37 protein-coding genes and 2 tRNA genes (1 of these 39 running past the window's edge) are annotated in these 49,701 nt (G+C 66.5%); 22 read left to right on the top strand and 17 right to left on the bottom strand.

All coding sequences use genetic code 11. The features are described from left to right. Nucleotides 1-30 precede the first annotated feature (30 nt). The gene (locus AAF604_03275) at nucleotides 31-2,445 is read right to left on the bottom strand and encodes a TonB-dependent receptor (protein ID MEM7048648.1); all 2,415 of its coding nucleotides are present in this window, start codon (nucleotides 2,443-2,445) and stop codon (nucleotides 31-33) included. Between the two features lie 266 nt (nucleotides 2,446-2,711). Here AAF604_03275 and trkA point away from each other — a divergent pair, with 266 nt between their 5' ends. From trkA to AAF604_03260, 3 genes are read left to right on the top strand one after another with little or no spacing between them, the layout of a single operon-like run. Beyond that, nucleotides 2,712-4,073 (top strand): Trk system potassium transporter TrkA, encoded by a 1,362-nt coding sequence (trkA, locus tag AAF604_03270; GenBank protein MEM7048647.1) that lies wholly within the window; start codon nucleotides 2,712-2,714, stop codon nucleotides 4,071-4,073. After that, nucleotides 4,070-5,521, top strand: coding sequence for a TrkH family potassium uptake protein (locus AAF604_03265; protein MEM7048646.1), 1,452 nt, complete (start codon nucleotides 4,070-4,072; stop codon nucleotides 5,519-5,521). Before trkA ends, AAF604_03265 begins: the two co-directional genes overlap by 4 nt. After that, nucleotides 5,518-5,904 carry an ACT domain-containing protein gene (locus AAF604_03260; protein MEM7048645.1) on the top strand — a complete coding sequence of 129 codons (387 nt, stop codon included), beginning with the start codon at nucleotides 5,518-5,520 and terminating at the stop codon, nucleotides 5,902-5,904. Before AAF604_03265 ends, AAF604_03260 begins: the two co-directional genes overlap by 4 nt. Nucleotides 5,905-6,040: 136 nt before the next feature. On the opposite strand, the gene AAF604_03255 is transcribed toward AAF604_03260, so the two are convergent. The 3 genes from AAF604_03255 to AAF604_03245 all read right to left on the bottom strand — a co-directional run bounded on the left by AAF604_03255 (nucleotide 6,041) and on the right by AAF604_03245 (nucleotide 9,336). Further along, the gene (locus AAF604_03255) at nucleotides 6,041-7,369 is read right to left on the bottom strand and encodes a tetratricopeptide repeat protein (GenBank protein ID MEM7048644.1); all 1,329 of its coding nucleotides are present in this window, start codon (nucleotides 7,367-7,369) and stop codon (nucleotides 6,041-6,043) included. Between the two features lie 255 nt (nucleotides 7,370-7,624). Next, the gene (locus AAF604_03250) at nucleotides 7,625-7,936 is read right to left on the bottom strand and encodes a hypothetical protein (protein ID MEM7048643.1); all 312 of its coding nucleotides are present in this window, start codon (nucleotides 7,934-7,936) and stop codon (nucleotides 7,625-7,627) included. Nucleotides 7,937-8,442: 506 nt separating this feature from the next. Next, nucleotides 8,443-9,336: a universal stress protein gene (locus tag AAF604_03245; protein MEM7048642.1), complete on the bottom strand. Its 894-nt coding sequence runs from the start codon at nucleotides 9,334-9,336 to the stop codon at nucleotides 8,443-8,445. Between the two features lie 176 nt (nucleotides 9,337-9,512). Here AAF604_03245 and gltX point away from each other — a divergent pair, with 176 nt between their 5' ends. Beyond that, nucleotides 9,513-10,970 (top strand): glutamate--tRNA ligase, encoded by a 1,458-nt coding sequence (gene gltX / locus AAF604_03240; GenBank protein ID MEM7048641.1) that lies wholly within the window; start codon nucleotides 9,513-9,515, stop codon nucleotides 10,968-10,970. A gap of 110 nt (nucleotides 10,971-11,080) precedes the next feature. Then, nucleotides 11,081-11,154: transfer RNA gene (locus AAF604_03235), tRNA-Gln, on the top strand. Nucleotides 11,155-11,799: 645 nt separating this feature from the next. Here the strand turns inward: AAF604_03235 and AAF604_03230 are convergent. Continuing rightward, on the bottom strand, nucleotides 11,800-13,152 hold the full coding sequence (locus tag AAF604_03230) for a DUF4041 domain-containing protein (protein ID MEM7048640.1): 1,353 nt from the start codon (nucleotides 13,150-13,152) through the stop codon (nucleotides 11,800-11,802). Further along, nucleotides 13,149-14,411, bottom strand: a complete 1,263-nt coding sequence (locus AAF604_03225; protein ID MEM7048639.1) for a hypothetical protein — start codon at nucleotides 14,409-14,411, stop codon at nucleotides 13,149-13,151. The genes AAF604_03230 and AAF604_03225 overlap by 4 nt, the downstream gene beginning before the upstream one ends. Nucleotides 14,412-14,775: 364 nt before the next feature. Between AAF604_03225 and AAF604_03220 the strand changes: the two genes are divergently transcribed. The 3 genes from AAF604_03220 (at nucleotide 14,776) to AAF604_03210 (ending at nucleotide 16,820) form a co-directional block, all read left to right on the top strand. Beyond that, nucleotides 14,776-15,027, top strand: a complete 252-nt coding sequence (locus AAF604_03220; protein MEM7048638.1) for a hypothetical protein — start codon at nucleotides 14,776-14,778, stop codon at nucleotides 15,025-15,027. Further along, nucleotides 15,017-15,406, top strand: coding sequence for a type II toxin-antitoxin system VapC family toxin (locus AAF604_03215; protein ID MEM7048637.1), 390 nt, complete (start codon nucleotides 15,017-15,019; stop codon nucleotides 15,404-15,406). The genes AAF604_03220 and AAF604_03215 overlap by 11 nt, the downstream gene beginning before the upstream one ends. 334 nt (nucleotides 15,407-15,740) lie before the next feature. Beyond that, nucleotides 15,741-16,820 carry an NAD(P)/FAD-dependent oxidoreductase gene (locus AAF604_03210; protein MEM7048636.1) on the top strand — a complete coding sequence of 360 codons (1,080 nt, stop codon included), beginning with the start codon at nucleotides 15,741-15,743 and terminating at the stop codon, nucleotides 16,818-16,820. Between the two features lie 182 nt (nucleotides 16,821-17,002). On the opposite strand, the gene AAF604_03205 is transcribed toward AAF604_03210, so the two are convergent. Further along, complete coding sequence (locus tag AAF604_03205; protein MEM7048635.1) at nucleotides 17,003-17,596, bottom strand: ECF-type sigma factor; 594 nt, start codon at nucleotides 17,594-17,596, stop codon at nucleotides 17,003-17,005. A gap of 22 nt (nucleotides 17,597-17,618) precedes the next feature. After that, nucleotides 17,619-20,285, bottom strand: a complete 2,667-nt coding sequence (locus tag AAF604_03200) for a serine/threonine-protein kinase (protein MEM7048634.1) — start codon at nucleotides 20,283-20,285, stop codon at nucleotides 17,619-17,621. Between the two features lie 234 nt (nucleotides 20,286-20,519). On the opposite strand from AAF604_03200, the gene AAF604_03195 reads away from it, so the two are divergent. After that, nucleotides 20,520-21,068, top strand: a complete 549-nt coding sequence (locus tag AAF604_03195) for a hypothetical protein (GenBank protein ID MEM7048633.1) — start codon at nucleotides 20,520-20,522, stop codon at nucleotides 21,066-21,068. Nucleotides 21,069-21,380: 312 nt separating this feature from the next. Here AAF604_03195 and AAF604_03190 read toward each other — a convergent pair whose 3' ends face one another. Beyond that, nucleotides 21,381-22,634 carry a DUF4872 domain-containing protein gene (locus AAF604_03190; GenBank protein MEM7048632.1) on the bottom strand — a complete coding sequence of 418 codons (1,254 nt, stop codon included), beginning with the start codon at nucleotides 22,632-22,634 and terminating at the stop codon, nucleotides 21,381-21,383. A 347-nt stretch (nucleotides 22,635-22,981) separates the two neighbouring features. Here AAF604_03190 and AAF604_03185 point away from each other — a divergent pair, with 347 nt between their 5' ends. The 3 genes from AAF604_03185 to AAF604_03175 all read left to right on the top strand — a co-directional run bounded on the left by AAF604_03185 (nucleotide 22,982) and on the right by AAF604_03175 (nucleotide 26,293). Beyond that, nucleotides 22,982-23,365, top strand: a complete 384-nt coding sequence (locus AAF604_03185) for a hypothetical protein (GenBank protein ID MEM7048631.1) — start codon at nucleotides 22,982-22,984, stop codon at nucleotides 23,363-23,365. A gap of 193 nt (nucleotides 23,366-23,558) precedes the next feature. Further along, entirely contained in the window at nucleotides 23,559-23,948 is a 390-nt protein-coding gene (locus AAF604_03180) for a group III truncated hemoglobin (GenBank protein ID MEM7048630.1), read from the top strand. A 296-nt stretch (nucleotides 23,949-24,244) separates the two neighbouring features. Continuing rightward, nucleotides 24,245-26,293: a M12 family metallo-peptidase gene (locus AAF604_03175; protein ID MEM7048629.1), complete on the top strand. Its 2,049-nt coding sequence runs from the start codon at nucleotides 24,245-24,247 to the stop codon at nucleotides 26,291-26,293. Nucleotides 26,294-26,551: 258 nt separating this feature from the next. Here AAF604_03175 and AAF604_03170 read toward each other — a convergent pair whose 3' ends face one another. After that, nucleotides 26,552-27,721 carry a hypothetical protein gene (locus AAF604_03170; protein ID MEM7048628.1) on the bottom strand — a complete coding sequence of 390 codons (1,170 nt, stop codon included), beginning with the start codon at nucleotides 27,719-27,721 and terminating at the stop codon, nucleotides 26,552-26,554. Between the two features lie 125 nt (nucleotides 27,722-27,846). Between AAF604_03170 and AAF604_03165 the strand changes: the two genes are divergently transcribed. The 3 genes from AAF604_03165 to AAF604_03155 are packed head-to-tail and all read left to right on the top strand — an operon-like array spanning nucleotide 27,847 to nucleotide 30,795. Next, nucleotides 27,847-28,425 carry a sigma-70 family RNA polymerase sigma factor gene (locus AAF604_03165; GenBank protein MEM7048627.1) on the top strand — a complete coding sequence of 193 codons (579 nt, stop codon included), beginning with the start codon at nucleotides 27,847-27,849 and terminating at the stop codon, nucleotides 28,423-28,425. Further along, nucleotides 28,422-30,050, top strand: coding sequence for a M23 family metallopeptidase (locus tag AAF604_03160; protein ID MEM7048626.1), 1,629 nt, complete (start codon nucleotides 28,422-28,424; stop codon nucleotides 30,048-30,050). Before AAF604_03165 ends, AAF604_03160 begins: the two co-directional genes overlap by 4 nt. Before the next feature lie 25 nt (nucleotides 30,051-30,075). After that, a complete protein-coding gene (locus AAF604_03155; protein ID MEM7048625.1) occupies nucleotides 30,076-30,795 on the top strand; it encodes a DNA alkylation repair protein in 720 nt (239 codons plus the stop codon). Here the strand turns inward: AAF604_03155 and AAF604_03150 are convergent. From AAF604_03150 to AAF604_03135, 4 genes are read right to left on the bottom strand one after another with little or no spacing between them, the layout of a single operon-like run. Further along, on the bottom strand, nucleotides 30,780-32,243 hold the full coding sequence (locus tag AAF604_03150) for a sodium:solute symporter family protein (GenBank protein ID MEM7048624.1): 1,464 nt from the start codon (nucleotides 32,241-32,243) through the stop codon (nucleotides 30,780-30,782). The genes AAF604_03155 and AAF604_03150 overlap by 16 nt on opposite strands. Then, complete coding sequence (locus tag AAF604_03145; GenBank protein MEM7048623.1) at nucleotides 32,240-32,458, bottom strand: hypothetical protein; 219 nt, start codon at nucleotides 32,456-32,458, stop codon at nucleotides 32,240-32,242. Before AAF604_03145 ends, AAF604_03150 begins: the two co-directional genes overlap by 4 nt. Nucleotides 32,459-32,487: 29 nt before the next feature. Then, nucleotides 32,488-33,669, bottom strand: coding sequence for a serine hydrolase domain-containing protein (locus tag AAF604_03140; GenBank protein MEM7048622.1), 1,182 nt, complete (start codon nucleotides 33,667-33,669; stop codon nucleotides 32,488-32,490). 3 nt (nucleotides 33,670-33,672) lie between these two features. Beyond that, a complete protein-coding gene (locus tag AAF604_03135; protein MEM7048621.1) occupies nucleotides 33,673-36,156 on the bottom strand; it encodes a 2-oxoglutarate dehydrogenase E1 component in 2,484 nt (827 codons plus the stop codon). 139 nt (nucleotides 36,157-36,295) lie between these two features. On the opposite strand from AAF604_03135, the gene AAF604_03130 reads away from it, so the two are divergent. From AAF604_03130 to AAF604_03105, 6 genes are all read left to right on the top strand, one after another. Further along, nucleotides 36,296-38,965, top strand: coding sequence for a PIG-L family deacetylase (locus AAF604_03130; GenBank protein MEM7048620.1), 2,670 nt, complete (start codon nucleotides 36,296-36,298; stop codon nucleotides 38,963-38,965). 2 nt (nucleotides 38,966-38,967) lie between these two features. Next, complete coding sequence (locus AAF604_03125) at nucleotides 38,968-39,996, top strand: extracellular solute-binding protein (GenBank protein ID MEM7048619.1); 1,029 nt, start codon at nucleotides 38,968-38,970, stop codon at nucleotides 39,994-39,996. Nucleotides 39,997-40,015: 19 nt separating this feature from the next. Continuing rightward, entirely contained in the window at nucleotides 40,016-41,107 is a 1,092-nt protein-coding gene (locus AAF604_03120; GenBank protein MEM7048618.1) for an ABC transporter ATP-binding protein, read from the top strand. Next, entirely contained in the window at nucleotides 41,104-42,780 is a 1,677-nt protein-coding gene (locus AAF604_03115; GenBank protein ID MEM7048617.1) for an iron ABC transporter permease, read from the top strand. The genes AAF604_03120 and AAF604_03115 overlap by 4 nt, the downstream gene beginning before the upstream one ends. Further along, on the top strand, nucleotides 42,780-44,012 hold the full coding sequence (locus AAF604_03110) for an MFS transporter (GenBank protein MEM7048616.1): 1,233 nt from the start codon (nucleotides 42,780-42,782) through the stop codon (nucleotides 44,010-44,012). Before AAF604_03115 ends, AAF604_03110 begins: the two co-directional genes overlap by 1 nt. Before the next feature lie 252 nt (nucleotides 44,013-44,264). Then, nucleotides 44,265-46,346: a S46 family peptidase gene (locus AAF604_03105; GenBank protein ID MEM7048615.1), complete on the top strand. Its 2,082-nt coding sequence runs from the start codon at nucleotides 44,265-44,267 to the stop codon at nucleotides 46,344-46,346. Nucleotides 46,347-46,422: 76 nt separating this feature from the next. Here AAF604_03105 and AAF604_03100 read toward each other — a convergent pair. Together AAF604_03100 and AAF604_03095 are read right to left on the bottom strand one after the other, a co-directional pair. Then, nucleotides 46,423-46,499 (bottom strand) — tRNA-Met (locus AAF604_03100). A 99-nt stretch (nucleotides 46,500-46,598) separates the two neighbouring features. Next, nucleotides 46,599-47,222 (bottom strand): methyltransferase domain-containing protein, encoded by a 624-nt coding sequence (locus AAF604_03095; protein ID MEM7048614.1) that lies wholly within the window; start codon nucleotides 47,220-47,222, stop codon nucleotides 46,599-46,601. Between the two features lie 77 nt (nucleotides 47,223-47,299). Between AAF604_03095 and AAF604_03090 the strand changes: the two genes are divergently transcribed. Then, on the top strand, nucleotides 47,300-49,474 hold the full coding sequence (locus AAF604_03090; protein MEM7048613.1) for a sulfatase: 2,175 nt from the start codon (nucleotides 47,300-47,302) through the stop codon (nucleotides 49,472-49,474). A 9-nt stretch (nucleotides 49,475-49,483) separates the two neighbouring features. Here AAF604_03090 and AAF604_03085 read toward each other — a convergent pair whose 3' ends face one another. Further along, a protein-coding gene (locus AAF604_03085) for a hypothetical protein (protein ID MEM7048612.1) crosses the window boundary here: on the bottom strand, nucleotides 49,484-49,701 show its 3' portion. It continues 313 nt past the right edge of the window; only the last 218 of its 531 coding nucleotides appear in the window; its start codon lies off the right edge, out of view; its stop codon occupies nucleotides 49,484-49,486.

The following is a 49,701-nucleotide window of genomic DNA, read 5'->3' as shown; positions in this document are numbered from 1 at the left end:
GGCGGGGCGGGGCGGCGGCGCTTCCGACTCCTACCAGGTAAAGGAGATATTGCCCAGCGCGCGACGTCCGAGGAGGTCGCCGCCGAAGGACTGCCAGTGCTGGTTGTCGGTGACGTTGGAGATGTTGACCCCGACCTTCCAGTTGTCGGTGATGGCGTAGTTCCCGCCGACGTCGATGGTGTAGTAAGAGTCGACATCACCCTGGAACGGACCCACCGCCCAGCGGAACTCATCGACGAAGCGGAAGCCGAGGTCGAGATCGAAGGCGTCCTTGGCGTAGCCGAAGCTGATCCCGCCCTTGTGCTCCGGAGTGTTCGGCAACAGGATGTTGTCGAAGCCGGAACCGGCGTTCTTGATGTCGAAGTCGAACCAGGAGTAGTTGAGGTTGTAGCTCCAGCCGTTGCTGAAGTAGTTGTTGAGACCGAAGTCGATTCCCTGGGTGTCGACCTCACCGAAGTTGGTGTAAGACACCGCCGCGATGATGTTGGAGCCGTCGAGGTTGTTGGTCAGGGTCGGCACCAAGCCGCGAATGACCGTCGCCAGCGCGTCCGGAATGCCCGCCGGAGCCTGCCAGGGCCCGAAGTTGCTGTTGACCCGCCCCAGCGGCGTGCCGAGCTGCGGAATCAGGTCGGTGATGAAGTTCTCGTTCTGGCTGTTGTAGTAGTCGAGGGTGACGTAGGCCTTGCCGCCCACGATGCCGCTGTAGCCGACCTCGAAGGTCTGCGTCTCCTCGAGCTCGAGGTCCTCGTTGCCGACCGCGATCACCGGCGTGACGCCGAGACCGCAGTCGAGACCGACGCGACCGCACACGCCGAGGTTGATCAGCGAAAGATCGGCCGGCGGAGCCACCGGAGCCTGCAGGAAGAACTCCGAGTAATTGGCCACCTGGAAGGCTTCGTTGTAGGTGAAGCGCAGGGTGTTGTTGGAGTTGATGCCGTACACCAGTGAGGCCTTGGGCGAGAACTGCGAATCGTGCAGCGAGCTGTCGTCGAAGCGCCCGGCGATCACGAACTTCCAGGAGTCGTTGATGTCGTAGTCGAGCTGCCCGAAGACCGCCGACTTGTCCGAATCGACGGGCTGGAAGACCAGCGTCTGGCGACCGGTGCGGGGATCGAAGGTGTCGATCTCCTCCTCACTGTAGGAAGCACCGGCGACGATGCGGGCACGGTCGTCAGCGAAGTTCCAGTTGGTCTGGAACTCGAGCTGGTAGTTGTTGGTGTCGAGCACCAGGTTGGCGCCGGAGCTCAGGGCCGTCTGCTCGGGAGCGTCGCGTTTGTTGTAAGAGCCCAGCAGGTTCCAGCGCTGGGCCGAGTAGTTGACGCGCCCGTAGGTGCGCTCGATGTCGAGCTGCTGCACCCGACCGATGCCGGTCTGGGCGGTGACACCCTCGGAGCTGGCGAGGCCGACATCGAAGGTCAGCAGGTCGCTGTCGCCGATGTACTTGTCGAGGCGCACGCTGCCAAAGGAGATGTCGACGCTGTCCTCCGGATTCAGCGGCACCGCCTCCTGTGGCAAGCAATCGGTCGTGATGCCACCACCGCAGGGAATCGCGTACTCGGCCTGGCCGTTGCGCGAGCGGGTGAAGTCACCGCTATCGCGGATGCCACCCTGCAGCTTGAGGTACCACTCGCCACCGAGGGCGGTGGCGTAGCGCGCATCGGCGTTGGTGGTCGACACCTCGCCGGCAGCGATCCGCAGCTTGCCGCCCTGGCTGTCCTTGGGTCGCTTGGTGGTCAGGTTGAGCACGCCGCTCGAGGCATTGGCCCCGTAAAGGGCGGCGCTCGGACCGTGCACGAACTCGACCCCCGCCAGGTCGTCGAGGGGGAAGGTCATGGCCGGCCATTCCTGGGATCCGAGGAAGGGCACCGAAGGGTTGCGGCCGTCGATCAGCACCGCGACACGGCGATTGAGGGAGCTGTTGAAGCCGCGGGTGTTGAAGTTGTAGTCGTAGAGACCACTCTGGGTGACCTCGGCACCGGGCGTGAACTCGAGGAGCTTCGGAAGCTGACCGTGGGAAGCTTCGCGCTCGACCTCTTCGGCGGTGATGTAGGTCACCGCCGCCGGCGCTTCGACGATGCGCTCGGCACGTCGCGACGCCGAGAAGACCGTGATGGTCTCGACGAAGGTGACGTCCCAGTCGACTTGCTGGGCCACCGTCGCCGTAGCGCCGGCGGTCACCTCGACACCCTCCTGGAGGGCGGCGTTGTCGCCCAGGGTATAGCTCACCGTGTAGGTCCCCGGGGCCACACCATCAAAAGAATAATTACCGCTGTTGTCCGTGACGGTGGCGTCTCCGGCTCCCTCGAGAACGACGGTCACCCCGCCCACGGCACTGCCATCGGCACGGGTCACGGTTCCCTCGATCCGGCCGCTGTCCTGTGCCGCGGCGACCCCCGTCAGCACCAACATGCATCCCAACACCAAGCTGACGATCCGCTTGTTCATTCTTCCTCCCCTGGTCGTTAGTGTGCCCTCGAGCCCGCTCCCCAGGTCCGGCCTCAGGCTCGTCGCGAGCTGCCGCACGGTCTCTCCAGGGTCAGAGCCGGTGTTCGAAGATAAAAATAGACCCTGTCATATTACCTGAAGGGAAGCCGGCGCGGCGAGTTAAACGCCACGCCGACAGGAGTTTTTCCAGCGGTACAATGCTGCCGCGGCGGCTCGTCCGCCGGTTCGAGAACACCCCCTCGCGAAGCGGAGAGCGATCCGAGACCATGGAGCCGAAGCGTTACGTCGTGATGGGTGCCGGAGAAGTCGGGTTCCACCTGGCGCGCACCCTTTCGCAGGAAGGCCACCACGTCACCGTCATCGAGCGCGATGCCGGCCATGCCGAGCGCATCGAAGATCAGCTCGACGCCCTGGTCGTGGTGGGCAACGGCAGCCAGGTACGGGTGCTCGAGAAGGCCCAGGCCGAGGACTGCGATCTTTTCCTGGCGGTGTCCTCGAACGACGAGGCCAATCTCGCCGCCTCGCTGCTCGCCAAGCGGCTGGGGGCCCAGCGCTGCGTCGTGCGCATGGGCACCGGTAGCGAAGTGGTGCGCCGCCGCAAGGTCTACGAGGACGCCTTCGGCGCCGACCTGCTGCTCTCCACCCAGCTCCTCACCACCAGCCGCATCGTCAATCGCTATCGCGGCTTCGACACCACTGCCGTGGAGTACTTCGCCGCCGGCCAGGTACAGCTGCGCAAGGTCGCCCTGGACGCCGCTTCGGCCCTGGTCGAGCAGCCGCTGCGCGATGTCTCGCTGCCGGCCGACAGCCTGGTGGTGGCGTTCTTCCGCGGCGACGAGCTGATCATCCCCTCCGGCGACGACCGCGCCGAGGAAGGCGACGAGGCGCTCATCCTCGCCGGCACCGATTCGATCGCCCAGGTCGAGCGCATGGTGACCGCCAAACCGGCGCCGATGGGCAGCGTCGTGATCGCCGGCGGCAGCCGCACCGGCCAGTTGGTGGCGGAATCTCTCGCCGGCCTGGGAGCCAAGATCACCCTCATCGAACGCGACCGGCGCCGTGCCCAGGTCCTGGCAGCGGATTTTCCCTGGCTCCACGTCCTCCACGGCGAGGCCACCGACCTCGCCCTGCTCAAGGCCGAGCGGGTCGAGTCGGCACACTTCTTCGTCGCCGTCACCGGCAACGACGAGAGCAACCTGATGGCGAGCCTGCTGGCCCAGGAGCTCGGGGTACCGAACGTCCTCGCTCTGGTCGACCGCGCCGAGACCTCGCATCTGTGGCGGCGACTCGGTCTGATGCAGGTGTTCTCGCCCCGCTCCCTCGCCTACGAGCGTATTCACGAGTACATCGACAGCGGTTACAGCGCCAACATCGTCTCCCTGCAACGCGGCGCCGCTCAGGTGATCGAGCGCCGCCTGCACCCGGCGAGCCCCGCCGCCGGCGTCACCCTGGCCGAGATGAAGCCACCACGGGGCGTCATCGTCGGCGCCGTGGTGCGCGGCCGCAAGGTCTTCGTGCCCCGCGGCAAAGACCGCCTCGAGGCCGGCGACCTGGTGATCCTCTTCGTGCGCGAGGAAGAGCTGCCGACGGTCCGCCTGCTCTTCCCGGGCATCGATCGCCCCCAATGAGCCCGCGTCCGGTCCTCAAGATCCTCGGCCGGCTAGTGCTGGTGCTGGCCGCGGCGCTGCTCTTCCCCACCGTCTGCTGCCTGATCTACGGCGAGCGCGAATCGGCCTTCGCCTTCCTCGCCTCGGCGGCGATCACCGCCGTCAGCGGTGCCGTCATGATGCTCCTCGGCAGGCGCGCCGGCAGCACCCTGTACCGGCGCGAGGGCATTCTGATCGTCGTCGGCGGATGGGTGCTGGCCTCCGTCTTCGGGGCCCTCCCCTACCTCCTGTCGGGCACCCTGACCACGCCCGTCGATGCCCTCTTCGAGGCCGCCTCCGGCTTCACCACCACCGGCGCGACGGTGCTGCCGGCGATCGAGCAGGCCGGCTACGGCATTCTGTTCTGGCGTTCCTTCACCCAGTGGCTCGGCGGCATGGGCATCATCGTCCTGTTCGTCGCCCTGCTGCCCGAGCTAGGGCCCGGCGCGCGCTTCCTCTACAAGCTCGAGGTTCCCGGACCGACGGCCGAGGCCCTGCAGCCGCGCATTCGCGACACGGCGGGCGTCCTGTGGCGCATCTACCTCCTCCTCACGGCCGCCGAGACCGTCCTGCTGATGCTCTGTGGCATGAACCTGTTCGACGCCTTGACCCACACCTTCTCCACCCTCTCGACCGGCGGCTTCTCGCCACGCAACGACTCCGTGGCAGCCTTCGAGTCCCCCTGGATCCACCTCGTCATCGTCGTCTTCATGATCCTCGGCGGGGGCAACTTTTCGCTCTACTACGGGATGCGCAAACGGCGCGGCTGGAACCTGTTGCGGGACTTCGAGTTTCGCCTCTATCTCATCCTGATCGCCATCGCCTCGCTGGTGATCGGCTGGGACCTGGTGCGCTCCGGCGCCTACCAGCTCACCGCCTGGCTGCCCATCGACGCCGTCTTTCAGGTGGTTTCCGTGGTCACCACCACCGGCTTCGCCACCCAGGACTTCGACACCTGGCCCAACCTCTCACGCATGCTGCTGGTAGCGCTGATGTTCGTCGGCGGCTGCGCCGGCTCGACCACCGGCTCGATGAAGGTCATGCGCATGCTGGTGGGTCTCAAGACGGCCTTTCGGGAAGTGCGCCTGTCCTTCAGTCCCAACACCGTCGCCTCGGTCTTCGTCGGCGGCAAGGCGGTGCCCGAATCCGTCGTGCGCAGCGTCACGGGCTTCTTCATCTTGTTCATCTCGAGCTGGGGCCTCGGCGTCGTCCTCCTCACCCTCGGCGGGCACTCGCTGGTCACCGCCGCCTCGGCCTCGATCGCCGCCATCGGTAACATCGGCCCCGGGCTCGATGCCGTGGGGCCGAGCATGAACTTCGCTTTCTTCGCCGCCTGGGAGAAACTGTTGCTGATCCTCATGATGTGGCTCGGTCGACTCGAGGTCTACTCGATCGCCGCCCTCTTCGTCTTCCGGTTCTGGCGCCGATGAGCCTTCACCTCACCCTGATCCCCGGCCGCTGGGCGGCCTGTCGCCTTCCCGCTTCGGCCGAGATTCCCGACTGGGCGACGCGCTCGACGGTGTTCTGGAACCTCACCCGCACTCGCGACGAGCTGTCGATCCTGTGCCCCGAGGAAGACGTGCCACCGGAGATCCGACACCAGGGCAACTGGTGCCTGCTGCGTTTCGAGGGACCGTTCGAGTTCTCCGCCACCGGCGTGCTGGCCTCGGTCGCCGATCCGCTGGCGGCGGCGGGAGTCAGCCTGCTCGCCATCGCGACCTATGACACCGACTACGTCTTCCTGCCAGGAGACGACCTCGAAAAAGCCCTCGCCGCCCTGGCCGACGCCGGCCACCACATCCATCGTCCTTAGGCTCGGTTTCCACCGACTGGGGGGCGAATCGGGGAAAGGGCGGTGGCCTCCAGGGGAAGACCGGTGGCGACGGCAGCGTGCCGCCGGGCCAATCCGGGCCCGGTCGCAGCCTGCCGACGACGTTTTCGGCAACCGGCTAGGAGGGTTGCGGAGAAGACTGCTCGAAATTCCTGCGCGCCTGCTCCATGAAGCGCCCCATCTCGCGCACCATCGCTCCGGTGAGGGCATTCTCGCGCACCGCCTGCTGGAAGAGCAGCAAGGTGGCCATCGCCTCCCGGTGGAGCTCGACCGCCTGAAACAACGGCATCATCTCCTCAGCGAGGACCTGCATGTCGTGGCTGCGGCCGAGATCCGCCATCACCAGCGCCAGATCGATGGATACCAGGGCCGCATCATAGGCCTCGTCCTGAGTCACGAAGCGCTCCCGGACGCCCCGGAGTACCGTTTCGGCATCGCGCGGACGGCCCAGACCGCGCAAGATCTTGCCTTCGAGCCAGTCGGCGCGCTGCTGGGTCCAGAAATCTTCGAACCGGGCGTAGAGAGTCTTCGCCTCATCGAAGGCGGCGGCGGCGGGCTCGAATCGTTCGAGGTCACAGAGGCTATGAGCCACGTTGTGGCGCGCCATCAGGCAGAGACGAGCCTGCTCCTCCGGATCGAGTAGCTCGAGAGCCTCGCGGGCCGAAACCAGCGCCTTCTCGGATTCGCCCATCGCGCGGTAGAGCTCGCTGATGCTGAGCAGAGTACGGGCCACCCGCTCGTCATCACCCGCCAGGCGGCTGTGGAGGACGGCGCGCTCGAAGAGCGTTTCGGCCTCGTCGAAGCTGCGCTGGACACGGCGCAAGGTGCCCTCATAGGAATCGAGCTCGGCATAGACCAGCTTGTCCGTCACCCCTTCCATGCGCACCACCGAACGCGCCTGCCGGAAGAGAGCATCGGCGGTGCGCAACTCACCCAGAGCGCGCTGGGCGTTGGCCATATTGGCGAGGGCCTGGGTCTGTAGCTCGGCTCCGAAGGCGCGGTTCTGGCTCCACTGAGCCACCGTGTTGGCGAGCTCGGCGAAATGGAAGGCCTGGCGCGGATCGGCCGGAATGAAGCTGCGACTCTTGCGCAGCAGCTCCTCGGCCAGGAAGGGACTCCGGAAGCGCTTGTAGGCGCCGGTGACCCGCTCCAGGCGGCGGCCTTCCGGCAGGCGCAGCAGGGCCGTGAAGTCCTTGCGCGCCTCCCGGCGCTCGCGCTCGATGGCGCGTTGCTGGGCATCGGCCGAGGCCAGGCTCTTGTCGACCGCCGCGGAAACTCCTTCGCTGCCGCTGCCGCGAGCATCGCGACGCCAGGCGTCGATCTCGTCGCGACAGGTCGGGCAAAGAGCCGTCAGGTGTTCGAGAAGGGTCGCCGTTAGGACCGACGGGTGGAGCTCACCCCGGGTCACCGCCTGCAGCAGCTCCCGAGTCAGATGAATATCAATCAACCACAACCTCCTCCAAGGCATTGCGAAAGAGTGCCCTGTCGAAGGCTGCCGAAGCAATCGTCACACCTGTTCGAGGCCTGCCCCACCAGGCGTCATCGAGGCCCGGTCATTCGCGACCGATTCCCGCCGCGCGCACCAGATGCAGAGATCTGCCGCCGAGCGGCGGGAAGTACCTTCTCGAGGCCCTCACCGAACCCAAAATAACCGATTCACGCAACAGATGAAAGCAGAGGGTTCGTCGAGGGCCCTCCGAGATCAGCCGTTGGGGTCCATTCCGGAGCCCTGCTCGTTGCCGTTTCCACCGCTGTTGCTGTTGGAATTCGGATCCGTCGAGTTGCGGTCGAAACGCTTGCCCTGTCGCTCGGCGGTGCAGGCTGAGCACTCTCGGGCCGTCTCGGCCCGGTCCTCCCAACGACTCATCAATGCATCCCAGACGGTGCCAACGAAGGAGGCGACGAGGGTCGATTCCCGCGCCTCCTCTCGGCTGACCGGACCGGCCAGGACGACCGGAGCTGACAGGGAGACCACCACCAATGCAATGACGAGCGAACGAAAAATACGAGTCACGAGTCCTCCTCTCATCCAAGGCAGACCAAAGCACAGCACCATGCCCTACCGGACCGCCTTGTCGATTTGATTATCAATAGAGGTAACAAAAAGACGCCATCGAAGTGCTCACAACGGCGAAAAACCCCCGGAAAATGTACACCGAGGAGTATCGGCACCGAGGAGCGGCGGGGTAACCGGCGCACCGGCAACCCCGCCTCAGAGGCTCAGACTGTGGTCGCTCGTGGGGTGCAGCGCTCCACCATGTGGAGAGCTGAGGAGGAAGTCCGCGGCAGCTCGCGGGAAGCCCTACCCTGCGGACCTTCTTGGAAGGATTGGCAGCCGACATCGAGCCCGAGAGGCGAGGGCTGCACAGGGATTGTCCAACAACGAAACGAAGGGCCGGGGCCGAAGCCTGCGCCCGGCCGCGGAAGTACCACGGCTCTTCGAGGGGAGGGCGCCCCGGTCACTCCATCATCGCCAGAGGATCTCGGCGGCGGAACGAGGCGGCGGGGAGAGAGACGGGGTCAGTCGCCGGGAGCTCGCACCGTCAAAACCGGACAGGGCGCCTTCTGCACCACTCGCTCGGCAGTGCTGCCGAGGAGCAAGTGGGCCATTCCCGTCAAACCGCGAGTGCCCATCGCGATGAGATCGGCGTCGAACTCATCGGCGAGCTCGAGGATGCCGCTGGCGGAAGCGCCTTCGCGGCACTCGGTCTCTACCTGGTAACCCTCGGCGCGCAGCTTGTCCGCCGTCTCTTCGAGCTGGCGATTGGCCCGCGCTGCCACCTGGCCGAGGTTACGGAAGGCGGTGGGCACCGTACCGTAGGCGGTGTACTCCACCGGCAGGCTGAAGATGTGGACCAAAACCACCCGCAAGGTGTCACCGGCGCCGTGGAAGAGATGACGCGCCTGATGCACCGCACTTTCAGCATCGGCGGAAAAATCCGTCGGCACCACCACGGTACGCAGTGGAACGGGCGAGCTGTCGGCATGAACCGTCAACACCGGACAGGAGGCCCGCTGCACCACCCGCTCGGCGGTGCTGCCGAGCAGGAGATGCGACAGGCCCGAAAGCCCTCGGCTGCCGACGATCAAGACCTCCGGCTGACGCTCCTCGATCATCTCCAGAAGGCCCTGCGACGGGGTACCGATGCGCAAATCCAGATCGACCTCGCCCAGGCCTTGTGCAGCCTTCTCGAGACGGCCCATGGCGGCCGCCTGCAGTTCCTGCGAATAGTCGCCGGAGGCCGGCAGGTAAGACGCCACCTGGCTCGGCAGGGTCAAGACATGAACCAAGCGCAGGCGGCCGTGGAGCGCGTCGGCGAGCTCGCAGCCCCAGGCTACGGCGGCCTCGGCGGAGGGCGAGAAATCGGTTCCGACGGCAATCGTTGGAGTACGAACCAAGCTTTCGGAGCTCATGGTGAATCCTCCTGGGGAAGTCCAGCCCCAGGCTAGCGATCCGACTCTCCGAGCGCTTCACCCCGGCGGGTGGCTCGCCCTCCTCCCACGGGGCGGGGAGCCGCTCTTCGCCGTCCCTTGCGTCACCGCAGACAGCCGGTTAGGGTTCCGCTTCTCGAATCGAGAGAGGATTCACCATGACCGAAACAGCTCTGCAAGGCCCCATCCGGGTTCGCTTCGCCCCCTCGCCGACCGGCTTCCTGCACGTCGGCGGGGCCCGCACCGCGATCTACAACGACCTGCTGCGCGCCCACCTCGGCGGCGAGCTCATCCTGCGCATCGAGGACACCGACCGGGCGCGCTCGGACGAAGCCATGACGCGCCAGATCCAGGAAGCCCTCGAGTGGGTCGGCTGCCACTGGGACGAGGGGCCCGCCCTGCAGAGTGCCAGGGTCGAGCGCCACCGTGAGCGCGCCGCCGAGTTGCTTGCTCGGGACCTCGCCTACCGCTGCTTCTGCACCTCGGAAGAGCTCGACGCGCAGCGCCGTGCCGCCGAGAAGGCCGGCGAGCGCTTTCGCTACCCGGGCACCTGCAGCACCCTGTCCGCCGCCGAGGTCGAAGAGCGCCTCGCCGCCGGCACCCCCTTCGTGGTGCGCTTCCGCATGGCGCAGGACAACATTCGCTTCCACGACCTGGTGCGGGGCGACGTCGACTTTCCGCCGGACGCCCTCGACGACTTCATCCTGCTGCGCTCGGACGGCTCGCCGACCTACCACCTCTCGGTGGTCAGCGACGACATCGACATGCGCGTCAGCCACATCATCCGCGGCGACGACCACCTCTCGAACACGCCCAAGCACATCGCCCTCTTCGAGGCCCTCGAAGCCCCACTGCCGACCTTCGGCCACCTGCCGCTGATCCTCGGGCCGGACAAGAAACGGCTGTCGAAGCGCACCGGTGCCACCTCCGTCGAAGAATTTCGCGACCAGGGCATCCTGCCGCAGGCGCTCTACAACTTTCTCGCCCTGCTCGGCTGGAGTCCCGGCGACGCCCGCGAGATCCTCAGCCGCGACGAGATGACGGAGCTCTTCACGGTCGAGCGTCTGAACACCTCGGCCGCCGTCTTCGACCGCGACAAGCTCGCCTGGATGAACGCCCAGTACCTCTTCAACCTGCCCCTCGAAGAGATCTGGCCGCACCTCGAGCCCTTCCTCGCCGCCAACGGCCTCGCCGACGCCGACCCCGACCGCCTCGAGGCCGCCGTCACCCTCCATCGGCTGCGCGCCCACAATCTCGCCGAGCTCGCCGAGAGCATCGGCCACTACTTCGTCGACCGACTCGACTACGACCCCGCCCTGTGCGCCAAATTCGCCGCCAAGGCCGAGCTGCCGGAGCGCCTCGCCGCCCTGCGCGACCGCTACGACGCCCTCGACGACTTCGCCATCGACCCCCTCGACCAGGCCCTGCGCGCCCTTTGCGAAGAGTTCGGCGAAAAGGCCGGCTACCTCATCCACCCGCTGCGCATGGCGCTCTCCGCCAGCAAGAAGGGCCCGCCGGTCTTCGACCTCGTCGCCCTCGTCGGTCGCCCGGCGACGCGCCAACGGCTCGACCACTTCATCGCCTACCTCGCCGAGATCGCACCGACCAGCGAGTAGGTCCCGATCAGAAGGCCAAAACGCCCAACAGCGCTGGCCTTTGCGGCAACCTTCGTGCCCCGCTCACGGCTTGACCGAGAAGCGCCGAATCGGTTACCCTCTCGTCCGCTTGGGACGTCGTCTAATGGCAAGACATGCGGCTCTGGACCGTAGAATCGGGGTTCGACTCCCTGCGTCCCAGCCACTTCTCGATACCACTCTCCAAGCCTCTTATTAGCGATGGTTTAGGCTCGATCAAGCGAGTCGACTCGCTCTCTTCAGCAGGTTTGTGTGACGGCTCGCCAGAGCCACCCACCAACGGCGTCATTTTGCGTAACAGCGCCGCCGAAATCGGAGGGAGGTAGGCTAGCGTAGATCTTGGTGGTTGCCAGGTCGCTTTGCCCCCTGAGACCAGCGATGTCAGCCAGGCGAACCCCTGCCCTCGCAGGTGGGTCCCGAAGGAACGACGGAGCGCATAAAGCATCGCTGCCTGAGGGGTGATCTTGGCTCGCCGGCAGACGATCTTGAAAATCTCGAGGAGGTGTCTTTCTCGATTCCCGGCCTTGTTGGCGACGACCCAGACCTCGGAGCGACGCTCTTTGCGAAGGTCAGCAAGGAAGGAGATCACCGGTGACGGGAGAGGCACGATCGCTGGACCAGTGGGCTTTCGAGAACCGGGGCAAACCTCTGGCTCATCGGACCAGGCAGCCAGCCCTGCTGATTCAAGTTGAGGCTGAAGAGTCAGGGAGGAGGGTGGAACTGTGACTACGCCGGCACCTAAAGCATGAGCGTCGAGCGCAGCGCTACACCCCTCCCTAGCTACGGCGAGGTTCTCATCGCTCTTCCGAACCTATTGATTGCGGCTTCTGTGGTCCTCTGGCCAGTGGTGCAGGCTTTGCCAGTACTCGGTCGCCTCAGCCTCCTCTTTGAATTCCAGCAAGCTTCCAACTTTCGACACCAAGGCCTCTTGGACCTCCGACGGGCTCGCAAAGAAAAATTCCTTACGGCTATTCGCGAGGTTCACACGGCGCGGCGCAAATTCCTCGTGCAATTCGGCCTCGAGGGAGACTGCATCCTCTGAGAAGAAGAGTCCATGCACATCAAACCGAAAAGGCACCGAGGCCCCGCTAAGCTCGGAAACGCGCACTAGCGGCTGCAGGCGGCGAGTAAGCCCTATCTTGACGACTCCTCTCCCAAAAGAGCCACGATTAGATATGACATACACGTAGCCTGCTCGGATGTTGGCCGCCCGGTAGTCATTGTGCTCAATCGCCACCTCGACTTCGCTTAGTTTGCTCTCCAGGTCCTCATCCGAAGAGCCGCCCGCCCGAAGAGTTGCCAGGGCGTTCAGGAGGTGGCTGCGTTCTTTCTCTAGCCGCTCGCGCTCCGCCGCCAACTCGGCCTCGACCCGTCGTTCCTCCCGGAGGCGGGCCCGCTCCTCTCGGGCCGCGAGCCTCTCTTCCTTCTTCTTGATCAGGTAGTCCGCTGTGAGCTCGATCTCCTCAAGTCGTAGCGCGTGGTACCCGGGGCTAATCTGCATCTCCATAATGCTGCCGAGCTTTCTGATCGCCCTGCGAGAAGCCTCGACTCTCTTCTTCGCGGTAACTACGTTTCCAGCTCTCAGCGAGCGAAGACAATTGTCTACCTCAGCGTTGTAAGCGCGAAGCATCAGTCGAGAGAGGTTCGAGGACAGCCTGCGCCCCTGCGCGAGCGAGTTGTTGAAGGTGAATCGGCTCGAGACCTCGATCGCGCTTCTGAAGCGCACTTGATCTGCGATTCGACTCGACAGCTTCTTCAGGGTTTCCTTGTAAGCAACCGCGCTTTCCAGCGGGTGGTGGTATTGGTAGATGCCCACCTCTTGGAGCACCGCCTCGTCGCTCAGGGTGATGGCATCGTCCTCTAGAGGATCAGAGTCTAGGCGTGCGCGTAGTGCCGCGTTCTCCGCTTCGAGCTGTGCGACCCGGTCCACCGAAGCGCTGTCGGCCTGTCTCGCTTCCGAGTTCCCCCTGGGCAACTTGGCAGGAGAAGTCGACTCAGCCTCATCTTGCTTCCCGTCCTCGGCAGTTGCCGGAAGCCACAGTTCCCAGCCCTCGGGCGGCGCAGGCCAGGCGGGGTCCGGTGACCAGCCAGGTGGCGGCTTCCAGCCCTCTGGCGGTTTTGGCCAGCCAGGAGGGGGATTGAAGATAGCCGAGTCATCGGTCATGCCTGACGGACCCCTGATGCATCAACCGTAACTAGCCCAAAGGGATTCTTGGATATCACCGCACCAAGATGCTCAAGGCTGGCGGTTGGCACGACGGCCGATAGGTTCAGCTCAAGGAACTGATCTCGGTCAGTTGCCAAGGCGACGAATGGGAAGTAGTCCATCCGCCCCGTTGCTGGTCTGACAGTCTCTGTGCCCAGTTCCATGGAGATGGTCCTAATGAGCCCCCGGCGGTCGGCTTCGAACACCTCATGCACCGACCGAAGCGCCACTTGATGGATGGCACTTTCGTACCTCTCTTTGGACGCTTTCTGGGAAAGGGACGTTGCCATGATTTCGTCTTTGGATTTGACGTATCGGTAGGCCTTGACGGTCGGCATTGCTTCGGGGGGCGGAACGACAACCCGCAACCGGAGCTCGGCGCTATTTGGGTCGAAGTCAAAGTCGTGATCGACAGGAAATACCGGAGGGTAGACAGAGTTCGCCAGCACGATGGACACGTACTCTTGAATCGCTTCGGCAGTTCCGTAGCCAAGATTGGTTATGAAGGTATCTAGCCTAGAGTTGTGTTCGGCAACGGCCTTTTCACGCTCGGCGCACTCTTTCTCATACTTCCCTCTCTCAGCCTTGAGCCGCTCTAATCGCTTCTCCTCGCGCTCTGCGGCGCCCCTCAACTCAGCCTTGTGAAGGGCTTTGAGCTCTTCTACTTTGGAGCGCCAGGCAGTGACGGCTTCCACATGAGCTTCATTGGCTGCCGCAACCGCTCTCGCTGCCTTCTTCCGGCCAAAAAGCGCCGCAAGCCCCTTCGGTGCCCTTGGTTCAATGAACACTGGCTCTGGCGACTCAGAAGGTGGTTCGGGTGGCTGGATGGGTACCTCAAGATCCGGGTGGCCAAACGCCGGGTGCTCGGCCTTCTTCCGGAGAGAGTCCAAGTCTACATAATCATCTACATCAAGCGTGGCTGCTAATAGGGATTCAATCTCTTGGAACTGCTGCTCAAGCTCGCTGTTCTGCTTGTCGACCTCGGCTTGTCTAGCGGCGAAGTGAGCAGCACGAGCCTCTTTTTCGAGCCTCTTCTTCTCAGCAGCGTGGGCTCTTACAGCTTGCTGCCTAAGGCGCTCGGACTTCTTCCGGGCTCTTTCAAGATCACGGATAGCCGCCTTCCTAGCTCGCTCCTCCTCTCGCTCCGCCCTTGCTCTTGCCTTTTCCGCCTGTCGCACTTGGTGGCTAATCTCTGCAAAGAATCCCCGCCTTGCCAATGTCTGCCTCCTCTTCGTTGGCCGTGTGCTGCCCAAGCCTCCCCAAAGCAACCAAGGAGAAGTGTCCAAGCTAGAATTTCCTGCCCAGAGGTGGAAGCCAGAGCATGATTTCAAGAATTCGCTCAAGATGTATTGCGGACATCCTACAGGACCGCCCGACCTGCCAACTCCAACTCGGTCCACCGAGCATAGGAAGGCGGGTCGTTGGGGCACCTCTTCAATCGGATACCACCGAGGCCAACGGTAGGGAGGTCGCTATGAGGTATCTCCTGGCTCTTGCCGAAGAGGCAGGGGCGATCTCACCGCCTCCTTAGGCTGCCGGATAGAATCGGACCGCGCACCGGAGCGCAAAGGAGGTGGCACTATGGTGGTACCAACGATCAAGGAGCAGATTCTTAGTGACCTGGACCGGCTCTCGCCCAAGCAACAGGAGCGGGCCGCCGCGCTGGTCCACGATCTGGCCAGGTCCAGCCTTCAGGGAGCCTCGGTCGAGGATCTGATGAAGGTTGCCGGCACTCTTGACGACAAATCGGCGCGCGAGATGATGGAAGCAATCGAAGAGGGATGCGAGCAGGTTGACGCGGATGGGTGGCGGGTCGACGCCGATGAGTGGTAGGTACCTGCTCGATACCAACGTCGCCATACGTGTGCTCAATCAGGACGTTGATCTTGAAGCCCGCCGCGGTCTCGGGATCAAGTCTTTTCTCTGCCTCATGGTCGTCGGTGAATTGCTCTTTGGGGCTGCGAAGTCAGCTCGTCCCGAGGCCAACCGTCGCCGGATCGAAGGGCTGGTAGAGGTCTGTCCGGTGATGCCACAGGACATCGCGACTGCTCAGCAGTACGGGACGCTTAAGGCGCATCTCCAACAGCAGGGGCGGCCGATTCCTGAGAACGATATCTGGATTGCAGCCTGTGCCCGGCAACACGATCTGATCCTGGCGACTCGTGATCGCCACTTCGCTCAGGTCGAATCTCTTCAAGTCGAGGCCTGGTAGCGGACGAGGGAGGCAACACCAAAACTGGCCGAAAGGCGCAACTGAGCGGATGAGGTAGCCCGCAGATTCGAGCCAATCGCCCCGCGTCTTGATTCGGCGCCTCCTCCGCTGCCCTGAGAGGCTGCCGTAGAGGGGCCGCGCAGGGACGCCTCCGAAACGAAGATGGGCTTGTACTCGAGAGAGACGACCGTCTAGGGCTCCGTCGCTATACTCTGTCCTGATGGATCGCAGGACCTTCCTCCGCGGCGCAGCAGGCGCCATTCTCGGCCTTCAGCAGCTTGCTCTGAGGATTCAACCTCAGGAAGCTGCGGGGCGAAGAAGCGTCACGCCTGCCTTGGACTTCAAGGTGCTGGTGATCGGCGCCGGGGCCGCGGGACTCGCCGCCGGCTTCGCCCTCGAGCGCCGCGGCGTCGAATTCGAGATCCTCGAGGCCTCCTCTCGTATCGGCGGCCGCATGAAGCGGATCTCCGACTTCGCTGACTTCCCCATCGACCTCGGCGCAGAGTGGATTCACACCGCGCCTTCGATTCTGGAAGAGTTGGCGCACGATCCAGAGGCTGGTCGCAAGTTCGAGGTCGTCAAGTACAACCCTTGGATCTCGACCTGGAAGGGCGGCCGGATCCGCAAGAACCGCCTCGCTTCACTCGTCTATGCGGAGCACAAGTTCAAGCGGACAACCTGGTTCGGCTTCTTCGAAAAACACCTGGCGTCCAGAATCCAGGGCCGCATTCGTCTCGACAGCCCGGTCCGGGCCATCGACGTTTCGGGCCGCCGAGTCCAGGTGATCACGCAAGACGGCACGACTCACAAAGCCGATCGCATCATCGTCACAGTCCCCTTGACGGTCCTGAAAGAAGCGGAGATTCAGTTCACTCCCGAGCTGCCCGGGGAGAAAGTCGCGGCGTTGAACCGCCTCTCGATGCCGGATGGCCTGAAGTTGTTCTTCGAATTCCGGGAGCGGTTCTACCCCGACCTCCTCCAAGGCGGACCCAATAAGATCCAGGGCTGGGGCGAGAAGATCTACTACGACGCGGCTTTCAAGAAGGACAGCTCGAGGAACATCCTCGGTCTGTTCACCGTTGGGGACCCTGCGAGACCCTACGCAACGGCCGCGACCGACCAAGAGACTGTCGACCTCGCGCTGGACGAGCTCGATCGCATCTTCGGCGGCGCAGCCTCCAAGCACCATGTGAAACACGTCGTACAGAACTGGTCGAAAGAACCCTTCATCCGAGGTTCCTACACCTTCGATACCGACGCGGCAACCCGGGCCATCCTCCGCTCGCCGCTCGAAGGCAAGGTCTTCTTCGCCGGCGAGACCTACGCCGAAAGCTGGGCCACCGTGCACGGCGCCGCCCTCTCCGGGTTCGAGGCCGTGGATCAAGTCCTGGAGAGCACCTCCCGAACGTTCTAGCCCGCCCTTCTCACGAGGTTTCCTGGCGAGAGGCCGTAGATTCTTGAAGATGCAAGGCATCCGTCGCTGCCACGACGCTGCCGTACTCGACGTACTGCGAGGAGAGCAAGCGACGGATAACGCAGCAGATTCGGGGACCTACGGACTCGCAGCGGAAAGCTGGTGAGAAGGACGGGCGAGGGCTACTGTCGTAACGACGCTCCCGGCGGCGTCTCGAGGGCGTTGGCCAGCCAAACCCGGGCGGCCCGCCATTCCCGAGCCACGGTGGCCAGCGAGACCCCCAGGACTTCTGCGACTTCCTCATTGGTCAAGCCGGCGAAGAAGCGCAGCTCGACGATCTGCGCGGCTCGTGGCGAGACCGAGCCGAAGCGCTCCAGAGCGCGGTGGAGATCGAGGAGGTCGATCGAGCTCTGCTGCCGCTCGGCGAAGCTGGAAGCCAGCGTCACCGGCGTCGGATTGCTGCCGCGCTTCGCCGCGTCGCGCCGGCGGAAACGGTCGACCAGGACGCTGCGCATGACGCGGGCAGTGAGGGCCAGGAAATGCAGACGATCATTGGTGCTCACCGTCGAGCCCATCAGTCGCACGAAGGCCTCGTTCACCAGCTCCGTGGGTTGCAGTGTCTGGGCAGAGCCGCCGCGCCGAATGTAGCGATTGGCCAGGCTGCGCAGCTCGTCGTAGATCTGCGGGACCATGGCCTCGAGATCGGTTTCTTCACCGACCCGCCAGCGCGAGAGCAGCTCGGTAACCTCCGGTAGATCGGGAGTTTCGTCAGCCATCGAGCGGCGAGAATAGCAGCGATCAAGAAATACCGAGCGCGGCGAGTCGCTCCTTCGTCTCTGCGATTTCGTCTTGCATCGACTCGCCTCCGGCTGCAAAGAGCTTGCTCGCTTCCTCGAACCGTTGCCGCGCCTCGTCGCGCCGCTCCAGGTGCCAAAGGGCTGCGCCGAGATCGACGGCGCTCAAGCCGATCTCGCGATGGCCCGGGTCGAGCTGGGTGACCCGGATGCGATAGGCGCGGTCGGCGTAGCGGACGGCCAGGCGGTGCTCGCCGTCCAGCACCAGCAGCCGGGAAAGGTGGCCGAGGCTGCGGGCAAGGTCGAGATGCTCCGCGCCCAGCTTCTTCTCGCGAATCTTCAGGGCGCGCTCTTGCAGCGAGCGGGCCTCGTCGGGGCGTCCCAGATCTTCGACCGTGCGGGCCAGGTTGTCGAGACTCCAGGCGGTCTTCGGGTGGTCGGCACCGAGGGCCCGTTCGCGGATCGCGAGCGCCTTGCGGTGGATGGCCTCGGCGCGCTCGAGGCGCTCGAGCTGTTGATTCAAAACCCCCAGGTTGTTCAGCGTATCGGCCAGCTCGTGATGCTCGTCACCGAGGCGGGCGCGCTGGTGGTGCTCCGCCCGTTCGAACATCGGTGCGGCGTCCTCGAGGCGGTCTTGGCTGGCGATGGCGGCGCCCAGGTTGTTGTAGAGCTGGGTGAGGATCGGATTTCCCTGGTCGAGCACCGGCTCGAGCAGCTCGATCGCCTGCCGCCACTGATTCTCAGCGTCGGCCCAGCGTTGCCGGGAGAAGTAGACGGTGCCCAGGGTCGCCCGCCCCCAGGCGATGTCTCGGCCTCCGTCGTCCTGCAGCTCGTAAATCCGGATCGCTTCCTGGATCGCCTGTTCGGCGCCTTCGTAGTCACCCTCGGCACGGCGCAGGCGGCTCAGCAGGTTCAGTGCGTTGCCGCGCAGCGAAATGGCCGGCGAGGAAGTCAAATCCGCGACGAGAGCGAGGGTCTGGTCCAGCAGCTCTTTCGATTCGGTCCAGTTGGCGAGCCGGTGCTCGATCTGAGCCAGCTCGAGGTAGTTGCCCGCGATGAGGGTCAAGGGGCGAGGGTCGAGGGTCTCCTGCGTGGCGATGCTCGACCGGAAAGAGCTGCGCGCTTGGTCAAACTCTCCCAGGTTCTTGTAGATCTTGCCCACCTCGTGAGCGATCCGGGCGCGCACCACCGGGCGATTCTGGAGGTCCTTCTCACTCAGCTCGGCACCACGGGCAACCAGCTCGAGGGCGGTCGTTTCGCCGGGTGCTTTGTCGGCGTTCGGCGAATGGGTGCTCGACCGCCGGAAGAGCCCGACCAGGAATCGGGAGACCTCGTCGGCTTGGTCGCGGGCGTCGACCGCCGCCTCGGCCTCGGCGACGGCCCTGCGCTCCGCCTCGCGGGCCTGAAGCAGACCGGCGACGGTGCCGACCGCGCCGAGGACCAGGGCCAGCAGAACCGCAACGGCGGCGACCACCACGGTGCGGTGTCGACGCACCAGCTTGCTGAGCAGCAGCCGCCCGGTGAGCGGGCGGGCACGGATCGGCTCGTCGGCCAGGTGGCGCTCGATGTCATCGGCCAGCTCGGCGGCCGAAGCGTAGCGCCGACCGGGGTCCTGCTCGATCGCCTTCATCACGATGCTGTCGAGATCGCCGCGCAGCTTCTGCGCCAGCTTCTGTGGATCGAGGCTGCGCCGGCTCGCGATCTGGGCACGGCGATCGGATTCGAGGCTGGTGATTTGGGTCGACGGACGGTCGGCGTCGCGCTCCAACCGCTGCTTCATCATCTGCAGCGGATCGTTCTCCGGAGCCGGCCACGGCAGAGTTCCGGTGAGCAGCCGGTAAAGCAGAACGCCGAGGCCGAAGACGTCCGAGCGTGCGTCGACGTCGCGGCCGGACTCGAGGGCTTCCGGACTCATGTAGGCCGGTGTCCCGAGGAAGCGGTCGCCGGTCGCCATGGTGGCGGCGGCCAGTGGCTCGTCCAGCCCTTTGGCGATGCCGAAGTCGATCAGCTTCGGAATCGGCCTGCCATCGAACTCCGTCACCAAAACATTGGACGGCTTGATGTCGCGGTGGAGCAGCAGCTTCAGGTGAGCGTGGTGGGTGCCTCGGCAAACGTCGCGGAAGAGCCGCAGACGCTCCTCGATGGGCAGCTCGGCCTGATCGCAGTAAGTGGTGATCTTGTCCCCATCGATCAACTCCATCGCGAAGTAGGGCAGCCCGTTCTCGGTCGTGCCGGCTTCGAGGATGCGACCGATGTTGGGATGGTCGAGGCGGGCCATCGCTTGCCGTTCGGCCTCAAAGCGAACCTTCACCTCTTGACTGAGCCGGGTCAGGCGCAAGATCTTGAGCGCCACTTCGCGCTGCACCGGCTCGGTCTGGGCGGCACGGAAGACCATCCCCATGCCGCCTTCGCCGAGCAGCTCGAGGACCTCGTAGGGTCCGATCGACTTGCCGACCCAGGTCGGCGGAAAAGCCGCCGGTGCGGGCGTGTCGAGGAAGCCGCTGATCGAGCCGTGGGCGGAGAGCATCCGACGCACAACGGTCGCCAAGGCCGGATCGTCGCACTCGTCGAGAGCACGCTCCCGCTCCTCCGGACCCAACTCGCCGACCTCGGCGAGTAGAGCGAAGACTCGGCGTTCCTGTTCGAGGTCCTGGGTCGGTTCGGAGCTCACGGTAGAGACGAAGGTACCATCGAGATGGCGCGTTTTAGCGTTCCTGGGAGGGCATGCCGAGGTGGCGATAGACTTCGAGCGATGAACAGCGACGAAGCACTTCACCTCCTCCACCAGCACCTCGCCTTGGTCACCGAGAGCGGCCTGCGACCGCAGATTCGACCGCAGGTAGAAGCCGAGGCCATCGCGGTTGCCTGATCCCTGCCTCGACCTCGACCACACGGAGAGGAACCGATGAGCGCTCTCGGTCCAGGAATCGCTCGGGCAGTGGTCACGGCGCTGATCCTCGGCGTGGTGTCGTCCTTCGGCGATTGGCTGTGGGCGAGCTTCATCCCAGACGGTGCGGTGGTCCCCGGCATCGTTCACGGCGTCCTGATCTTCCTGATTCTCGCCCTGGTCCTCGGCCGAGCCTCGGGAGTCGCCGGTGCGACCCGCAGCCTGCTGAAGACGCTGCCCATCGGCGGCCTGCTGATTGCCGCCGCCTTCTATCCGATCGCGATGGTCGTGGGCTATCTCGGCGGCCTGCTGATCACCTGGATCGCCATGTGGCTGACCCTCGCCACGCTCCTGCGCCGAGCTCGGGGTGGCCGCGAGAGCCGCGGCCGCGCCCTGACCCGCGGGGCGATCGCCGCCGGCCTCTCGGGCCTGGCGTTCTGGGCGATCTCCGGGATCTGGACCAACCCTTCCGCCGAGCCGGTCAACTACCTTCTCCGCGCCGCCTATTGGGCCTTCGCCTTCTTCCCCGGATTCGCCGCCCTGCTCGTCGGACAACCAGACGACTAAGGGCTGCGAGCAAAGACCCTGCGCCCGGCGCGGAGAGAGCCCTCACCCACCGAGGTCGCCAAGGCCGCCAAGGCCGCCGACGGGTGAGGGTTTCCCCGAACCCCGGGGATTCCTAACCCGGCCTTCTCCCGAGGTTTCCTCGCGAGAGGCCGTAGGTTCTTGAAGATGCAAGGCATCCGGCGCTGCCACGACGCCGCCGTACTCGACGTACTGCGAGGAGAGCAGACGACGGATAACGCAGCAGATTCGAGGACATACGGACGCGCAGCGGAAAGCTCGTGAGAAGGACGGGCTAATCCTCCGGGGAACGCCTCAGGGCTTGCGCTCGAGCGCTTCGACCAGAGCCGTCTCGCGATCGAGGATCCGATTCATCTGAGCGGCAAGGGCGGTGAACACTTCACGACGAGACGCTTCGTCGAGGGTGCATTGCGCCGCCAGCGCAGCGCGACGGGCGCGCAGCTCGCGAACGGTCTCGGGAGTGTCGGGAGCACCGGAGCGCAGTGCCTCGTCGATGGCCTCGGTCCACTCGATGGCTTGGCCGAGCGGCCCGCCTCCGGCCGCCACGGCGAGATCGACCAGATCTTCGAACGCCTCGCCGCTGGCCCGCGCCAGCTCAGCGGCCGATCGAAGATCGGGACAGCCGGGAAGCTCGCTCGCCTGCTCGAGAAAGTCCGCGAACAGAGGCCGGCCAGCGGCCGGCGCCGTCAGCTCCACGGTGAGACACTCCCACAGGCGCCAAAGGGCAGCAAAGGCATAGGGTCCGCTGTCGAAGGTTCGCAGCCAGCCCTTCTTGGTGGTCAGGTCGCCCATCGCTTGGGCGGTACGGGCCAAGCCCTTGAGCCCGAAGTTGTTTTTGAAGTTGGCGTAGGGTGCGGTTCTTTGATTGCTGACGTAGAACTCGAGCGCTTGGCGCGTCGCCGCCACGGGATCGCCCACCGTGGTGTCACCAAAGGACAGCATTCGATGCTTGGCCTTTTTGATGCCGGCTCGAGCCGCCGCGAGCTGCTCCTCGCTGAGCGTCCACTGCGCCTGGTCCTGAACTCGAAAGGCGTCGCCGACCTTGGAGACATTGACGTGACGCGGCCACTGCCCCTGCCAGATCGGATCCAACCCGAGCCACGGCAATCGCGCTTGATCGACGGCGAGATGGGCGACGCGAGATTGCTCCAGAACCTGGTCGAGAGCTCGGCGGCTCTTGCTGGTGCTCCCGCTCTCGAAGCGATCCGGGTTGATCCCGGCATGCTCCAGTGCCCGATCGACGACCGGCCCCGGAAGAGAAAAGCTCCGACAGGTGATGGTCAGGATCGGAGCAACGTTCTGGTACTGAAAAACAAAGCTCATGAAGCCAGGGCCACCGGAGAGTCCGAAGAGGCGAGTCTCGGAGAACGGAGCCCCGGTGGCAGGGTCGACGATACCGGCGGCTTGGAGCGCCATCGCCAGGGCCCCGAGGTCCGTGAGAATGGTCCCTGGCGGTACCGCTTCGGCGGCTGGAGAATCGGCGTTGGAGCTGGCGTTCTTGAGCAGGGCGAGGCGCGCTGCAGCGTAGCGCTCTCCGGTCTTAGACATCCGAGCGCGCACACGAGCTTTGAAGCTTGACTGCTGTGTCATGACATCTCATCCTCTGGTCCCATGAGCACAACAGAAGTCGCCCCCTTCCACTGAGCTCATGGTCTGAAACCTAGAGATCGTCAGACACTTGGCGCTGGAGAAGTCCGGGCTCCCCTTTGCTCCGACGAGAGGCCTCGGGGCGAGAGGCCTGCAGGAGTTGGGCGCTCAGCGCGGCCGCCGCCTTGAACTCTAGCATTGACCGCCACCGAACCTTCAAGCCTGCGCCTTCCCATGAGAGAGTTGAGAACAAGGCCCGGACTAAACGCTCCGGTCCCCAACCACCGAGAGGTCGTCGAGGTCAAAGAATGACCAATACTCCAGATCCTCCTTCCGAGGGGGCAACTCCGAATCCGCCCTCGTCGGCCCGGGGCGAATCTCCGCTGGGCGTCAAGTCGATGCTGTTGGGATCGATCACCTGGGTGGTGCTGCTGGGGATTTGCGTTTTCGGCGGCTTCGCAATCGCCATACTGTCGGACAACCGATCGATCGCCGGCCCTCTCGCCGGCCTGGTGCTGCTGATCTTCTTCGGGTCGGCGATTCCCTTCGGCTTCGGCACCTCCTATGGCATCCGAGCCGCATCCCGAGAACCGAAGCTGATGGCCTTCCTCGGCGGCGGCATCAACGGCTGCGGCCTGCTGACGATCCTCTTCGTCCTGGTCGCGATCGTGATCGAATCCCTCTCCAGCTAGCCCGCCCTTCTCACGAGCTTTCCGCTGCGCGTCCGTATGTCCCAGAATCTGCTGCGTTATCCGTCGCCTGCTCTCCTCGCAGTACATCGAGTACGGCTGCGTCGTGGCAGCGACGGATGCCTTGCATCTTCAAGAACCTACGGCCTCTCGCCAGGAAACCTCGTGAGAAGGCCGGGCTAGCCGCGAGGACCCTATGTCACGACCGGATCTCGACAGCCCCGAACGTCTCGAGACCTTCGTCCGCGCCTTCTACGAGCGGGTCCAGCGGGACGATCTGCTCGGCCCCGTCTTCGTCGACCAAGCGGGAGTCGACTGGGACGAGCACATCACCAAGCTGACTGCCTTCTGGTGCGCCGTCGAGCTGCGCATTCCAGGGTTCCACGGCTCGCCGACCCAGAAGCACTCGGTCCTGTCGCAGCAGATGCCCTTCCGCGCCGAGCAGTTCGGGCGCTGGATCGAGCTCTTCCGGGAAACCGTTGACCAGAGCTGGCAAGGCCCCCACGCCACGTCGATCAAGGCCCATGCCGAAAGGATCGCCCAGATCCAGTCGCGGGTCGTCCAGGGCGCCGAAGCCTGGGAGTAGCGCCGGAGGCAGGTACCCCTCGAGGCCGCCGGGACCTCCATCGAGGGATGCCCCGGCCGATGGCCCCTTCAGCAACCCGTAGGACACAGGCGGACCGCCCTAGCAGCTCGACTCCTGAGCTGCTGAAACGTTTCTCCGCCGAGAACACACCCGGTGCAGATTCCAATCTGCGATCCGGGGCAGGTTTCCCCCAACGAGCGTCGACCGGCTACGGACCCAGCGTCCCTGCGATCGGCGAACAGCCAGCGTGTATTCGCCCTGCGGTCGCTTCTTCTCAAGCCTTCCGGGAGGAAGAGATGACAACGAACCAGACACCTGTCACCGCCGATATCGTCGAACCCACCACCGCTCTGCGCGACGCGCTCGCCCCGCACCTCGCCCACTTCACGTTGTTCCACCTGCAGGTCGATGCTCTCCGCCGAGCCCTGTCGGCAGGAGAACCGGTCGTCCTGCGCATCGCAGACCGCGAGCTCGAGCTCACCCTCGAGCCTCATGCGATCTGGGACGGCGACCTCGCCGACTCGGTGGAAACCGCCCGCGAGCTCGAGCGCATCGGCATCTACCGCGGTCACCTCACCCACCAGCCCGAGAGCAGCGTCCAGCTGGTCATCGCCCCGGGCTTCTTGCAAGGACGAATCGCGACTCCCGGGGAAACGACCTTCTTCGAGCCTGCGGCCTCCTTCAGCGAGAGCCTTGATGACAGCCTTTTGGTGCTGTATCGGGATTCGGATCTCATCTCCTCACCGAACCCAACGGAGCCGAGCTGCGGCAATCCGACCGAAGTCTCGCCGGTCCCGAACACCCCTCCGACAGAAGCGATGAATCCGACCTTTACGGTGCCGATCGCGATCGAGGCCGACTTCGAGTTCTGGAATCGAAATCAGAGCAACTGGAGCGCCAAGATTCTGGGCGTCCTCAACGAGGTCAGCGCCGTCTTCGAAAGCCATCACGGACTGCGCCTCGTGGTCACCCACCTCGCCGTCCACAAGTCGGCGAGCGCACAGCCCTACAAGTCGACCAAGGACACGACGCTACTGGGGCAATTGCGTGCCTACGGCGGCCAGATCACCGCCGAACGGGCCCTCACCCATCTGTTCAGCGGCAAGGAGCTCGACGGCAACATCGCCGGCATCGCCGACACCGGCACGGTGTGCAAGACACCGACCTATGGTCTTTCCGCTCTGCCCTTCGGAAGCCAGAACGGCTTGGTCGCCCTGGTCTCTCACGAGCTGGGGCACAACTTCGGCGCCCTGCACGTCGGCACCGAGCACTGCCAAGGGCCCGACGCCATCATCATGTGCCCATCCTTCGGCACCAAGCGCATCTTCCTGGCTCCCAACATCAGCCGCATCGCGGCGCACGTGAACGCCCACTCCGGCTGCTTGTGGTCGGGGGACTTCAGTCGTGGGCGAGCCCTCCACCCCAACGCCAAATCGCGTCAAACCCCGGTCGCCTTCGACTTCCACGGCACTCCCAATCTCGACCCCCCGAGTCCCGAGTCCATGGTCTTGTGGACAGCGGAGCACGCCCGCGGCGGCATCTACTTCAGCAGCCGACACCAGGGCGAAACCTGGAAGGCTCCCGAGATCGTCGGCGGAGGCGACTGGCGCAACTACCTGACCTACCTCTACTCGGCGGCGCTCCCGGACAAGCTCAGCGACAATGAAGGCCTGCAGCTCGTCTGGCGCGGGTACGAATGGAACCAGCCGGAAATCTACGGAGCTCGCGGAACCTGGAGCCAGATGAAGGGCTGGACCTGGAGCAAGCACTCCGAGATTCAAGGCAACGCCACGCCCGAATCACCGGCTCTCAGCCGCTTCTATGGCATCAAGACCGGCCGCATCCTGCTGTGGGTGGAAGATGAGGACAAGCGCCGCCTCTGCTACAAGACCTCCGAGGATGGCGGCATCTCCTGGGGAACGCCTCAGCGAATCGGTGACGCCTATGCCAGCGAGAAAACACCGGCTGCGATCCCCGTCGGAACTCAGCTCCTGGTCTTCGGCAACTCGAAAAGCGCGACGCGGGAGCTCTGGTACACGAGCTGGAATACTCAGACCTGGCAAGCACCCAAGACCATCCCGGGCGCTTCGTCGGACTTCTCACCGGCGGTCACCGAGCTGAATGGCGAAGTCTTCGTTGCCTGGAAGGAGCGCGGCGATGGCAGTCGCATCCTCTACAGTCGCTCTTCCTCTCCCTTCGAGAGCTGGTCGCAGCCCGCTCCGATCAACGGCGACCCGCACCACGCGGCGTGCGCACCGGCTTTGGCCAACCTCGGGGGGCAAGTGAGGATCTTCTGGATCAACGCCAACGACCACCACCGCATCTACCACGCTCGATTGCTCTGATCGGCGAAGAGAGACCCGAGTCATGCCGTTGGAAACAACGGCATGACCTCCTCCAACCCTCGCCCCCAGTGCAGGAATTTTCGGCGCCGAAACGCGTTTTCATGGTCGAGGCTTCTCGAGGGCCAGTCGAGAATGAGCTTGAGAATTCTTCAACTAGGCACTACGATCGGAGAATCATGAAGACCAACGACGACATCACCAAGTTCTAGCGACTCGCTCTGGGTTCGCCCTGAACCCCAGCGACCGCCAGCAGCCCAGCTACCTCTCGGTAAAAGTAAATCTCTCGAACCGAGGCCCTAGGTTCGGGTCATCCCTCAGCGGCTGCAAGTCTTCATCCTCTCCAGCCCATCGCGCCCAACCTTCCGACCTGGGAAGAGATTCCAGGAAGCCCATCGCACGGTAGAGGTCTCCTTCCTTTCGGCGGTCACAGAGGGCGCAAGCCGTGTTGTAGATCGCTCGGTAGCCATCGGCTCTCTCCTCCTCATCTGCACTGTTGCGAGCCCGTTCGATGACTGCGGCATAAGTGCCGAGGGCTTGGTCCAGTCGCCTCTGAGCCCACTCCAGCTTGCCTTGAACGAAAAGGGTCTCGACACTGACCTCGGCCCCCGCGCCAAGCAGCGGAACCAAGATGCCTTCGGCCTCCTGAAGTAGTGACGCACCCGCCGAGCGTGACGAGTCCTCGTGACCGGCGGTCACCTGCTGGGTCGATCGCTTGCTGAGCGTCTCCGCCCATTCAATCAGCGTCAGCGCCATGAAGTTCAGGGCTCGGGCCTTTCCACAACTGCTGGCATTGAGGTCTACCGCCAACTCCCGGCTCCGCTCGAACCGCTGCAAGGCGCGGGCATAGAATCCTTGACTCTTCCAGTGGCGTCCCAGCCGAAAGAGGATGTCGAATCGGGTGTTCGGATCCCTGGCGAGCCCGAGCGCATCACCAACAATGGCCACGCGATCGGCATCCAAGAACTCGTCGGTACGCTCCATCTCGGGATGGGTTCCGTCAATGTAAGACCCGAGCGCCTCCAGTCGCTCGAGAGCCTCTCGCACAAAGCGAGCCCAGCTCTCTCCCAGAGAGTCCCGCATTTTCCGAATCTCGGCGACTTGGGCTTCGGCCTGTTGGCGAGCCTCGCGAAGATTTCGCAGCTCCAGTAATCCGATCGAACCAGCTACGACCAGAATGAAAGCGAGCACCGCCACGAAGACCTGCATCGCACCCACCAGCGTGTCGGCCTTCTTGGAAGCTCGGTCCCCACGCATCGCGGCCTGTTCGGCTCGTTCGGCAGCGACCTCGGCACGTTCGGCAGCCGCGACGACTGCTTCGCCAACAGCGTCCGCCCTCGGATCGTCAGCCTGCGATGACAAGGCTGCTCCGCAGGCTGGAGCGACGGCCATCCATATGAAGACAAGGCTCCACAGCGATCGTCTCACCATCTTCCCTCCCGGCGACAACAATTAAAATATTACTCAGACAATACGATAAACCCTCTCAACTCTCGACCGGTGCCGCCGTGAACCTCGACCCTCTCCTCACCGACTGGTAGGAGCGAGAGACGGCGATGAACCAGAGACCTCCATCCCCCACCGCGGACCGTGACAGCGAGCTGTTGGCGGTGCGCTGTCAGCTCGGCGAGGCCGCTGCCTTCGATGAGCTGGTGGCGCGCTGGCACGGACCGCTGTGGCGCTACGTGCTCGCCATGTGTGGCGACCCGGCGTTGGCCGAGGAGATCTTGCAGGACGGCTGGCTGCGCATCCTGCGCGCCCTGCCCGCCCTGCGACAGCCGTCTCGGCTCCGCCCCTGGCTGTTCTCGATCCTGCGCCGCGCGTTTGTCGATCGCCTGCGAGCGCGGGCCGGCGAGAGCCACCTCGAGCCCCTCGCCGAGGAGCCGAGGGCGGCTCGCGAGCCGGAGCTGCCGTGGGAAGACCTCGAGCTCCTTACCCAAGCCCTCGAGGAGCTCGAGCCCTGGGATCGCGAAGCGACGGTTCTCTTCTACCTGCGAGAGCTCGAGCTGCGCGACATCGCCGAGGTCCAGGGCGTACCCGTGGGCACGGTGAAATCGCGCCTGCATCGATCGCGACGCCTTCTTCGCACCTTTCTCGAAGCCCGAGGAATCACCTCCGAGGAGCTCTCATCATGAAGCCGACCTCACCGCGCCCCACCGTCGAGGTCATGCAGCGCAAACTCGCTGCCGAGCTGTCGCCGCGGCGGCGCATCGTCTACCTCCTGCTGCTCTTGTTCGACCTCCTGGGTGCCGTTGCCGTCGCCTCCCTCTGGCTGACCGAGCCGGGACTGCCGGTTCGCACTCAACTGGCCTTCGCCGGCCTGCTGGCCTTGGCGGTCGCCTGGGCAGTGTTCTTCGCCTGGACCCTGAGCCGCCGCCACGTCCTCCTCGCCGAGCACCGCCTGATCGCCGGCCGGCTCGCGGTGGTCGTCACCGGGGCCTTCACTGCCGGTGCCGTCACCCTGGCTCTGACCCAGGCCGATCTGCGGCACCTGGGGCTGACGGCGAGCGCCTTCGGCGCGGCGCTGGTCACCATCGCCGGCCTGGCGCTGCGGCAAGCCCGCCAGCGACACCGGGCGCTCCTACACCGCCGCGACGAGCTGCTGCGCAAGGCAGGCATCGCGGTGCTGCTGTCCCTGTTTGTCGGGATCACAGGGTTCGCGCCCGCGGTCCAAGGCCAGCTCGCCGGCGAGAGCCCCCTCGAAGTCCAGGCTCAGACCGCGCCCCAGGTGGTCGATGCCCTCGGCAGAAAGCACCTGGTCTACGAGCTCCATCTCACCAACTTCGGCACCACGGCGCGACAGATCACTCGCCTCGCTGTGCTCGGGGAGTCCGGTGACGAGATCGCCGCCTGGGAGGGCGAGGCCCTGCACCGCCGACTGGCCACCGTTGGCAACCCTTCGGCAGCACCCGGTCGGCTGTCTCCCGGAGGACGCGCCATCGCCTACCTCTGGCTCGCCCTCGCTGCCGGTACGGAGGCCCCGAAGAAGGTGAGTCACCGGGTCGAAACCACCACCGACGAGCGCCTGGAAGATCTGTCAACCGCCCCCCTCGAGGTCGAGGAATCGCCCGAGCCGATCCTCGCCGCGCCGGTCGGCGCGGGCACCTGGGTCGCCCTGCGCGGCCCCTCGAACGCGTCGGGCCATCGCCGCGCCCTGATCGCTCTGAACGGTTCGACCAGCCTGGCTCAGCGCTTCGCCGTCGACTGGGCGCGCCTCGGACCGGACGGTCGCCTGTTTGCCGAAGATGGCTCCGAAAATCACCACTGGTACGGCTTCGGCGAAGCGGTGCTGGCGATGGCCGGCGGCAGAGTCCATTCGGTTCGCGACCACCAGACCGACCACCCTCCCGGCGCCGAGCAGGCGGCCCTGCATTCGAATCGTGCCGCGCTCACCGGCAATACGGTGGTGATCGACGAAGGCGACGGCCGCTACTCGACCTACGCCCATCTGCGCGCCGGCTCGATCCGGGTTGCGCCCGGCGACCGCGTCGCCGCGGGAGAGCCGATCGCCGAGATCGGAAACTCGGGTCACAGCCTGGCTCCCCACCTCCACCACCACCTCTCGGACCAACCCGAATCTCTGGCCGGAGAGGGTCGCCCCTTTCGGCTCTCCAGCTACCAGTTGCTCGGTCGCCTCGCCTTCCGCGATGCCCTGGCGGGAAAGCCCTGGCAGCCTTCACCGCAACGACCGGCCCGCTGGGTCAAGGCCGAGCTGCCGCTCGAGAACATGGTGCTGCGTCTCGCCGCCTCGAAGGACTGAGCAGACATCCGGTAGGGTGGCGGCCATGGACTCGATCGCCGACATCCGAGCCACCCTCGCCGCCCTCGGCACGGCCGAGCGCGCTACCAACGAGAAACGCTACCTGAAGAGCGACCTGGAGTTCCTCGGTGTCAAAGTGCCGACCATTCGGCGCGAGGTCCGCCGTTGGCTCAAGGCCCGGCCGGAGATTGGCCGAGCCGAGCTGGTCGCCCTGGCCCACCGACTGTGGCAAACCCGGGTCCACGAGCTGCGTACCTTCGGGGCCCAGGCCCTCGCCTTACGGGTCGGACTGCTGACGGCGGAAGATCTGGCGCTCACCGAGAACCTGCTGCGCAAAGCCAACACCTGGGCCCACGTCGACGAGCTGTCGGTGCGCCTCGCCGGCTCGCTGGTCGAGCGTTTTCCGGCCGCCGGCCGCGCCGCCCTCGATCGCTGGAACCGGGACGACAACTTCTGGCTCCAGCGCGCCTCGCTCCTGGCGTTGCTCATCCCCCTGCGCGAGGGCCGTGGCGACTGGCCGCGCTTCAGCCGCTACGCCGACCACCTGCTCGAGGAGAAGGAGTTCTTTCTGCGCAAGGCGATCGGTTGGGTGCTGCGAGAGGCCAGCCAGAAGACCCCCGACAAGGTCGCCGCCTGGGTGCGCTCGCGCCTCGACCGCATGTCCGGCCTGACCTTCCGGGAAGGCACCCGGCGCCTGCCGGAAGAGGTCCAGGCCGAGCTGAAGGCCGCCTACGCCGCGCGCTGAAGACGCAGGGTCCGCGAACCCACCGCCGTCAGGTAATTCACCACCACCCCCAGCACGCCGGCGTGGATCCCGCCGACGTTGCGCAATCCCAAGGCGTACAGGGTGACCGCCAGGCCGAGGCCCAGAGTGAGGCCGAGGAGGATGTCGCGGGCGCTGTAGGCGCGCCGGTCGTCGGCCTCGTGGAGCGTGCCGAGGACGAAGGCGGGAGACATCTGGATCAGGATCTCGAACTTGATCACCAGCAAACCCCAGAGGGTGATCCGAGGGGCCAGGGCGACCCCGACCAGCAAGGCCATGACCGCGATGCTGAACCAGGGTCCCCAGCGCAGCAGGCGCTCGGCTTCGGCGTTGTCGAGGCCGCGGGCGCGGGCCAGAAAGTCCTTGGTGAAGATGGAGGACAGGGACAGCAGGCAGGAATCGGCGGTCGACATGATCGCCGCCACCACCGCCATCATCACCGCCAGCACCGGCAGGTAGGCGAGGGGCTGCGCTTCGACCAGGTAGGCGAGCACACGGAAGGTGATCTGATCCGTTTCGGCCCCCTCGAGACCCGGGAAGAGGGCGATGCCGGCGAGACCGATCCAGACCACTGTGGTGATCGCGATGAGGGGCAGAAAGGCCATCCCGCTCAGGGCTCGCCGCAGGGTGACCATGCTGCGGGCGGCGTAGATTCGCTGGATTGCCTGGGGATAGAGAGGCGCCCCCAGGCCGAGGAGCAAGAAGTTGCTCGCCCACACCAGGCACATACTCAAGTCAGGACTCGCCACCTTCTCTGGCGCCACCGCCTCGACGGACGCGATCACATCCGCCGGTGAGCCGACCTCGAACGACAGCAGCACTACGACCAGCAAGAGCCCGCTGAACAGCAGGCCGCCTTGCAGAACGTCGGTCCAGGCCACTGCCCGCATGCCGCCGAGAAGCTCGTAGACCAGAATCACCACCGCCCCTACCAGCACCGCCGTGGCGAAGGGCACGGCGCCGTTGGTGAGGCCAGCGAAGGCATGGCCCATGGCCATCAACTGGGCCAGCAGGTAGTTGAACAAGGTGACCACGAAAATGGTCGCCGACAGGTAGTTGAGCAGCGGGCTGCCGAAGCGCCGCGCCAGGAAATCCGTCGGCGTCACGAAGGAGCCTCGCCGCGAGCGGGCGAAGAGGGACGGCACGAACAGGGTGTAGCCGGCGACGATCGCCACCATGAAGGTGACGCTCATGAAGTAGGCCAGGCCCTGGCGGTAGGTTTGCCCCGGAAACCCGGACAGGGAGTTGCCGCTGTATTGGGTGGCGAAGAGGGTGAGCAGCAACACCATCAGGCCGAGACGCCGTCCGGCGAGGTAGAAGTCGCTGAGGGTGCGCTCACGCAAGGCGCGCCTGGCCAGCGCCCCCACAAGCAGCAAGAGCGCCACGTAGCCCCCGGCGGCCAGCACCAGGTCGCGGCCGAGGTCGGTCACGGCTCCCCCTCACCGTCGTCCCGCCAGTAGCGGGTCAACCCCCAGGCGGTGACGCAGGAAAGGGCGAGGGTGAAAGCACCGCTCCACCACAGCCAAACGGGCAAGCCCAGCCACGCCATCGGCTCGCGGCCGATGAAGGGAAAGGGCACGGTGCCCAGAGCGGTCAACGTCAGGGCCCAGCGAAAGCCGCGGTGGGCGCGGGGCTCGTCTTTCATGATGGCGCCGAGCCTACACCGGCCCTTGCCTAGTCTGCGGTCGGCATAGCGCTGGCGAAGCGCACCACCTGCTTCACGAAGTCTCGGAACTCCGTATCGCGGTCGAGACCCGGCTTCGAATCGATCTGACGCACCGCCACCAGGTCGGCCGCCGGCACCACTACCAGGTACTGCCCGAGGTAGCCCTCGCCGTAGTAGGCGTCGATCTCTCCGAGACGCCAGTCGAAGTGCTCTCGCAGCGCCGCCCGGCCGTGATTCCCGAGCCAGCGGCGCGCCTTCTCCGGGGATCCCATTGCCTGCGGCAGGAGCTCGCGCACTTCGCCCCAGGAAGAGAAGGTCTTGCCAGCGAAGGCCGCGAGCCAGGGGAGAGTCTCGAGATCGGCGGTCGCCGCCAGCTCGATCTCCTGCGAGCCGGCATGGCGCCACCAGAGCAAACCGGCCAGCGGGTAGTGCTCCTGGCCGGGAGCCAGCATCTGGTCGACGAAGTCGGCAGCGAGCAACGCTTCTCCCTGCCACTGGCCGCGGTCGAGCACCAGGCGGCCGAGCTTGGCGACATCCGCCGCGTAGAGCCGCAGTCCGGCCATGGCATGAGGCGATCCCGAAGCATCGAAGTACCACTGATAGGTCTTGATGCCGAGGAGAGCGAAGAGCTGCTTCTGGATGAAGAGGTCCATGCGCTGGCCGGACGCCCGCTCGACAATGCCGGCGAGCAAATTCACCGCCTTGTTGTTGTAGGAGAAGTGTTCCCCGGGGGCGTGATCGAGCTCGGCGGCGAGGGCCAGGCGCACCGCATCGGGGCTGGGATAGATCTCGGCGCCGGCGCTGGGGACGTTCTGCAGGCCGGAGGTGTGATTGAGCAGATGGCGGACCGTGATCTGCTGCTTGCGCCCCTGCTTCCACTCCGGGAAAAAGCCATGGACCGGCTGGTCGAGGCTCTCGAGGTGCCCGAGGGAGAGGAGCCGGCCGATGGCGAGGGCGACCACCGACTTGACCGCCGACATCAGCTCGTAGGGCTGCGGATGCTGGCCCTCCGGACGCCAGTCGATCACCACCTGGTCACCGACGGTGACGTAGAGGGCATCGCTGCGGCTGGCCTCCGCGGCGGCGATCAGGCCCTGCCGGTCGAGGCTCGAAACGCTCTCGTCTGCTGCCGCCTGCAGTCCCCCGAAAACCAGCAGCAGAGCGGTCCCCAGCGCAACGATGCGCCCCAAGAGCTAGTCCTCCTTGCGCCGCGAGAAAGCCAGCTCGAGAAGAGTCTTCTGCTCGATCGAGTGGGCCTTGGCAGAGCCGGTCGCCGGGCTGGCGCTGGCGGAGCGCTTGATCGAGCGCACTTTGATGCGATCCGTCACCAGGCGGCGCAGGCGCGGCAGAACGAAGTTGAGGGGCCCCATGTTGGCCGGCTCTTCCTGCACCCAGATGAGCTGCCGAGCCTGGGGGTGGCGCTCGAGCTCGGCGCGCAGCTCGTGCTTCGGGAAGGGGTAGAGCTGGTCGAGGAAGACCACCGCCGTCGCGTCGTCGCCACCGCGCTGCCGCTGACGCAGCAGCTCATGACCGATCTTGCCGCTGCACACCAGAACTCGATCGGCGTTCTCGACCTGCGCATCCCCCACCACCGGCAGGAAGCGCGGCCTCTCGAGCTCCGCCAGGCTGGACGTCGAGTCCTTGTGGCGCAGCATCGACTTGGGGGTGAAGACCACCAGCGGCTTGCGCCACTTGCGCAGCGCCTGGCGCCGCAGGAGGTGGAAGTACTGGCCCGCCGTCGACGGCTGACAGACCTGGATGTTGTCCTCCGCCGCCAGCGTCAGGAAGCGCTCGAAGCGGGCGCTCGAGTGCTCCGGCCCTTGCCCCTCGTAACCGTGCGGTAGCAACAGCACCAACCCCGAGAGCAAGCCCCACTTGTCCTCGGCGGCGGTGACGAACTGATCGATGATGATCTGAGCACCGTTGGCGAAGTCACCGAATTGCGCCTCCCACAGCACCAGCGCCTCGGGGTAGTCGCGCGAAAAGCCGTACTCGAAGCCCATCACCGCGGCTTCCGACAGCATCGAGTCGTAGATCTCGAAGAAGGCGTCGTCGCGCGCGATGCCGGCCAGCGGCACGACTTCCGACTCGTCCTCGATGTCGATCAGCACGGCGTGGCGCTGGTTGAAGGTGGCGCGCCGGCTGTCCTGGCCGGAGAGGCGCACCGGCACCCCCTGATGTAGTAGCGACGCCATCGCCAAGGCTTCCGCCATGCCGAAGTCGATCGGCCGCTCGCCTTGCCCCATCTCGGCCCGCTGGTCGAGCAGCCGCTTGACCTTGGGGTGGATGTGGAAGCTCTGCGGGTAGTAGGTGAGGGCCTCGGCGAGCTCGCCGAGGGTTTCGCCATCGACTCCGGTGTCAACCTCGAAGGCGCCGTCGTAGGCGCCCCCGATGTAGGCGTCCCAATAGCTCGGCGGTCGCGCCAGCGCCGGCTTCTTATCGATGCTGGTGGCGCGCTGATGGGCCGCCTCGAGCTCGGCACGGACTTCGTCGTGCTTGGCCTTGCGCTCGGCCTCGCCGAGGCCGATCTGCTCGGCGTAGATCTCCCACAGGGTGGGATGGTTTTCGAGGGCGCGGTAGAGCAAGGGCTGGGTGATGGTGGGGTCGTCGACCTCGCTGTGGCCATGGCGCCGGTAGCCGATGACGTCGACCACCACCTCGCTGCCGAAGGCATAGCGATACTCCACCGCCAGTCGCGCCGTGCGCACCACGGCATCGAGATCTTCGCCGTTGACGTGGAAGATCGGAACCGGCAGGCGCCGCGCCACATCGGTGGCGAAGTGGGTCGAGTTGTAGGCGTGGGGCTCGGTGGTGAAACCGATCATGTTGTTGACGATGACGTGCACCGTGCCACCGACGTCGAAGCCTTCGAGGGAGCTCAGGTTGAGGGTCTCGGCGAGGATCCCCTGACCGGCAAAGGCCGAGTCGCCGTGCAGCAGAATCGGCATGACGCGGCGGCGCTGCTCGTCTCCGAGGCGCTGCTGCTTGGCCCGGGTACGACCCAGGGCCACCGGATCGACGGCTTCGAGATGACTCGGGTTGGAGGCCAGGTGGATGCTGATCTCACGCCCGCGGGCGGTGTGGAAGACGCCGGTGGCCCCCTGGTGATACTTGACGTCACCGCCGCCGAGGACGCTCTTGGGATCGACGTCCTCGAAGCCGGCGAAGAGGTGCTCGAAGGGAGCACCGACGACGTGGGCCATGACGTTGAGGCGCCCGCGATGGCTCATTGCCACCACCGCCTGGACGGCATTCTCGTCGGCGGCGACATCGAGCATCTCCTCGAGCAGCGGAATGATCGCCGTCACGCCCTCGAGGGAGAAGCGCTTCGAGCCCAGGTAGCGAGCCTGCAACATCTTCTCGAAGGCTTCCGCCCGCACCAGGCGGTCGAAGACGCGCGGATGATCGACCGGCGGCGCTTCGCCCTCCATGCGCTCCTGGATCCAACGCCGGCGGGTGGGATCCGGGATGTGCATGAACTCGACGGCGATCGAGCCACAGTAGGCGCGCCGCCCCTGTTCGGCCACCTCGCCCTCGAAGTCGAGCTGGCCGAACGGTGGTGTGGGCAATCGACCGAGGGGATCGAGCTTGGCTTGCAGATAGCCCCAGCGGCGGAATGCATCGAGGATCTGCTCGTGTTCCTGCTTGTTGGCGGTGACCGTCTGATACTCGCTCATGGCCCCCGAAGGATACCGCTTTCTGGTTCTTTTGGCGCCCCCGCCGAAGGCCGCTTCGGCGGTCGCGCCCATGCTAGACTCACGCCCCGCAAAAAGCCCTCAAATCCCTCAGCCCTCGGCGTAAAGAGAAGGCTCGAACATGACTCGGAAGATCTCCTGCAGGGGCCTGCTCGCGGCGCTGACGGCCAGCGTCCTGGCCCTCGGTACGACCCTATCGGCAACCGCCGACGCCCTGCCCGACAACCCCTACGTTCCGGCTTCGACGGGCGGACTCGAGCGCATCGAGCGCGCCCTCACCAAGCTGCAACAGCATCGCCGCCTGATGATCGTGGCGGCGCACCCGGACGACGAAGACACCACCCTGCTGGCACTGGTCAGTCGGGGCCTCGGAGGCGAGGCGGCGTACTTTTCCCTCAGCCGCGGCGAGGGCGGCCAGAACCTCATCGGCACCGAGCTCGGCGTCGGTCTCGGGTTGCTGCGCAGCCGCGAGCTCGAGGCCGCCCGGCGCATCGACGGCGCTCGCCAGTACTTCGCCCGCGCCTTCGACTTCGGCTACACGCGCTCCCTCGACGAGACCTTCGAGCGCTGGCCCCGGGAGATTCTCCTCGAAGACACGGTACGGGTGATGCGACGGTTCAAGCCGCAGGTGGTGGTGTCGGTGTTTCCCCCGGACGCCCGCGCCGGCCACGGCCAGCACCAGGCCGCCGGCGTCATCACCGGCGAGGCCTTCCGCGCCGCCGGCGACCCCAAGGCCTTTCCGGAGCTGATCGCCGAGGGCTTGGCGCCCTGGCAGCCGAGCGCCTTCTACCGCGCCGCCTGGTGGAATCCGGAGGGCGCCTCCATGACCTACGACCTGGCCCGCCTCGAGCCGGTGAGCGGCCGTTCGATCTTCCAGATCGCGATGGCGAGCCGCAGCCAGCACCGCTGCCAGGACATGGGCATGCTGCAGCCCATCGGTCCCCAGGAAGGTCGACTCTCCTGGGTCGAAGGCGGCGCCGGCAACGGCGGCGACCAGCCTTTTGCCGGCCTCGATACGGACCTCGCCGGCCTCGCGTCGACGCTCCCCCCGGGGGACTCCCGCGAGCGCCTCGAGGCGCTCCTGCGCCGCGCCCAGGGCCTCGCCGAAGAAGCCCACGGCCGGGTGACCGCGGCCGATCCCCAGGCCATCCTGCCGACCGCCCTGGAGATCCTCGACACCCTGCGCCAGGGCCGCCAGTGGATCGACATCGCGGAACCGGCGGCGGACCTGTTGGACGAGAAGATCGCCGTCGCCGAAGAGTTGGTGGTGAGCGTGGCCGGCCTCGCCGTCGACGCCCACAGCACCGCCGAAGGCCTGATCCCGGGAGAGGCCATCACCCTCGAAGCGGCGCTCTGGGATGCCGGCGCCAGCGGCGCCGAGCTCCTCGGCCTCGAGGTGATCAGCCCGCGCGGCCTGGACCTCGACGTGACGCCGACGGAGCTTCCCGAGCGCAGCGGCTGGATCGCTCGCTTCTTCGGTCAGGATCAGCCCGAGAAGGGCTTCTACCTGCGCGCCTTCGAGGTGACGGTGCCGGCCGGCAGCGCCCCGTCGGTGCCCTACTTTCTGGAGCGACCCCGCCGCGGCGACCTCTACGACTGGAGCAATGCCCCGGCGACGGTGCGCGGCGAGCCCTTCGGTCCGCCAGTGCTCTTGGCGCGCTTCCGCATCGCGCTGGGAGACCAGCGTCTGACCCTCGTGCGGGAGGTCGTACACCGCCACCGCGATCAGGCCGAGGGCGAAATCCGCTACCCCTTGCGGGTGATGCCACCCCTCGAGATCGACCTCGGGCGCGACCTGTGGGTGTGGCCAACCGGCGACGGGGCACCCAGGGACCTCGAAGTGCTGCTGACCTCGCGCTCCGGCGCACCGGTGAGCGGCCGCGTCGAGGTCACCGTGCCGGCGGGCTGGCCGACCGTCGCCCCGGCCTCCTTCCGGCTGGAGAAGAGCGGCTCCCGGGACAGTGTCCGCCTGCAGGTCAGCCCACCCAATCCCTTCCCGCCGGGCAACTACCGCCTCGGCCTCGAGGCGGTGGTCGAGACGACGCAGGGCCAGCTACGCCTCGACCTCGGGCTGCCCAAGATCGACTACTTCCACGTTGTGCCGACGCTGCAGCCGCGCCGCGCCGAGGTCCGCATCAGCGCCACCTCTCTGGCGGTGCCCGGCCTCGACCGCATCGGCTACGTCCGCGGTGCCTCGGACCGCGTGCCGGAGGCATTGCGCGAGGTCGCCCTGCCGATCGAGATGCTCACCCCCGAGACCCTCGCCAGCCAGGATCTGTCGGTCTACGACGCCATCGTCATCGGCAGCCGCGCCTACGAGGCCACCGCCGGCCTGGCGGCGGTCAATCCGCGTCTGCTGGAGTACGTCGAGGCCGGTGGCCTGCTGCTCGTCCAGTACCAGCAGTACGCCTTCGCCGGTGGCGCCTTCGCCCCTTACGCCTTGACCATCGACCGGCCCCACGACCGGGTCACGGACGAGACCGCCGCGGTCACGCCGCTGCTGCCGCAGCACCCGGTGTGGACCACGCCGAATCGCATCGCCGAGTCCGATTGGTCCGACTGGGTGCAGGAGCGCGGCCTCTACATGGCGGACACCTGGGACGAAGCCTTCGTGCCGCTGCTGGCGATGGCCGATCCCGGGGGCGAGCGCCAGGAGGGCGCCCTGCTGGTGGCCGACTACGGTGAGGGAACCTACATCTATACGGGGCTGGCCTTCTTCCGGCAGCTACCCGCCGGCGTGCCCGGCGCTTATCGCCTGTTCGCCAATCTCCTCGCACTTTCCGGGAGCTGATCGTGAGCCGTCACCTACGCTGGTTGTTGATTGCGCTGCCCCTCGCCGCCGCCTGTAGCGGTGGAGGCGACCAAAAGCTGTTGGTCTACTCGCCCCACGGCCGCGACCTGCTGTCCCTCTTCGAGACCACCTTCGAAGCCGAGAATCCCGGCGTCGACGTGCGCTGGCTCGATATGGGCTCGCAGGAGATCTACGACCGGGTGCGCTCGGAGAAGGCCAACCCCCAAGCCGATGTCTGGTTCGGGGGCCCATCGACTATCTTCGCCCGCGGAGCCGAGGAAAATCTCTTGGAGCCCTTCCGGCCGAGCTGGGCGGGGGCGATTCCGGCCGGCTACAACGATCCCGCGGACCGATTCTTCGCCGCCTACCGCACCGCCCCGGTGCTGCTCTTCAACTCGGCGGCGATCGCCCCCGAGGACGCGCCCGCGGACTGGGAAGACCTCCTCGACGAGCGCTGGCACGACCAGATCCTGATTCGCGATCCCCTCGCCAGCGGCACCATGCGGATCTTCTTCGGCATGATCCTGGAGCGCTCCCTGCGCACCACCGGCGATCCGCGCTCCGGTTTCGAGTGGCTCGGGCGCCTCGATGGGCAGACCAAGGAGTACGTCCTCAATCCGGTGCTGATGGTCGAAAAGATGGTTCGCCAGGAGGGTCTGCTGACGGTGTGGGAGCTCACCGACGCCCTCTGGCAGCTCGAGCGCCGGATGCCCCTCGACTATCGCTTCCCATCGAGCGGAACACCGATCATCGTCGACTCGATCGGTTTGGTCGCGGGAGCTCCCAACGGCGAGCTCGGCAAACGCTTCATCGAATGGGTGGGCAGCCCGGAGGCGCAGGAGCTCGCCGCCCGCGAGGCCTTCCGGCTGCCGGCGCGCAACGACCTGCCGACGGAGGATCTCCCGGCCTGGGCCCGCGAAGTGCTCGAAAACATCGTGCCCGCCGAGGTCGACCGCGACGTCATCGAACGTCATGGCCCCGACTGGATGTCGACCTGGGATCGCAGCGTGCGCGGTAAGGGCGCCGCCTGAGGAGGCACCCGGCAGCTCCATGGATCGACCCTTTCTCGCCCTCCAGGGCATCGAAAAGCGCTTCGGTGACCAGCGCGTCCTCGACGACATCTCGCTCGAGGTCGCGGAAGGCGAGATCCTCGCCCTCCTCGGACCGAGCGGCAGCGGCAAGACCACCCTGTTGCGCCTGCTCGCCGGCTTCGAGCACCCCAACCGCGGCAGCATCCGGGTCGATGGCCTCGATGTCGCTCCCCTGCCGCCGGCCAAACGCCGCTTCGGCATGGTGTTCCAGCACTACGCCCTGTTCCCCCACCTCACCGTCGGCGAGAACGTCGCCTTCGGCCTCGAATCGGTCGCCTTGCCGGTGGCGGAGCGCGCCAGGCGCATCGCCGAGATGCTCGAGCTGGTCGACCTCGCCGGCTTCGAGCAACGCCGCGTCGGCGAGATCTCCGGCGGCCAGCAGCAGCGTGTCGCCTTGGCCCGAGCCCTGGCACCGCAACCCAAGCTGCTGCTCCTCGACGAGCCCCTTTCGAACCTCGATCCTGCCCTGCGCGAGCGCACCCGGCGCGAGCTGGCGGCGGCCTTCCGGCGGGTCGGCATCACCACCGTGTTGGTCACCCATGAGCAGGAGGAAGCCTTCGACCTCGGCGACCGGGTGGCGGTGCTCCACGCCGGCCGGCTGGCTCAGGTGGGACGCCCCGAGGAGCTCTACGGTGAGCCGGCGACGCCCTTCGTCGCCGGCTTCGTGGGCCGCGCCAGCCGCCTTTCCGGTCGCGTCACTGCGGGCGGCCAGGGCATCGAGCTCGAGGCCGGCGTCACCTGGCCCGCGGTCAATGCCGACGACCTCGCCGATGGCGCCGCGGCCGAGCTCGTGGTGCGGCCCGAGAGCCTCGCCCTGAGCCTCGCCACCGCTGAAGGATCGCCCGCGGTTCGAGGCGAGGGACTGACCGGTACCGTCGTCGGCCGTCGCTTCACCGGTCCACTGACCTACTTCCAGGTCGTTCTGGCCACGGGCACCGAGATCGAGGTTCTGGCCCCCTCGGACGCCGCCCGGCTCGACGAGGCAGTGATCGTCAGCGCTGCCGGCAACGGTCCGCGACCGCGCCTCTTTGCCCCCGGAAAGCTCCCGTGAGGGAACGCCGACCGCCCAGCCGCCGCGCCTCCCGCTCGGCGGCCTTCGCGCTCGCCGCCTTCCTCGGCTGGCTGGTCGGCTACCCGCTGCTGATGACCCTGCTGCAGGCCCTCGGGCTCGCCGGCGGCGATGGCTGGAGCCTGGCTCCGTTCCAGGAATTCGTCAGCCGTCCCGACGAGTGGCTGGCACTGTGGCGCAGTCTGTGGATCTCCCTCGCCTCGGTGGCTCTGGCGGCCGCCATCGGCATTCCCCTGGGCTTCATCTTCGAGCGCACCGAGTTTCCGGGACGCCAGTTCCTCGGCGCCTTGATCGCCCTGCCGGTGGCCCTGCCGCCATTGGTCGGAGTGATCGCTTTTCTCTTCCTCTACGGCGAGAGCGGCTTTATCTCGCGCGGCATTCGGATGCTGTTTTCCCTCGACGGACCGCCCTGGCGGCTCAACGGTCCCGGGGCCATTCTCCTGGTTCATGCGTACTCGATGTACGTGTACTTCTACCTGTTCACTCGCGCCGGCCTCGCCCGCCTCGACAACGCCCTGCTCGAAGCCGCCGCTTCCCTCGGCGCCGGCCCCGGACGCACCCTGCGAAAGGTCACCCTGCCGCTGCTCGGACCGTCCCTCGCCGGTGCCGCCCTGCTCACCTTCATGACCTCTCTGGCGTCCTTCTCGGCGCCCTACATCTTCGGCGGCGGCTTTCGGGTGATGACCACCCAGATCGTGTTCTCGAAGCTCAACGGCGAGACCACCATGGCCTACGTCGAGACGGTGACCTTGGCGGCGATGGCCCTCGTCGCCCTCTGGGCGATGCAGCGCCTCAGCCCGCCGGCGGCGGTGGAAGGCGCGGTACGCGGCATCGCGCCGTCACGGCGGCAGCTACGCAGCCGCTGGAGCCGCGCCCTCGCCGGCGGCGCCGGCTACGCCCTCGCCGCCCTCATGCTGCTGCCCCACGCCACCCTCGTACTGATCTCCCTGGTGCCCCCGGGTACCTGGACGACGGAGGCCTGGCCGCCGGTCCTCAACTTCGACAACTACCGCCTGCTGGCCGCCGAGCCGGGACGACTGACGCCGGTCTGGAACTCGCTGTGGATGGCCACCGTGGCGGCGCTGGCGGCGGTCCTCTTGGGCTTCCTGGCAGCGCGCTCGTCGCTGCGCCACAAAGGCCGGCTCGGCCGCCTTCTCGAAGGACTTCTGTCGCTGCCCTGGGCGATTCCGGGCACCGTCTTCGCCGTCGCCCTGGCGACCACCTTCAGCGTTCAGCAACCCTGGTTCGGCCGCTTCGTCCTGATCGGCACCCCCTGGATCCTGCCGTTGGCCTACCTGGTGCGCAATCTGCCGATGACCGGCCGCGCCGCCCTCGCCGGCCTCGGTCAGCTCGACGGCGCCCTCGAGGAGGCCGCCGCCTCCCTCGGCGCCAGCCCCTGGCGCACCGCCCGCCGGATCGTGCTGCCGCTGGTGCGGCCGGCGCTGGCCGCCGGCGCCAGCCTGGCCTTCATCACCGGCCTCGGTGACTTCGTGACCTCGATCGTGCTCTACACCTACAGCACGCGACCGATCTCGATCGAGATCTTGTCGAACCTCCGGCTGCAAGAGCTCGGCGTCGCCGGCGTTTACGGCGTCTTGTTGATGATCGCCGGCACCACCGCCTTCGTGCTGTGGGGCCGCAAGGAAGCCGCCTGATGACCCAGCCTCCGATGCTCAAGCGCCTGTGGGTGATCATGGTCACCGGCTTCGTCGACATGATGGGTTTCCTCATCGTGCTGCCGCTGCTGCCCTTCTACGCCCAGCGCTTCGGGGCAACCCCTGCGGATGTCGGCTACCTGGTTGGAGCCTTCTCCTTCATGCAGCTGGTCAGCGCTCCCTTCTGGGGTCGCCTGTCGGATCGCTGGGGGCGCCGCCCGATCATCCTCACCAGCCTGGTGACGTCGGCCGTCGCCTTCGTGTTCTTCGCCCTCGCCCAGTCCCTCTGGATGCTCTTCCTGTCGCGCCTCATCCAGGGTGCCGCCGGCGGCACCGTCGGCGTGATCCAGGCTTACGTCTCCGACGCCGCCGGCCCCGGCCAGCGCGCCAAGGCCCTCGGCTGGGTGACCGCCGCCACCAGCGCCGGCGTCATGCTCGGTCCGGCGGTGGCGTCCTTCGCGGTGCAGTTCGGGGAAAGCGCACCGGGCTTCGTCGCCGCCATCCTCTGCCTGCTCAATTTCGCCTTCGCCTGGCGCTGGCTGAGCGAGCCCAAGGGCGCCGAGACCGGCGATGCCTCACCGCCGACGGCGATCTGGCGCACCATGGCCGAAGTGCTGCGACGCCCCACCGGCTCGGTGTCGGCGCTGATCTGGCTCTACGCCGTCAGCATGATGGCCTTCATGGCCCTGAACGGTGTTCTCGCCCTCTACCTCGAGCGCGTTTTCGGCGTCACCGAGGCCAACATCGGTTGGTTCTTCGTCTACGTCGGCGGCCTGTCGCTGGTGATGCGAGCATTCGTTCTCGGCCCGGTGATCGACCGCCTCGGCGAGCTGCGCACCCTGCGCCTCGGCTGGATCGCCCTCGCCTTCGGCCTCGCCATCCTGCCACTGCCACGCTCGATCTTCACCCTGGCGGTGGCGGTGCTCTTCGTACCCGTCGGCACCGCTTTCCTGTTCCCCGCCACCACCGCTCTGGTCTCAGAGCGGGCGAGCAAACGCCAGGTCGGCCAGACCCTCGGCGTGCAGCAGACCTTCGGCGGCGTCGCCCGCTGGCTCGGCCCCTCCTGGGCCGGCCTGCTGTTCCAGCATGCCGGCATCGCCACGCCGTTCTGGGTCGCCTCGGCGCTGGTGGCGGTCGCGGGAACCATCGCCTGGGGTGTGATCAAACCGATCAGCGCCGAGGCCGCAGCTCCGGAAGCGGCGCCGGCCCCGGACCCCGTCGCCCCCGCCTGAACCCCCGACGCCAAGGTCCGATCGCAGCGGGCCTGCTCGCCTCGCCGCCGCCGAGATCGCTGGAAACCTCACCTTCACGCCATTCGTAAAAACAGAAACGCCACCGGAACGGTGAGAGCCCGACACCCGGGCCACCAGGGGCCGGCGCGCCAGAAAGCGCTGTCGGCAACCCAACCAGCAGGAGAGCACGCTCTCCGTATCGATAGAATTCACCAAATCAAACCCCGCTCAATCTCGAAGGAGATGGAAGGAATGCAACAGATCCATCGCTGGACCCTCGCCTTGGCGCTTGCCGGCCTGGTCGTCGGTAGCGCCGCCGCCGACGAGGGCATGTGGACCTTCAACGGCTTCCCCTCGGCCAAGTTCGAAGCCGAATACGGATTCGCCCCGAGCCAGGAGTGGCTCGACCACGTGCGCCTGTCGTCGGTGCGATTCAACTCGGGCGGCTCCGCCTCCTTCGTGTCCGCCGACGGCCTGGTGATCACCAATCACCACGTCGGCCTGGACTGCATCCAGAAACTGTCATCGGCCGAGAACGACTTTGTCGGAGAGGGCTTCGTCGCCCGCCGCTTGGCCGATGAAGAGGTCTGCCCGGACCTCGAGCTCAACGTCCTCGACAGCATCGAGCGGGTCACCGATCGCGTGCGTGCCGCCGTCGGCGACACCAAGGACGCGGCGGCCGCCGGCGAGGCCCGGCGCGGCGAGCTGTCGCGCATCGAGAAAGAGTGCCAGGACGAAACCGGCCTGCGCTGCGACGTCATCACCCTCTACCGCGGTGGGGAGTACGACCTCTACCGCTATCGCCGCTACACGGACGTGCGCCTGGCGTTCGCACCGGAGGCCCAGTTCGGATTCTTCGGCGGCGACCCGGACAATTTCAACTATCCGCGCTACTGCATGGACTTCGCTCTCTTCCGGGTATGGGACGGCGACGAGCCGGCGCGCACCGAGAACTTCCTCGAGTTCAATCCCGCCGGTCCGCAGGAGGGCGAGGTGATCTTCGTTTCCGGCAACCCGGGCTCGACCGGCCGCCTCAACGCCGTCGCCCAGCTCGAGTACCTGCGCGACGAGGCCTACCCCCATACCCTGCTGCGCCTTTCCTACCTGCGCGACGCCCTGCGCAGCTTCGCCGCCCGTGGCGAAGAGCAGGAGCGCATCGTCGAGGACGATCTGCTGGGTGTCGAGAACGGCATCAAGGCGATCTCCGGCTACATGTCGGGATTGGTGGACGACCAGCTGATGGCGCGCAAGACGGCGGACGAGGAGCTGCTGCGGGAGAAGGTGGCGAGCGATCCCGAGCTGGCGGCACGCATCGGCGACCCCTGGGCGGACCTCGAACGGTCGATTACCATCGGACGCACCTTCGCGCGCCGTTCGGAGGCCCTCGCCGGCCTCAGCGGCACCAAGCTGTCGGGCATCGCCCGGCGCCTCGTGCGGCTGACCGCCGAGGTCGAAAGGCCGAACGCCGAGCGCCTGCGGGAGTTCCGCGAAACCGCCATGCCCTCGGTGCTCCAGCGCCTCTACTCGAAAGCTCCGATCTATCCCGAGTACGAGCAGTTCCGGATGGAAATGGCGCTGCGCCAGTTCCGGGCTCAGTTCGGCCTCACCAACCCGCTGGTGCTGGAGGTCTTCCAGGGCAAGACCGCGGAAAAGCTCGCCGCGGAGCTGATCTCAGGCACCAAGCTGGCCGACGTCGAGGTGCGCAAGAGCCTCGTGGACGGCGGCGTCGCGGCCGTGAAGGCCTCGGACGACCCGCTGATTCGCCTGATGCGGACCATCGACGAAACCGGCCGTGAGCTGCGCCGTCGCAACGACGACGAGGTCAGCGCCGTCCGCCGAGCAGCCAACGAGAAGATCGCCGACACCTTCTTCGAAGTCCACGGCACGGACACCTACCCGGACGCCACCTTCACCCTGCGGCTGTCCTACGGCCAGGCCCTCGGTTATCGCGAAGGGGAGCAGGACATCCCTTGGGTGACTCAGCTCGGCGGTCTCTTCGAGCGCTCCGAGAAGTTCGGCGGCGAGGCGCCCTTCGACATCCCGCCGACGTTGGCCGCCGCGCGCGACCGAATCGACCCCGAGACGCCCTACAACTTCGTCTCGACCCACGACATCATCGGCGGCAACTCCGGCAGCCCGGTGATCAACCGCGCCGGCGAGTTCGTCGGCATCATCTTCGACGGCAATCTCTTCGCGCTCCCCAACCGCTTCGTCTACAACGACGAGCAGGGGCGCTCCGTGTCGGTGCATGCCGCGGCCGTTCTCGAGACCTTGCTCGAGATCTACCCCGGCGCCGAGCACCTCGGCAAAGAGCTGATGGAAGGAGGTCGCTAGCGCGCTGCTGGTTTCCGGTGAGCGCGGTTCAAACGCGAAAAGGCCCGGCGTTTGCCGGGCCTTGAGCGATCAAGGTTGGTTGCGGGGGCAGGATTTGAACCTGCGACCTTTGGGTTATGAGCCCAACGAGCTACCAGACTGCTCCACCCCGCGTCACCTTGAAGCGACGGTCGTGTTCCGCCGCGGAGGCGAATCGTTGCACAGTCCCGACGAGGAGTCAACACCCGGGCCGGCGGCCCGGAGAGGCCACCTCTAATCGTCGAGGTGGATCAGGAACTCGTCGTGGATCTCGGCACGGAGGGCGGCGAGATCCGCCTCCTGGGAACGCCCGCGGCGGGCCTCGACGATCAGCACATGGGGCATCTCGTCGGTGTCCGTGTAGGTCTCGTGGCGCTCGAGGCCCTGGAACACCTCGAGATCGCTCTCCCGGTAGCGGCACCAACGGAGATCCTCGAAGCCACAGGCGCGCAGCGCCCGTCCGAGGAGCTCGCGGTTCCACAGAAAGCGATGGCGCCAGCCATAGAAGGCGCGGTTGGCGCGAATCGCCGCCTCTTCCTTCTGCCGGCCCTCGAAGTAGGGCGGATAATGGGTGCTCCATACCCAATCGAGATTGGGAGTCGAAAGGCGCAGCCAGCCGTCCGGGCGTAGGACCCGGTGACACTCGAGCAGGAAGGCCAACGCCGCCTGAATGTCGAGATGCTCGAGAAAGTGCTCGGCGTAGACCGCCTCGACGTTGCGGAAGTCGAGTCCCTCGGTGACATCGGCCACCACATCGACGCCGGGCAGGGCCTGGATATCGATATTGACCCAGCCTTCGAGGCGGAGCTTGCCGGCTCCGATATGGAGCTTCTGAGGAACGCGACGCAGGAGGGGCATGGAGGGAATTCCGAGGGGCCGGCGCAGTCTATCAGCGCCTCGCCGCGGCGGCGCCCCGGCGGGGTAGGATCGCGCCCATGCAGGGACCCCCCGCCAGTCTCCGGCAACGGCTAATCCTCTCTGGCCTCCTCTCGGTGGCCCTTCTCGCCCTCGCCTGCCGCCCCCCGGCGCCACCGCCGGCAAGGCCTCTGCTCGACGATCTGCATCAGCCGGACCTGCTGATCGAAGCGGCGCGGTTGGATCACCGGCCGAGCCTCGACGGCCATCGCTTTCTCGCCGGTTGGTGGCCCTGGCGCGACGGCGAAGGCCGAGTCCGGCTCAATCCTCTCGAGGGCGGCTCCCGCCTCGAGATCGTGCAGTTGGCGGCGCGACCGCGGCGGCTGGTGCTCGATCTCGCCGGCGGCACCGGCGGCGAGGTCGCCGTGCGCTTCGGCGACCGCCTGCTGGCGCAGGCGCCGGTAGAGGCGACGATCGAGCTTCCCCTGCCGGCGGATCTACCCCTCGGCCGGGTACCCCTCGACCTGACGTTCTCCGGCAGCCGCGACGTCGCCTTGGCCGGTGCGGCGGTGCGGCCGGTGGCCCACCCCGGGGAAATCGAGCGAGTCGGCGACGAGATCCACCAGCAGGGCACCTCCCTGCTCGAAGCGGTGCGTCCCGTCGCCGGCCGCCACCGATTGACGGGTCGCTTCGTGCCGCCCCCAGCACCGGCGCCCGATCAGCGCTTCGTCCTGCGGGTCGAGGACGCGACAGGCCGGCCACTGGTCGAGCGATCCTGGCCCGACAACGGACTGCGCGGTGCCTTCGACCTGACCTTCGATGCGCCCCCAGCCCCTGGCTGGCGGCGCATCCGGCTACTCGCCCAGGGCGCGGGACCGGCCGCCACCTGGCACGACCTGCGCTGGGAAGGCGGAACGCAACCGACGACCCCGCGGGCGGCGGCCGGCGCCGAGACGACCGCGCCGACGACCGAACGGCCGAAGCTGGTGGTCCTTTACGTGCTCGACGCCCTGCGAGCCGACGCCCTCGGCGCCTACGGCAGTCCTCGCGGCGCCTCCCCGACCCTCGATCGCCTGGCGCAAGAGGGCTGGCTGTTCGCCAATCACCGCTCCACCGCTCCCAACACCCTACCCTCCACCAAGGCACTCTTGACCGGCCACGCGCCGCGTTTCCGAGGCGGCTGGAAGATTCCGGCCGATGGCCTTCCGACCCTCGCCGAGCAGTTCGCCGACGCCGGCTACCGCACCGGCCTGTTTTCGGGCAATGTCTACGTGTCGCCCACCTACGGCACCGACCGCGGCTTCGAGCACGCCGCCTTGGTGGACGGTGGGACCACCGGTCCGGTCAACGACAACGCAGCGCGCATCCACGCCGCCGCCGAGGCCTGGCTCGACACCCTGCCGGCCACCGCGTCGGTGTTCCTCTACCTGCACACCATCCACCCCCACAACCCCTACACCCCGCCGGAGCCGCTGCGCTCCCGCTTTGCGCCGCGCGGCCCTTCGGCCATCGACGGCGCCACCGAGACGCTGCTCGACGTCCAGCGCGGCCGACGCACCCTCGCCGACGGCGATCGCGAGCGCCTGCGGGGACTCTACGCCGGCGCCCTGGCTTACAACGATCAGCAGATCGGGCATCTCCTCGACGCCCTCGCCGAACGCTTCGCGCCGCAGGACACCGTCCTCGCCGTCACCTCGGACCATGGCGAGGAGCTCTTCGACCATGGCGGCCTGCTCCACGGCTACACCCTCTATCGCGAGATGATCGAGATTCCGTTGATCCTGTGGGCTCCGGGCCGGCTGGCGCCGCGGCGCATCGCGGCCGCCACCGACACCACCGACCTCCATGCCACGCTGCGCGGCCTGGTGGTCTCCGGCGAGCCTGCGGGGCGAAATCTGCTCGCCTCCCAATGGTCGCCGCAGCCAGTGCGCTTCGCCGCCGCCGCCAGCGTTCCCGGCGGCATCTTCTCCGCCCGCAGCGACCGCCTCGAGCTGATCTTCGCACCGCGTCAAGGACTCGGCTGGGGCCAGGGGGACGGCCTCGGGCGCAGCAAGCAGCCGGTCTATCTCTTCGACCTCGAAGGCGACCCCGAGCAGCGCCTCAATCTGGCCGGCGACGGGCGGCCGGAAGCCGCCTGGCTGCGCGAGCGACTGCGCGCCTGGATCGAGTCCGGTCGCCCCGCGGAGGACGGCGCCACACCACCGGCCGAGGACGAAGAGACCCGGCGCCAGCTCGAAGCGCTGGGATACCTGTAAGGACGCCCCTCAGAGAGTCTCGCCGGGGGTCGCTTCGACCTGCGGTCGCAGGCCGAGGTCGCCGATCTCCTCCATCGAGAAGTAGTAGTCCTGCTCCTTCGAAAAGCTCACGCCGGCGGTGACTCGCTGAGTGATGACGACCTGAATTCCCTCGAGCTCTTCGGGCTTGCCGTGGGCCGAGGCGGTGTAGCGAGCAATCTCGAGGGCGATGGCGTTCCAGTCCGCAT

The organism is Acidobacteriota bacterium (genome assembly GCA_039028635.1).
GTDB lineage: Bacteria > Acidobacteriota > Thermoanaerobaculia > Multivoradales > JBCCEF01 > JBCCEF01.
Note: the sequence above shows the minus strand (reverse complement) of the source record. Positions and strands in the feature narration are given on the sequence as shown.

Coding starts and splice junctions, on each gene's coding strand:
- AAF604_03275 (MEM7048648.1), bottom strand. CDS start 2,445: ATGAACAAGCGGATCGTCAGCTTGGTGTTGGGATGCATGTTGGTGCTG.
- trkA (MEM7048647.1), top strand. CDS start 2,712: ATGGAGCCGAAGCGTTACGTCGTGATGGGTGCCGGAGAAGTCGGGTTC.
- AAF604_03265 (MEM7048646.1), top strand. CDS start 4,070: ATGAGCCCGCGTCCGGTCCTCAAGATCCTCGGCCGGCTAGTGCTGGTG.
- AAF604_03260 (MEM7048645.1), top strand. CDS start 5,518: ATGAGCCTTCACCTCACCCTGATCCCCGGCCGCTGGGCGGCCTGTCGC.
- AAF604_03245 (MEM7048642.1), bottom strand. CDS start 9,336: ATGAGCTCCGAAAGCTTGGTTCGTACTCCAACGATTGCCGTCGGAACC.
- gltX (MEM7048641.1), top strand. CDS start 9,513: ATGACCGAAACAGCTCTGCAAGGCCCCATCCGGGTTCGCTTCGCCCCC.
- AAF604_03230 (MEM7048640.1), bottom strand. CDS start 13,152: ATGACCGATGACTCGGCTATCTTCAATCCCCCTCCTGGCTGGCCAAAA.
- AAF604_03220 (MEM7048638.1), top strand. CDS start 14,776: ATGGTGGTACCAACGATCAAGGAGCAGATTCTTAGTGACCTGGACCGG.
- AAF604_03215 (MEM7048637.1), top strand. CDS start 15,017: ATGAGTGGTAGGTACCTGCTCGATACCAACGTCGCCATACGTGTGCTC.
- AAF604_03205 (MEM7048635.1), bottom strand. CDS start 17,596: ATGGCTGACGAAACTCCCGATCTACCGGAGGTTACCGAGCTGCTCTCG.
- AAF604_03195 (MEM7048633.1), top strand. CDS start 20,520: ATGAGCGCTCTCGGTCCAGGAATCGCTCGGGCAGTGGTCACGGCGCTG.
- AAF604_03190 (MEM7048632.1), bottom strand. CDS start 22,634: ATGTCTAAGACCGGAGAGCGCTACGCTGCAGCGCGCCTCGCCCTGCTC.
- AAF604_03185 (MEM7048631.1), top strand. CDS start 22,982: ATGACCAATACTCCAGATCCTCCTTCCGAGGGGGCAACTCCGAATCCG.
- AAF604_03180 (MEM7048630.1), top strand. CDS start 23,559: ATGTCACGACCGGATCTCGACAGCCCCGAACGTCTCGAGACCTTCGTC.
- AAF604_03175 (MEM7048629.1), top strand. CDS start 24,245: ATGACAACGAACCAGACACCTGTCACCGCCGATATCGTCGAACCCACC.
- AAF604_03170 (MEM7048628.1), bottom strand. CDS start 27,721: ATGGTGAGACGATCGCTGTGGAGCCTTGTCTTCATATGGATGGCCGTC.
- AAF604_03165 (MEM7048627.1), top strand. CDS start 27,847: ATGAACCAGAGACCTCCATCCCCCACCGCGGACCGTGACAGCGAGCTG.
- AAF604_03160 (MEM7048626.1), top strand. CDS start 28,422: ATGAAGCCGACCTCACCGCGCCCCACCGTCGAGGTCATGCAGCGCAAA.
- AAF604_03155 (MEM7048625.1), top strand. CDS start 30,076: ATGGACTCGATCGCCGACATCCGAGCCACCCTCGCCGCCCTCGGCACG.
- AAF604_03145 (MEM7048623.1), bottom strand. CDS start 32,458: ATGAAAGACGAGCCCCGCGCCCACCGCGGCTTTCGCTGGGCCCTGACG.
- AAF604_03135 (MEM7048621.1), bottom strand. CDS start 36,156: ATGAGCGAGTATCAGACGGTCACCGCCAACAAGCAGGAACACGAGCAG.
- AAF604_03130 (MEM7048620.1), top strand. CDS start 36,296: ATGACTCGGAAGATCTCCTGCAGGGGCCTGCTCGCGGCGCTGACGGCC.
- AAF604_03120 (MEM7048618.1), top strand. CDS start 40,016: ATGGATCGACCCTTTCTCGCCCTCCAGGGCATCGAAAAGCGCTTCGGT.
- AAF604_03110 (MEM7048616.1), top strand. CDS start 42,780: ATGACCCAGCCTCCGATGCTCAAGCGCCTGTGGGTGATCATGGTCACC.
- AAF604_03105 (MEM7048615.1), top strand. CDS start 44,265: ATGCAACAGATCCATCGCTGGACCCTCGCCTTGGCGCTTGCCGGCCTG.
- AAF604_03095 (MEM7048614.1), bottom strand. CDS start 47,222: ATGCCCCTCCTGCGTCGCGTTCCTCAGAAGCTCCATATCGGAGCCGGC.
- AAF604_03090 (MEM7048613.1), top strand. CDS start 47,300: ATGCAGGGACCCCCCGCCAGTCTCCGGCAACGGCTAATCCTCTCTGGC.